Source organism: Streptomyces sp. NPDC051105 (assembly GCF_040682795.1).
In the GTDB taxonomy this organism is placed as follows: domain Bacteria; phylum Actinomycetota; class Actinomycetes; order Streptomycetales; family Streptomycetaceae; genus Streptomyces.
The window spans coordinates 339,231-395,795 of record NZ_JBFBBR010000001.1 but is presented as its reverse complement, the minus strand read 5'-3'; the positions used below and the strand labels follow the sequence as shown (position 1 = coordinate 395,795).

Annotated in this window: 52 protein-coding genes and 3 pseudogenes (2 of these 55 running past the window's edge); 26 read left to right on the top strand and 29 right to left on the bottom strand. The window is 71.3% G+C overall.

From position 1 onward, the window contains the following. From AB0N16_RS01865 to AB0N16_RS01815, 11 genes are all read right to left on the bottom strand, one after another. Positions 1-106: the 5' portion of a GTP-binding protein gene (locus AB0N16_RS01865; protein WP_365791986.1), read on the bottom strand. 1,232 nt of this gene lie to the left of the window's left edge; the window shows 106 of its 1,338 coding nt (coding positions 1-106); its start codon is at positions 104-106; its stop codon lies beyond the left edge, outside the window. 2 nt (positions 107-108) lie between these two features. After that, positions 109-1,047: a sulfate adenylyltransferase subunit CysD gene (cysD, locus tag AB0N16_RS01860; protein WP_365791984.1), complete on the bottom strand. Its 939-nt coding sequence runs from the start codon at positions 1,045-1,047 to the stop codon at positions 109-111. Next, positions 1,044-1,619 carry an adenylyl-sulfate kinase gene (gene cysC / locus AB0N16_RS01855; RefSeq protein WP_365791982.1) on the bottom strand — a complete coding sequence of 192 codons (576 nt, stop codon included), beginning with the start codon at positions 1,617-1,619 and terminating at the stop codon, positions 1,044-1,046. Before cysC ends, cysD begins: the two co-directional genes overlap by 4 nt. Next, a complete protein-coding gene (locus tag AB0N16_RS01850; protein ID WP_365791980.1) occupies positions 1,616-2,326 on the bottom strand; it encodes a phosphoadenylyl-sulfate reductase in 711 nt (236 codons plus the stop codon). Before AB0N16_RS01850 ends, cysC begins: the two co-directional genes overlap by 4 nt. Then, positions 2,323-2,502 (bottom strand): hypothetical protein, encoded by a 180-nt coding sequence (locus AB0N16_RS01845; protein ID WP_365791978.1) that lies wholly within the window; start codon positions 2,500-2,502, stop codon positions 2,323-2,325. Before AB0N16_RS01845 ends, AB0N16_RS01850 begins: the two co-directional genes overlap by 4 nt. Continuing rightward, on the bottom strand, positions 2,499-4,196 hold the full coding sequence (locus tag AB0N16_RS01840) for a nitrite/sulfite reductase (protein WP_365791976.1): 1,698 nt from the start codon (positions 4,194-4,196) through the stop codon (positions 2,499-2,501). Before AB0N16_RS01840 ends, AB0N16_RS01845 begins: the two co-directional genes overlap by 4 nt. Before the next feature lie 179 nt (positions 4,197-4,375). After that, a complete protein-coding gene (locus AB0N16_RS01835) occupies positions 4,376-4,459 on the bottom strand; it encodes a putative leader peptide (protein WP_309500612.1) in 84 nt (27 codons plus the stop codon). Positions 4,460-4,551: 92 nt separating this feature from the next. Further along, positions 4,552-5,130, bottom strand: coding sequence for a GNAT family N-acetyltransferase (locus AB0N16_RS01830; RefSeq protein ID WP_365791974.1), 579 nt, complete (start codon positions 5,128-5,130; stop codon positions 4,552-4,554). A gap of 42 nt (positions 5,131-5,172) precedes the next feature. After that, entirely contained in the window at positions 5,173-6,507 is a 1,335-nt protein-coding gene (locus tag AB0N16_RS01825; RefSeq protein ID WP_365791972.1) for a hypothetical protein, read from the bottom strand. Positions 6,508-6,816: 309 nt separating this feature from the next. Beyond that, on the bottom strand, positions 6,817-8,094 hold the full coding sequence (locus tag AB0N16_RS01820) for a GAF domain-containing protein (RefSeq protein WP_365791970.1): 1,278 nt from the start codon (positions 8,092-8,094) through the stop codon (positions 6,817-6,819). A gap of 454 nt (positions 8,095-8,548) precedes the next feature. Next, on the bottom strand, positions 8,549-10,186 hold the full coding sequence (locus AB0N16_RS01815) for an acyl-CoA dehydrogenase family protein (protein WP_365791968.1): 1,638 nt from the start codon (positions 10,184-10,186) through the stop codon (positions 8,549-8,551). A gap of 150 nt (positions 10,187-10,336) precedes the next feature. Between AB0N16_RS01815 and AB0N16_RS01810 the strand changes: the two genes are divergently transcribed. Together AB0N16_RS01810 and AB0N16_RS01805 are read left to right on the top strand one after the other, a co-directional pair. Beyond that, complete coding sequence (locus tag AB0N16_RS01810; protein ID WP_365791966.1) at positions 10,337-11,473, top strand: YihY/virulence factor BrkB family protein; 1,137 nt, start codon at positions 10,337-10,339, stop codon at positions 11,471-11,473. 184 nt (positions 11,474-11,657) lie between these two features. Next, positions 11,658-11,827: pseudogene (locus tag AB0N16_RS01805) on the top strand (AraC family transcriptional regulator); the annotation flags it as partial. Positions 11,828-11,837: 10 nt separating this feature from the next. Here the strand turns inward: AB0N16_RS01805 and AB0N16_RS01800 are convergent. Together AB0N16_RS01800 and AB0N16_RS01795 are read right to left on the bottom strand one after the other, a co-directional pair. After that, positions 11,838-12,233, bottom strand: a complete 396-nt coding sequence (locus AB0N16_RS01800) for a VOC family protein (RefSeq protein ID WP_362566137.1) — start codon at positions 12,231-12,233, stop codon at positions 11,838-11,840. Between the two features lie 81 nt (positions 12,234-12,314). Next, positions 12,315-12,472, bottom strand: a pseudogene (locus tag AB0N16_RS01795) (VOC family protein); the annotation flags it as partial. A 97-nt stretch (positions 12,473-12,569) separates the two neighbouring features. Between AB0N16_RS01795 and AB0N16_RS01790 the strand changes: the two are divergent. The 4 genes from AB0N16_RS01790 (at position 12,570) to AB0N16_RS01775 (ending at position 15,068) form a co-directional block, all read left to right on the top strand. Then, positions 12,570-13,112, top strand: a complete 543-nt coding sequence (locus AB0N16_RS01790) for a membrane lipoprotein (protein ID WP_365791964.1) — start codon at positions 12,570-12,572, stop codon at positions 13,110-13,112. 32 nt (positions 13,113-13,144) lie between these two features. Continuing rightward, positions 13,145-13,795, top strand: a complete 651-nt coding sequence (locus AB0N16_RS01785; protein WP_365791962.1) for a ThuA domain-containing protein — start codon at positions 13,145-13,147, stop codon at positions 13,793-13,795. 158 nt (positions 13,796-13,953) lie between these two features. Continuing rightward, the gene (locus AB0N16_RS01780; RefSeq protein ID WP_365791960.1) at positions 13,954-14,826 is read left to right on the top strand and encodes an isocitrate lyase/PEP mutase family protein; all 873 of its coding nucleotides are present in this window, start codon (positions 13,954-13,956) and stop codon (positions 14,824-14,826) included. Next, positions 14,823-15,068, top strand: coding sequence for a hypothetical protein (locus tag AB0N16_RS01775; protein WP_365791958.1), 246 nt, complete (start codon positions 14,823-14,825; stop codon positions 15,066-15,068). The genes AB0N16_RS01780 and AB0N16_RS01775 overlap by 4 nt, the downstream gene beginning before the upstream one ends. A gap of 58 nt (positions 15,069-15,126) precedes the next feature. Here AB0N16_RS01775 and AB0N16_RS01770 read toward each other — a convergent pair whose 3' ends face one another. After that, the gene (locus tag AB0N16_RS01770) at positions 15,127-16,191 is read right to left on the bottom strand and encodes a substrate-binding domain-containing protein (protein ID WP_365791956.1); all 1,065 of its coding nucleotides are present in this window, start codon (positions 16,189-16,191) and stop codon (positions 15,127-15,129) included. A gap of 237 nt (positions 16,192-16,428) precedes the next feature. Here AB0N16_RS01770 and AB0N16_RS01765 point away from each other — a divergent pair. Beyond that, positions 16,429-16,575: pseudogene (locus tag AB0N16_RS01765) on the top strand (cell wall anchor protein); the annotation flags it as partial. 173 nt (positions 16,576-16,748) lie between these two features. Beyond that, entirely contained in the window at positions 16,749-18,305 is a 1,557-nt protein-coding gene (locus tag AB0N16_RS01760) for a carboxylesterase family protein (protein WP_365791954.1), read from the top strand. 75 nt (positions 18,306-18,380) lie between these two features. Here AB0N16_RS01760 and mmuM read toward each other — a convergent pair whose 3' ends face one another. After that, positions 18,381-19,298 carry a homocysteine S-methyltransferase gene (mmuM, locus tag AB0N16_RS01755; protein ID WP_365791952.1) on the bottom strand — a complete coding sequence of 306 codons (918 nt, stop codon included), beginning with the start codon at positions 19,296-19,298 and terminating at the stop codon, positions 18,381-18,383. Here mmuM and AB0N16_RS01750 point away from each other — a divergent pair. Together AB0N16_RS01750 and AB0N16_RS01745 are read left to right on the top strand one after the other, a co-directional pair. Continuing rightward, positions 19,228-19,710, top strand: coding sequence for an LLM class flavin-dependent oxidoreductase (locus AB0N16_RS01750; protein ID WP_365791950.1), 483 nt, complete (start codon positions 19,228-19,230; stop codon positions 19,708-19,710). The two genes, mmuM and AB0N16_RS01750, sit on opposite strands and share 71 nt — an antisense overlap. A 69-nt stretch (positions 19,711-19,779) precedes the next feature. Beyond that, on the top strand, positions 19,780-20,625 hold the full coding sequence (locus tag AB0N16_RS01745; RefSeq protein WP_365791949.1) for a PhzF family phenazine biosynthesis isomerase: 846 nt from the start codon (positions 19,780-19,782) through the stop codon (positions 20,623-20,625). 332 nt (positions 20,626-20,957) lie between these two features. Here AB0N16_RS01745 and AB0N16_RS01740 read toward each other — a convergent pair whose 3' ends face one another. Beyond that, on the bottom strand, positions 20,958-23,057 hold the full coding sequence (locus tag AB0N16_RS01740; RefSeq protein WP_365791947.1) for an autotransporter: 2,100 nt from the start codon (positions 23,055-23,057) through the stop codon (positions 20,958-20,960). Positions 23,058-23,252: 195 nt separating this feature from the next. On the opposite strand from AB0N16_RS01740, the gene AB0N16_RS01735 reads away from it, so the two are divergent. Continuing rightward, a complete protein-coding gene (locus tag AB0N16_RS01735) occupies positions 23,253-24,662 on the top strand; it encodes an RICIN domain-containing protein (protein WP_365791945.1) in 1,410 nt (469 codons plus the stop codon). Between the two features lie 12 nt (positions 24,663-24,674). Here AB0N16_RS01735 and AB0N16_RS01730 read toward each other — a convergent pair whose 3' ends face one another. Beyond that, positions 24,675-26,354 carry a rhamnogalacturonan lyase B N-terminal domain-containing protein gene (locus tag AB0N16_RS01730; RefSeq protein WP_365791943.1) on the bottom strand — a complete coding sequence of 560 codons (1,680 nt, stop codon included), beginning with the start codon at positions 26,352-26,354 and terminating at the stop codon, positions 24,675-24,677. 189 nt (positions 26,355-26,543) lie between these two features. Here AB0N16_RS01730 and AB0N16_RS01725 point away from each other — a divergent pair, with 189 nt between their 5' ends. Then, entirely contained in the window at positions 26,544-27,602 is a 1,059-nt protein-coding gene (locus AB0N16_RS01725; RefSeq protein WP_365791941.1) for a rhamnogalacturonan acetylesterase, read from the top strand. A 153-nt stretch (positions 27,603-27,755) separates the two neighbouring features. After that, complete coding sequence (locus AB0N16_RS01720) at positions 27,756-29,453, top strand: DUF2264 domain-containing protein (protein WP_365791939.1); 1,698 nt, start codon at positions 27,756-27,758, stop codon at positions 29,451-29,453. On the opposite strand, the gene AB0N16_RS01715 is transcribed toward AB0N16_RS01720, so the two are convergent. The 7 genes from AB0N16_RS01715 to AB0N16_RS01685 all read right to left on the bottom strand — a co-directional run bounded on the left by AB0N16_RS01715 (position 29,450) and on the right by AB0N16_RS01685 (position 36,952). Then, positions 29,450-30,166 carry a hypothetical protein gene (locus AB0N16_RS01715; protein WP_365791937.1) on the bottom strand — a complete coding sequence of 239 codons (717 nt, stop codon included), beginning with the start codon at positions 30,164-30,166 and terminating at the stop codon, positions 29,450-29,452. The two genes, AB0N16_RS01720 and AB0N16_RS01715, sit on opposite strands and share 4 nt — an antisense overlap. Further along, a complete protein-coding gene (locus AB0N16_RS01710) occupies positions 30,163-31,476 on the bottom strand; it encodes an MFS transporter (RefSeq protein ID WP_365791935.1) in 1,314 nt (437 codons plus the stop codon). The genes AB0N16_RS01715 and AB0N16_RS01710 overlap by 4 nt, the downstream gene beginning before the upstream one ends. Before the next feature lie 103 nt (positions 31,477-31,579). Beyond that, the gene (locus tag AB0N16_RS01705; protein WP_365791933.1) at positions 31,580-32,380 is read right to left on the bottom strand and encodes an ABC-2 family transporter protein; all 801 of its coding nucleotides are present in this window, start codon (positions 32,378-32,380) and stop codon (positions 31,580-31,582) included. Between the two features lie 5 nt (positions 32,381-32,385). Next, positions 32,386-33,189 carry an ABC-2 family transporter protein gene (locus AB0N16_RS01700; protein WP_365791931.1) on the bottom strand — a complete coding sequence of 268 codons (804 nt, stop codon included), beginning with the start codon at positions 33,187-33,189 and terminating at the stop codon, positions 32,386-32,388. Between the two features lies 1 nt (position 33,190). Further along, positions 33,191-34,186 carry an ATP-binding cassette domain-containing protein gene (locus AB0N16_RS01695; protein ID WP_365791929.1) on the bottom strand — a complete coding sequence of 332 codons (996 nt, stop codon included), beginning with the start codon at positions 34,184-34,186 and terminating at the stop codon, positions 33,191-33,193. Positions 34,187-34,326: 140 nt separating this feature from the next. Further along, positions 34,327-35,571, bottom strand: a complete 1,245-nt coding sequence (locus AB0N16_RS01690) for an ROK family transcriptional regulator (RefSeq protein WP_365791927.1) — start codon at positions 35,569-35,571, stop codon at positions 34,327-34,329. 127 nt (positions 35,572-35,698) lie between these two features. Next, the gene (locus AB0N16_RS01685) at positions 35,699-36,952 is read right to left on the bottom strand and encodes an FAD-binding protein (protein WP_365791925.1); all 1,254 of its coding nucleotides are present in this window, start codon (positions 36,950-36,952) and stop codon (positions 35,699-35,701) included. A gap of 134 nt (positions 36,953-37,086) precedes the next feature. Between AB0N16_RS01685 and AB0N16_RS01680 the strand changes: the two genes are divergently transcribed. The 4 genes from AB0N16_RS01680 to AB0N16_RS01665 all read left to right on the top strand — a co-directional run bounded on the left by AB0N16_RS01680 (position 37,087) and on the right by AB0N16_RS01665 (position 42,753). Then, positions 37,087-38,094 (top strand): hydroxyacid dehydrogenase, encoded by a 1,008-nt coding sequence (locus AB0N16_RS01680; protein WP_365791923.1) that lies wholly within the window; start codon positions 37,087-37,089, stop codon positions 38,092-38,094. 49 nt (positions 38,095-38,143) lie between these two features. Continuing rightward, positions 38,144-39,211 carry a LacI family DNA-binding transcriptional regulator gene (locus tag AB0N16_RS01675; protein ID WP_365791921.1) on the top strand — a complete coding sequence of 356 codons (1,068 nt, stop codon included), beginning with the start codon at positions 38,144-38,146 and terminating at the stop codon, positions 39,209-39,211. Positions 39,212-39,334: 123 nt separating this feature from the next. Further along, entirely contained in the window at positions 39,335-40,654 is a 1,320-nt protein-coding gene (locus tag AB0N16_RS01670) for a radical SAM protein (RefSeq protein WP_365791919.1), read from the top strand. Positions 40,655-41,238: 584 nt separating this feature from the next. After that, complete coding sequence (locus AB0N16_RS01665) at positions 41,239-42,753, top strand: cellulose-binding domain-containing protein (protein WP_365791917.1); 1,515 nt, start codon at positions 41,239-41,241, stop codon at positions 42,751-42,753. Positions 42,754-42,908: 155 nt separating this feature from the next. On the opposite strand, the gene AB0N16_RS01660 is transcribed toward AB0N16_RS01665, so the two are convergent. The 3 genes from AB0N16_RS01660 to AB0N16_RS01650 form a co-directional block, all read right to left on the bottom strand. Beyond that, complete coding sequence (locus AB0N16_RS01660) at positions 42,909-43,910, bottom strand: ABC transporter substrate-binding protein (RefSeq protein WP_365791915.1); 1,002 nt, start codon at positions 43,908-43,910, stop codon at positions 42,909-42,911. A gap of 115 nt (positions 43,911-44,025) precedes the next feature. Next, the gene (locus AB0N16_RS01655) at positions 44,026-45,060 is read right to left on the bottom strand and encodes an ABC transporter permease (RefSeq protein WP_365791913.1); all 1,035 of its coding nucleotides are present in this window, start codon (positions 45,058-45,060) and stop codon (positions 44,026-44,028) included. Continuing rightward, positions 45,057-45,851, bottom strand: coding sequence for an ATP-binding cassette domain-containing protein (locus tag AB0N16_RS01650; RefSeq protein WP_365791911.1), 795 nt, complete (start codon positions 45,849-45,851; stop codon positions 45,057-45,059). The genes AB0N16_RS01655 and AB0N16_RS01650 overlap by 4 nt, the downstream gene beginning before the upstream one ends. A 201-nt stretch (positions 45,852-46,052) precedes the next feature. Between AB0N16_RS01650 and AB0N16_RS01645 the strand changes: the two genes are divergently transcribed. Further along, the gene (locus tag AB0N16_RS01645; RefSeq protein WP_365791909.1) at positions 46,053-47,063 is read left to right on the top strand and encodes a LacI family DNA-binding transcriptional regulator; all 1,011 of its coding nucleotides are present in this window, start codon (positions 46,053-46,055) and stop codon (positions 47,061-47,063) included. Between the two features lie 194 nt (positions 47,064-47,257). Here AB0N16_RS01645 and AB0N16_RS01640 read toward each other — a convergent pair whose 3' ends face one another. After that, positions 47,258-47,641: a hypothetical protein gene (locus AB0N16_RS01640; RefSeq protein ID WP_365792755.1), complete on the bottom strand. Its 384-nt coding sequence runs from the start codon at positions 47,639-47,641 to the stop codon at positions 47,258-47,260. Between the two features lie 274 nt (positions 47,642-47,915). Then, positions 47,916-49,079, bottom strand: a complete 1,164-nt coding sequence (locus tag AB0N16_RS01635) for an NAD-dependent formate dehydrogenase (protein WP_365791907.1) — start codon at positions 49,077-49,079, stop codon at positions 47,916-47,918. An 81-nt stretch (positions 49,080-49,160) separates the two neighbouring features. On the opposite strand from AB0N16_RS01635, the gene AB0N16_RS01630 reads away from it, so the two are divergent. The 8 genes from AB0N16_RS01630 to AB0N16_RS01595 all read left to right on the top strand — a co-directional run. Further along, on the top strand, positions 49,161-49,490 hold the full coding sequence (locus AB0N16_RS01630; protein ID WP_365792753.1) for a CrcB family protein: 330 nt from the start codon (positions 49,161-49,163) through the stop codon (positions 49,488-49,490). A gap of 72 nt (positions 49,491-49,562) precedes the next feature. After that, positions 49,563-49,916 carry an FmdB family zinc ribbon protein gene (locus AB0N16_RS01625; protein WP_365791905.1) on the top strand — a complete coding sequence of 118 codons (354 nt, stop codon included), beginning with the start codon at positions 49,563-49,565 and terminating at the stop codon, positions 49,914-49,916. 190 nt (positions 49,917-50,106) lie between these two features. Then, positions 50,107-50,745 (top strand): AmiS/UreI family transporter, encoded by a 639-nt coding sequence (locus tag AB0N16_RS01620; RefSeq protein WP_365791903.1) that lies wholly within the window; start codon positions 50,107-50,109, stop codon positions 50,743-50,745. A gap of 24 nt (positions 50,746-50,769) precedes the next feature. Next, on the top strand, positions 50,770-52,020 hold the full coding sequence (gene fmdA, locus AB0N16_RS01615) for a formamidase (RefSeq protein WP_365791901.1): 1,251 nt from the start codon (positions 50,770-50,772) through the stop codon (positions 52,018-52,020). Positions 52,021-52,481: 461 nt separating this feature from the next. After that, complete coding sequence (rsgA, locus tag AB0N16_RS01610) at positions 52,482-53,591, top strand: ribosome small subunit-dependent GTPase A (RefSeq protein ID WP_365791899.1); 1,110 nt, start codon at positions 52,482-52,484, stop codon at positions 53,589-53,591. Positions 53,592-53,796: 205 nt separating this feature from the next. Beyond that, the gene (locus tag AB0N16_RS01605; RefSeq protein WP_365792751.1) at positions 53,797-55,194 is read left to right on the top strand and encodes an AlkA N-terminal domain-containing protein; all 1,398 of its coding nucleotides are present in this window, start codon (positions 53,797-53,799) and stop codon (positions 55,192-55,194) included. Continuing rightward, positions 55,194-55,688 (top strand): methylated-DNA--[protein]-cysteine S-methyltransferase, encoded by a 495-nt coding sequence (locus AB0N16_RS01600; RefSeq protein ID WP_365791897.1) that lies wholly within the window; start codon positions 55,194-55,196, stop codon positions 55,686-55,688. The genes AB0N16_RS01605 and AB0N16_RS01600 overlap by 1 nt, the downstream gene beginning before the upstream one ends. A gap of 345 nt (positions 55,689-56,033) precedes the next feature. Then, positions 56,034-56,565, top strand: partial view of an SGNH/GDSL hydrolase family protein gene (locus AB0N16_RS01595; protein ID WP_365791895.1) — the 5' portion only. It continues 650 nt past the right edge of the window; 532 of the gene's 1,182 nt are visible here — the first part of the coding sequence; it begins with the start codon at positions 56,034-56,036; its stop codon lies beyond the right edge, outside the window.

Genomic DNA, 56,565 nt, shown 5'->3' with positions numbered 1-56,565 from the left:
GCAGCCGTCCGACGAGGGTGGACTTGCCGTCGTCGACCGAGCCGGCGGTCGCGAAACGCAGCAGGGTGGTCTCGGTCAGGCCGAGGTCCGTGGTGGTCGTGCTCATCTCTAGAAGTACCCCTCGCGCTTGCGGTCTTCCATCGCGGCCTCGGAGAGCTTGTCGTCGGCGCGGGTGGCGCCGCGCTCGGTGAGCCGGGAGGCGGCGATTTCGGCGATCACGGCGTCCAGCGTGCCGGCGTCGGAGTCGACGGCGCCCGTGCAGGACATGTCACCGACGGTCCGGTAGCGCACCTGCCGCTTCTCGACGGTCTCGTTCTCCCGCGGGCCGCCCCACTCACCCGCCGTCAGCCACATCCCGCCCCGCTGGAAGACCTCGCGCTCGTGGGCGAAGTAGATCTGCGGCAGCTCGATGCCCTCGCGGGCGATGTACTGCCAGACGTCCAGTTCGGTCCAGTTGGAGAGCGGGAAGACCCGGACGTGCTCGCCGGGGGCGTGCCGTCCGTTGTAGAGGTTCCACAGCTCGGGGCGCTGGCGGCGGGGGTCCCACTGGGAGAACTCGTCCCGCAGTGAGAACACCCGCTCCTTGGCGCGGGCCTTCTCCTCGTCCCGGCGGCCGCCGCCGAAGACCGCGTCGAACTTCTCGCTCTGGATCTTCTCCGTCAGCGGCAGTGTCTGCAGCGGGTTACGGGTCCCGTCGGGCCGCTCGCGCAGCACACCCCGGTCGATGTAGTCCTGCACGGAGGCCACGTGCAGCCGCAGTCCGTGCCGCTCGACCGTACGGTCCCGGTACTCGAGGACCTCGGGGAAGTTGTGCCCGGTGTCCACGTGCAGCAGGGAGAACGGGACCGCCGCCGGGGCGAACGCCTTCAGGGCCAGATGCAGCATGACGATGGAGTCCTTGCCGCCGGAGAACAGGATCACCGGCCGCTCGAACTCGCCCGCCACCTCGCGGAAGATGTGGACCGCCTCGGACTCCAGCGCGTCCAGGTGGGACAGGGCGTACGGGGTGCCCGTGCCCTCCCCGTGAGCCGCCACGGTCGTCGTCATGCCAGTCCCTTCCCGCTCAGCAGGGCGTGCACGGACGCCGCGGACTCCTGCACGGTCTGGTGCTGCGACTCGATTCGCAGGTCGGGCGTCTCGGGTTCCTCGTAGGGGTCGTCCACGCCGGTCAGCCCGGTCAGCTCACCGGCCGCCTGCTTGGCGTACAGACCCTTCACATCGCGGACGGAGCACACCTCGACCGGGGTCGCCACGTGCACCTCGACGTACGCGGTGCCGTTCTCCTCGTGGCGCTTGCGCACCGCGTCCCGGCTGTCGGCGTAGGGGGCGATCACCGGGACAAGGGCTTTGACGCCGTTACGTGCCAGGAGTTCGGCGACGAAGCCGATGCGCTGCACATTGGTGTGCCGGTCCTCGCGGCTGAAGCCGAGGCCCGCCGAGATGAACTCGCGGATCTCGTCGCCGTCGAGCACCTCCACGAGGTGGCCGTCGGCCCGCAGCCGGCCGGCCAGCTCGTACGCGATGGTGGTCTTGCCGGCACTCGGCAGACCCGTGAGCCAGACGGTGGCTCCGGTCGTCACGTTGTTCTCCTGGTTCGTCGAAGGACCGATGGTCGTCATCCGTGCAGTCCGCACTCGGTCTTGGCGCGCCCCGCCCAGCGGCCGGCGCGCGCGTCCTCGCCCTCCAGTACCCGGCGGGTGCAGGGGGCGCAGCCGACGGAGGCGTAGCCGTCCATCAGCAGCGGGTTGGTCAGCACGCCGTGTTCGGCGACGTAGTCGTCCACGTCGTCCTGGGTCCAGCGGGCGATCGGGGAGATCTTGACCTTCTGACGCTTCTCGTCCCAGCCGACGACCGGGGTGTTCGCCCGGGTCGGGGACTCGTCACGGCGCAGCCCGGTCGCCCAGGCGGTGTACTTCGTCAGGCCCTGCTCCAGCGGCTGCACCTTGCGGAGCTTGCAGCACAGGTCGGGGTCGCGGTCGTGCAGCCTGGGCCCGTACTCGGCGTCCTGCTCGGCGACCGTCTGGCGCGGGGTGAGGGTGATGACGTTGACGTCCATCACGGCCTCGACGGCGTCCCGGGTGCCGATGGTCTCCGGGAAGTGGTAGCCGGTGTCGAGGAAGACGACGTCGACGCCCTTCTGGACGCGGGACGCCAGGTGGGCCACGACCGCGTCCTCCATGGAGGAGGTCACGCAGAAGCCCTTGCCGAAGGTGTCCACCGCCCACTGGAGGATCTCCAGGGCGGTGGCGTCTTCGAGGTCGCGGCCGGCCTGCTCGGCCAGCGCCTTCAAATCGTCGGTGGTGCGGTCTTCCTGAGCTGTGGTCATATCTGTTCCCCTCCGGCTTCGGAGTGCTTCAGCCCCCGGGCGAGCAGCCCGAGGAACTTCAGCTGGAATGCGCGGTTGCAGGCCCCGCATTCCCAGGCGCCGTGGCCCTGCTCGTTCGGACGCAGATCCTCGTCGCCGCAATAGGGGCAGTAGAAGGGGGCGGCCCGCTCGCTCATGAGAGGGCCTCCTCACTGGCGCGGGCCGCCCAGGTGGCGAACCGCTCGCCGTCCTCGCGCTCCGCCTGGAAACGCTTGAGCACCCGCTCGACGTAGTCCGGCAACTCCTCCGAGGTCACCTTGAGACCGCGGACCTTGCGGCCGAAACCGGCCTCCAGACCCAGCGCGCCGCCCAGGTGCACCTGGAAGCCCTCGACCTGCTCGCCCTGGTCGTCGAGGACCAGCTGGCCCTTGAGACCGATGTCCGCGACCTGGATACGGGCGCAGGCGTTCGGGCAGCCGTTGAGGTTGATGGTCAGCGGCTCGTCGAAGTCGGGCAGCCGGCGCTCCAGCTCGTCGATGAGCGCGGCGCCCCGCGCCTTCGTCTCGACGATGGCGAGCTTGCAGTACTCGATGCCGGTGCAGGCCATGGTGCCGCGCCGGAACGGCGACGGCTTGGCGGTCAGGTCCAGCGCCTCCAGCGCCTCGACCAGCGAGTCGACCTGGTCCTCGGTGACATCGAGGACGATCATCTTCTGCTCGACGGTGGTGCGCACCCGGCCCGAGCCGTGCGCCTCGGCGAGGTCGGCGATCTTCGCCAGGGTGGTGCCGTCCACGCGGCCGACGCGCGGGGCGAACCCGACGTAGAAGTTGCCGTCCTGCTGCCGGTGCACCCCGACGTGGTCACGCCAGCGCTGCAGGGGCTCGGCCGGCGCGGGGCCGTCGACGAGCTTCCGCTTGAGGTACTCGTCCTCCAGGATCTGGCGGAACTTCTCCGCGCCCCAGTCGGCGACCAGGAACTTCAGCCGGGCGCGGGTGCGCAGCCGCCGGTAGCCGTAGTCCCGGAAGATGCCGATGACACCGGCCCAGACGTCCGGGACCTCGGCCAGCGGCACCCAGGCGCCGAGCCGGACGCCGATCTTCGGGTTGGTGGACAGACCGCCGCCGACCCACAGGTCGAAGCCGGGGCCGTGCTCGGGGTGCTCGACACCGACGAACGCCACGTCGTTGATCTCGTGGACGACGTCGAGGAGCGGGGAGCCGGAGATCGCCGTCTTGAACTTGCGCGGCAGGTTGGAGAATTCCTTGCTGCCGATGTACCGCTCGTGGATCTCGTCGATCGCCCAGGTACCGTCGATGATCTCGTCCTCGGCGATGCCCGCGACCGGCGAGCCGATGACCACACGCGGGGTGTCGCCGCACGCCTCGGTGGTGGACAGGCCGACGGCCTCGAGACGGTTCCAGATCTCCGGGACGTCCTCGATGCGGATCCAGTGCAGCTGGATGTTCTGCCGGTCGGTGACGTCCGCGCTGCCCCGGGCGAACTCCTGCGAGATCTCGCCGATCACCCGCAGCTGCTGGGTGGTGAGGCGGCCGCCGTCGATCCGCACCCGCAGCATGAAGTACTTGTCGTCCAGCTCCTCCGGCTCCAGGATGGCGGTCTTGCCGCCGTCGATGCCGGGCTTGCGCTGCGTGTACAGACCCCACCAACGCATACGTCCGCGCAGGTCGTTGGGGTCGATCGAGTCGAAGCCGCGCTTGGAGTAGATCGTCTCAATGCGTGTCCGCACATTGAGACCGTCGTCGTCCTTCTTGAACTGTTCGTTGCCGTTGAGCGGGGTGAAGTGACCCATGGCCCACTGACCCTCACCACGGTGACGACTCACCTTGCGGCGGGGCGCGGAGGCGGCAGGGTTCTGTGGGGTGGCGGCCATGGTGAATACGTCCTTCGGGACAGCGACGGAAGGGGCCGGCGCGGAGCGCCGTCGTTGAGGGGCGGAGGTCGGGCGGCGGGAGGGAGGCTCTTACCTGCGCGTACGGGCGCACGTGGGCATATCTGCGCGACACTGCGCAAGGGAAGGTCTGGACAGGAGAGGGCGGCGGTGCTGTGCTCTCAGCCCGCCGGACAGATGGCGCTGGACATGCGGCCGAGGTCGACGTGCCGCCGACTCACCAAGGCGATTCCAGTTCCAGACATGACGGAAGCGTGTCACGCGGATCTCGGGGCAGTCCACCATCGTCCGCGATTCGGACGGATCTATTCTGAATACTGAGACAGGGTGGTGTGCGTCACGCCTCGGTGTGCGCTCCCGGCCAGGGTCCCGGCGCCGGGACGGCCGGTTCCTCCTCGGCCTTCGTGTCGTAGAGCTGGAACCCCCGCCGCTGATAGTTCGCCATCGCGTGCTCGCCGTCCAGACTGCACGTGTGCACCCACACCCGCTTCGTCGGCGGCCGCCCGTCCCACCGCTCCGCGAGGTCCCAGGCGCGCGCGGCGCCGTACGAGAGCAGGTGACCGCCGATGCGGCGGCCCCGGAACGCCGGGATCAGGCCGAAGTAGGCGATCTCCACCACCCCGTCGTCCTGCGGATCGAGTTCGATGTAGCCCGCTGGGGTGCCCCGGTCGTAGGCCACCCAGTTCTCCACGCCGGGCCGCCCCAGATGCTCCTGCCACCGGGCGTAGCTCCAGCTCAGCCGGTCGGTCCAGGTGATGTCGCCGCCGACCGAGGCGTACAGGAAGCGGCTGAACTCGGGGGAGGGGACCTCGGCGCGGACGATCCTGACCGCGTCACCGGCAGGGGCGGCGGCGGGGAGTAGGTCGGCAGGGGACGTCTGTTCCAGGTACCAGGTGGTCACGGCGATGCTGCTCATGGGGCCAGGCAATCATCCCGGTCCCGGACGTGTCGACAGCCGTTATCCGAGTGACGCGTCGATCGCGCGCAGCGGCACCGAGAACAGCATGCGATCCGTGACCGACCACACCTCGCCCGTGTCGGGGGCGTAGGAGAGCGAGCCGGTGCTCTCGCCCCAGCAGCGGTGCGAGGCGTCCGAGCCGCAGCGGGCCGCCTGTGCGCCCTCGGTGTCCTGCCGCCACAGGCTGCCGTGCCCGTCCATGGCGCCGGGAAGGTGGCCGATGTACCACTCGGAGGCGGTCGCGCCCGGCGGGCGGTACGACAGGACGCCCCGGATCTCGGAGGCCCCGGTCCGGTACGCCTCGACCGCGTCCGCCCGGCCGGCGGCGTCGGTGGCGAGCGATCCCTCGTGCTTCGGGTCCTCGTCGAACGCGTACCGCCACAGCCGGGCCCGCTGATCGCTGTCGGCGGATGTCCACTCGCCGAGGACCAGGCTGTCCGGGGCCGTCCCGCGGTCCACGGAGAGCGCGCTCGGACAGGGCGCGCCGGCCTCGGAGCAGGCTCCCGCGGTGAACCGGTACGAGCCCACGGCGGGCATCACGTACCGGAAGCCGTCGGCCGACCAGCCGCCGGGCACCCGGCCGACCGCGTCGGTCCGTACCGAGGTGCGCTGGATGCGGTTGAGGTCGTAGACGTAGAGGGCTTCGGCGCTGCCCGGAGCGGTGGTGACCAGCAGCTTGTCCTCGTACCAGACCATGCCGGCGATCTCCGAGGTCAGACCCCGGTAGGTACGGCCGTCGGCACTGGGCACGGTCAGCAGGATCCAGGAGTAGGACGGGTGCGCCGGGTCGTTCTCGTTCACGACCGCGACCCGGGCCAGGCCCCGGGAGGCGGCGGGACCGCTGGAGGTGCTGTGCGTCCAGCCGGCCAGGACGACCCGGTTGGCGCCCCACAGGCCGTCGTCGTCCGCGTCGGAGGAGGTGGTCACCGAGGCCGGCCGCCAGTCGTCGGTGAGGGTGTCGGTGGGGTCCCAGCAGTACGCCTCGTCGGCCGCCGGGGTGGCCGGCAGCGAGTCCCGGTCGTCGGAGTCGCAGTCGGCCGCCTCGCGCAGGCTGTGGTCGGCGTCCGCCAGGACGTCGGCGACCCCGACGGTCCCGCCCATCGCCGAGGCGAGCCGGTCCAGCGAGCGGCGCGGCACGAGGTGTTCCTGAAGTTGGAGCGGCGCGGTGTCGGCGGCGGAGGTCAGCGGCTTCAGCGCGCCCGGGTTGTCGGCGACCGTGGCCTGCGAGGCGCTGACGATCGTGGCCGTCGCGGTGAGCGCCAGCGCGGTCCCGGCCAGGGCGGCGCGCAGTGCCGCGCCCCGCCTGCGCCGCCGGTGTCTGCCGCGATGCTTCATGTGTCCTCCCGAGGCGAGCCAACTGCGCCCCATGGTCCGTACGTTGACCGAGGAGCAGGTGGGGATGCCCGCACCGGGATGCTACGGCAGTCGGGGCGGCCGTACCGCGAAGACCGCGCAAATATGCCGAAGATACGTCACCTTATGCCCCTGATGCGTTAAATGAGCCTCGGAGTACGGGCCTTCACCCGGACCCTGCGGACTCTCACCCGGGCCCTGCGGACTCTCACCCGGGCCCTGCGGACTCTCACCCGGGCCCTGCGGACTTTCACCCGGGCCCTGCGGACTTTCACCCGGGCCTGCGGACTTTCACCCGGACCGGGGTTCACGCCCTCTGCCCGCCGCCACCGCCGGGGCGGTCGAACTGGGCAGCAGGTCGTGCGGGTCGGCGGGGAGCAGCACCTCGATCTCCGCGTCCTCCCTGAAGCGATAGGGCCGGTGTTCGAGCAGCGCCCCCAGATAGCGCCGGATCCTGGACATCTCGGCGCGCACGGTGACCGTCCGTGAGGCGTCCCCGAAGACGTCCTCGGCCAGCCCGGCCGCGCTCCGCCCGGCACGTCGTACCGCCAGCAGATACAGCAACTCGGCGTGCCGGGGGCTCAGTTCCCGGGACCAGGAGCAGGCGCCGCCGCCCACCGTCACCGAGGGCCGGCGCGGCTGGGCCAGGTCGAGCACCAGCCGCCCGCCGTCCGCCGGTGGCGGATCGTCCACCGCCCGCAGCAGCCAGCCCCCGGCCAGCGGCTCCACCGAGCACAGCCCGAGCGCCGGCAGCCAGCGGCGGCCCGGCGAAAGGGGCTTGGGCAGCGCGAGCCGCTGTGGATACGGCATGCCGGTGACCGCCGCCGTCCAGCCGTCGGCGTCCACCACCAGCGCCCGGCCGCCCAGCCGGGCCAGTACCGGCGCCGCGACCGCGCGCAGCCGCTCCAGCGCGTCCAGATGCAGCTCCCGCAGCCGGGCCTCGGCGAGCTTCGCCACCGAGTTCACCCAGGCCAGGGTGGCCGGGTGCATGGTCTCCAGTGGACCGCTGACATCCACCACACCGAGCAGCCTGCCGTCCCGGGGGTCGGTGATGGGGGCGCCGGAACACGTCCAGGAGCTGAGCGAGCGGACGAAGTGCTCGGCGGCGAAGACCTGGACGGGGCGCCGCACCACTGCCGGGGTGCCGACGCCGTTGGTGCCGACGACGTCTTCCCGCCAGTCGGCGCCGGGTGCGAAGCCGAGGCCGTCCGCCTTGCGCAGCACCGGCGAGGAACCCTCGCGCCACAGCACCCGGCCGTCGGCGTCGGCCACCACCATGATGTGCCGGGCGACGTCCGCGACCGAAAGCAACCCCTCCCGCAGCACCGGCAGTACGTCTCTGAGCGGTGACTCCTCACGTCTGCGCCGGACTTCGTCGGCGGACAGCGGCGCCGAACGGAGGTCGTCGTCGGGGTCGACGCCGCTGCGCAGCGTCCGCCCCCAGGACTGCTCGATCACTGGCCGGGGCGCGATCCGCCCACGCTGTCCGGCGAGTCTGGCCTCGCGCAGCTCGCTCAGTAACCGCGCCGCCTGCGCCGCGTCCACCGCGGCGAGTCGCGCCACGTCCATCGGCGGGTTCCCCACTGAGGTCCTCCCGGACAGTCCTCGCAAAAAGGCATGGAAGAGTGTTGTCAAGCCGTCCGGGCGGCGGTTTCCGGACCGGCTGCGCCTCTCATACTGCCGTTTTCCAGTGCCCGAGGCACACAGTCCGCTCACAGACACCGCTATGTTGCAACCCCTTGCAACCCTGGTGAATGGACCGGGGGTGGCCGAAAATTGAGCCGACGCTCCGGCGTCGTGGCCTGACATGGGCCGAAGCGGGGGTGGTGCCGTGTCGGCGCAGCACCACCCCCGCGCACCGGCGGAGAGCCGATCGCGGCGGGGGTGCGGCTTGCGGCGCGTAGGCGGCTGAAGGTGGTCGGTGGCTGACGGCGGTCGGTGGCTGACGGCGGCCGGTGGCTGACGGCGGCCGGTGGCTGAGCGCCCGGTTCCCCGCGCCCCTGGGCAGGGCGGGGCAGCCGCCTCAAGAAGCTGCCCTGGCCCGGTCTACCAGTGCCGCCAGGTCCAGGCCCTTCGGCAGGGTGCCGAAGGATGAACCCCAGTCGTTGCCCAGCCTTGACGCGCAGAAGGCGTCGGCCACCTCCGGGGGCGCGAAGCGGACCAGCAGGGAGCCCTGGAGGACCGTCGCCAGGCGTTCCACGAGGCGTCGGGCCCTGGCCTCCATGCCCTCCAGGTCGGCCAGTTCGGAGAAGAGGTCCTTGACGGCGCGATCCAGGCGGTGGTCGGCGCCGTGGGCGCGGCCGATCTCCTGGAGGTAGGCGTCCAGCGCGGCCGGCTCGCGTTGCAACGCCCGCAGGACGTCCAGCGCCTGGATGTTCCCCGCGCCCTCCCAGACCGAGTTCAGCGGTGACTCGCGTACCAGCCGGGGCAGCCCCGACTCCTCCACGTAGCCGTTGCCGCCCAGGCACTCGGCGGCCTCCACGGTGACCGGCGCGCAGCGCTTGGTCACCCAGTACTTGGCGGCCGGCAACGCCAGCCGCAGCAGGGCCCGTTCGGACTCGCTCCCGTCGTCGTAGGCGGCGGCCAGCCGGAGGGCGAGCGTCGTCGCGGCCTCCGACTCGATCGCGAGGTCGGCCAGGACGTTGCGCATCAGCGGCTTGTCGGACAGCTTTCCGCCGAACGCCTCGCGGTGCGTGCAGTGGTGCACGGCCTGTGCCACCGCCTGCCGCATCAGCCCCGCCGAGCCCAGCACGCAGTCGAGCCGGGTCGCGGCGACCATCTCGATGATGGTCCGTACCCCGCGCCCCTCCTCGCCCACGCGCCGCGCCCAGGTGCCGTCGAACTCGACCTCACCCGACGCGTTCGACCGGTTGCCGAGCTTGTCCTTGAGACGCTGGAGGAGGAAGACGTTGCGGGTGCCGTCCGCCAGGACCCGCGGTACGAGGAAGCAGGTCAGGCCGTCCGGTGCCTGGCCCAGCACCAGGAAGCCGTCCGACATCGGAGCCGAGCAGAACCACTTGTGTCCGGTGAGCGCGTACGTCCCGGACTCGGCGAGCGGGACGGCACTGGTCGTATTCGCGCGTACGTCGCTGCCGCCCTGCTTTTCCGTCATGCCCATGCCGAAGAGGGCACCGGCCTTCCGGTCGGCGGGCCGCAGCTCACGCTCGTAGATCACGGACGTCAGCAGCGGCTCCCAGACGGCGGCCAGCTCCGGATCGGCGCGCAGTGCGGGCACCGCCGCGTTGGTCATCGACAGCGGGCAGCAGTTGCCGGCCTCGACCTGGGTCCAGACCAGGAACGCGGCCGCCCGCCGGACGTGCCCGCACGGCCGTACCCAGCCGGTGGTCAGGCCCGCGCCCACGCCCTTGCCGAGCAGCCGGTGCCAGGCGGGATGGAACTCGACCTCGTCGACACGATGGCCGTAGCGGTCGTGGGTGCGCAGCCGCGGCGGGTGCTCGTTGGCCTGCACCCCCCACTCCTGGACCTGCGCCGAACCGGCCGAGACGCCGATCGACGACAGCTCGGCACGGACCTCGTCCAGCAGCTCCGGGCCGGTGTGCCTGGCCACGGCCTCGACGAGGGCGCGGTCGGCGGCGAAGAGGTCGTATCCGGCCAGCGGGGGCGGCTGGTTGGTCACGGTATGGGTGGTGGTACCTGCCATGTCTGTGAACCTACCCGGGACGACGGCGGTGGTCTCCAGCGTGACATGGCGGCGCCCCCGGTCGCGCCGCGAGGTCCCGCCGGGTTCCGGAAGGTCGCTTCGGGCCCCCGGAAGATGAGTACCGCCCGGGACGGCGGATACCGTTAGGGCGTGCAGCCAGCAAGCGATACCCCCGAGCGGCCCTCCGGCCGGCTCCACCGGGCCAGGGCCCTCTACCGGAACGTCTCCAAGCGCAGGACGGCCTGGCTGCTGATCAAGGACACCGTCAATTCCTGCATGGAGTACCGCATCCTCGGCCTCGCCGCCGAGGCCGCCTTCTTCACCCTGCTGTCCGTGCCGCCGCTGCTCCTCAGCCTCATCGGACTGCTCGGCTACGTCGACGACTGGACCGGTGCCCACACCATCGCCAGCCTGGAGACCAACCTCCTGGACGCCTCCCGTACGGTCCTGTCCGACAAGGGCGTGAAGGAGATCGCGGAGCCGATCCTGCACGACGTGGTGCGGGGCGGCCGCCCCGACGTGATCTCCATCGGCTTCCTGTTCGCCCTGTGGTCGGGTTCCCGCGCGGTGAACGTCTTCATCGACACGATCACCGTGATGTACGGCCTGGACGGCGTCCGGGGCATCGTGAAGACCCGGGTGGTGTCCTTTCTGCTCTTCATCGCGGCTCTGCTGATCGGCTCGGTGGCGCTGCCCCTGATGGTGGCCGGGCCGGACGCGGTGGTCCGGATCGTGCCGTGGTCGGAGACGGTCGTACAGGTCCTGTACTGGCCGGTCGTGATCGTTCTGTCCATCGTCTTCCTGACCACGCTGTACCACGTCTCCGTGCCGGTGCGCTCGCCGTGGATCGAGGACGTGCCGGGCGCCCTGGTGGCCCTGGCCATGTGGGTCCTCGGCAGCTTCCTGCTGCGCATCTACCTGACCAACACCATCGAGGGCGCGACGATCTACGGCTCCCTCGCCGCGTCCGTCGCCGTGCTCCTGTGGATCGGTGTGTCCGCCTTCGCCGTGCTGGTCGGCGCCGCCATGAACGCCGCCATCGACCGGGTCTGGCCGGCCGCCGCCACGGCCGCGGCGCGCGCCGCCAACGAACGGCTGCGGGAGGCCCAGGTCGCCGAGTACGTCGCCCGCGCGGCCGCGGCGCGGGAGGTCGACCCCGACGATCCGGACATGCCGTCCGAGTTCCCGGAGCGCTGGTCCCGCTTCCTGCCGCCGGAGGACGTCACGGCCCGGCTGCGCACCCATGTGAAGAGCAGCCATCCGCCGCCGCGCAAGCCGGAGGCTTGAGGGCCGGGGCGGATTCGCCGTGGGGGTGCGGTGTCCGGCGGGGTGCGGGTTCGCCGTGGCCGGTCGCGCCCACGCGGCGGCAGCCGCACGCCGAACACGGCCCCGCGCCCCTGAGGGGCGCTGTGAGGCCGGCGTGTCGCACACGGCCCCGCGCCACCGAGGCGGCGCGTCTACGCTGGCGTACGTGTACCAGGAACGGGCGTCTCGGATCTCCGGCGCGGTGGTCTGGGTGAACCGGCCGGACGGCGGCGGCGCGGGCGCGTGTTGCCCGACGGATGTATGGATCTGCTCTGGCACGAGGGGCGGCTGCTGGTCGCCGGGCCCGATACCCGCGCGTACGCCACCGAAGGTGCCCAAGACCGACCTACTCGGGTAGCGGGGCGAACAGGTCGACGCCGTTGCCGTCGGGGTCGTGCACGGTGGCGTACCGCTGGCCCCAGAAGGCGTCCCACGGCTTGAGCTCGCCGTGGTACCCGGCGCCGACCAGGTCCTCGTAGACCGCGTCCACCTCGGCGGGCGACCCGCAGCGGAAGGCGAGCCCCACGCGGCCACCGCCGGCCGGCGGGCGCCAGGCCGGGTGGAAGGAGCGGACCGTTTCCTCCGTGTCCAGGGCGAGGGTGAGCCCGCCGGGCAACTCGGCCTCGACATGGGGCTGTTCTTCGGCGCCGGGCGGGAAGTCCAGGCCCAGGCGGCGGTAGAAGGCGAGGGACGCGGTCAGGTCGGAGGCGACCAGACCGATCACGGCGAATCGTGGAGTCATGGCGTCACCGTAGGGGGAGGGCCGAGGGCCGGTCTTGAAGGAATCGGACACTCAGGAGAAGGCCATGGCTCCCCGCGGCATGCCGCCCGGGGTCACCGGACGGTCGCGGGTGCCGAGGTCCGGGTGGGCACCTCCGGCGGCGGGGGTCACACCGGTCCGCCGGGCGAAGCCGGCGACCGTCGCGGCGAGGTCGGGGGGCGCCGCACCAGGTGGTCGAGGAGGGGCGCGGTGGCGTTCATCGAGGCCGGGGCCAGGCGCCGTCGGCACGGACGGACGAGCGGTGGGGCGACCGGAAAACCCGATGCCTGTGGAGCGCCTGTGCGGCACGATGGGCGCATGATCCGTGCCGTGCGCGTCCTGCCGCCCCTGCTCCTCGCCGCCGCCCTGCTCACCGGATGCGGTACCGAGAAGGCGGACTCGGGAGACTCCGGTTCGCCCGCCGACCCGGCCGAACTCGCCGCGAAGGCGAAGGCGTTGGGCATGGACCCGGAGCTGGTCTATGTCACCGGGGCGCCGGGGTTCACCCTCGCTCAGCAGTCCGTCGGCGTGCAGGGCGACGACGGCTTCTCCGCCGCGTACGCGGACAAGACCGGCGCCGTCATCCACCTCTACACCGACCATCCGGGCCACTCCGGGCAGCACAAGTACGAGGTGACGAAGAAGGACTGCGTGGTGTGGCTCGAAGGTGAGGGCGGGGTCTCCGACGCGGTGCTGGGCAAGGCGGTGCGCGCGATCCACCGCCCCTCCGCCGGCGAACTCGACGCCCTGCTGCCCACGCCCGACCCGGCCTTCACCGACGACCAGCCGGTACAGCGCGGCGACCTGCCGTCCAACGGCGACGGCGCCCCCGACAACAGCGTGCCGACGCCCGGCCTTTGAACCGTCGGCGGGCCATGGGCGACCATGCCGCCATGGCCCCTCGACTGCTCCTCCACACCCGCACCACCGGCTACCGCCACGACTCGATCCCCGACGCCGTCGCCGCCGTACGGGAGTTCACCGATTTCGACGTCGACGCCACCGAGGACCCGGCCGCCCTCGAAGAGCCGCTGGACGGGTACGCGGCCGTCGTCTTCCTCTCCACCAGCGGCGAGATCCTGACCCCGGCGGGCCGCGCCCGGCTGGCCGCCCACGTCGAGGCGGGCGGCGGTTTCGCCGGCGTGCACGCGGCGGCCTGCACCGAGTACGACTGGCCGTACTACGGCGAACTCCTCGGCGCCCGCTTCGACCGCCACCCGGAGTACCAGCCCGGCCGGGCGCTCGTCGAGGACCACGACCATCCGGCGACCCGGCCGCTGCCCGCCGCCTGGGACTTCGCCGACGAGTGGTACGACTTCCGGGACAACCCGCGCGGCCGGGTGCGGGTGCTGCTGCGCGCCGACGAGTCGTCGTACGACGGCGGCGCGATGGGGGACGACCATCCGCTGGCCTGGTGCCGTCGGCAGGGGGCCGGACGGGTGTTCTACACGGCACTGGGGCACGCCCGGGAGGCGTACCGGGATCCGGCCTTCCTGGCCCATCTCCATGGGGGTCTCGCCTGGGCCGCCCGGCTCGGCCAGTGACGTTTCTCCGGTGAACCCGATCCCCCATTGGGGTGAGTAAAGCTCGCGCACGGAGATAGTCACGTGTGTATCTAGACATGCTCTTGTCTTGGCAAAGGGCGTCGAGACGCGGAGGCCGCCGAGCCGCCGCGCCACCCACCCACAGGAGGAGCCGGACCTTGACTTACGGGAAGAAGCTGCGGGAGCGGATCGCCGGGCCGGGGACCACCCCGTTGATCGGCGTGTATGACATGTACTCGGCATCGATCGCGGCCAAGCACTACGACGGGATGTTCGTCTCCGGCTTCGGCTTCGCCGCGTCGTACTACGGGCTGCCGGACATCGGATTCATCGCCTGGCCCGACATGGTGGCCTTCGTCCAGCGGCTGCGGGGCGCGTTCCCGCACCACCATCTCCTCGTCGACATCGACGACGGCTACGTCGACCCCGAGGTCGCCTGCCACGTCGTGGAGGGGCTGGAGCGCATCGGCGCCTCCGGGGTGATCCTGGAGGACCAGAAGCGGCCCCGCCGCTGCGGGCACGCCGACGGCAAGCAGGTACTGCCCCTGGAGGAGTACCTGGACAAGCTGGAGAAGGTGCTGGCGACCCGCCAGGACCTGGTCGTGGTGGCCCGTACGGACGCCACCGACGAGCACGACATCCTGCACCGCGCGGAGCGGCTGGCCGCCACCGACGCCGACGTGATCCTCGTCGACGGGGTCCGCAGCGAGGACTGGATCCGCCGCATCCGCAAGGTCGTCGGCGACAAACCGCTGCTCTTCAACCAGATCGGCGGCGGCAAGTCGCCCCGCCTCTCGCTCACCGAACTGGACGAACTCGGTGTCGACGTCGCCATCTACTCCACTCCCTGTCTGTTCGCCGCGCACGAGGCCATGGAGAGCGCGCTCGGCGAGCTCAAGGCGGCGGACGGCCGGCTTCCCGAGGTGGACGCGGTCGGTGGCGTCGGGGTCAAGGCGTCCACCACCCTGCTGGAACGCAACATCGCCCGGGAACGGCTCGACGAGCCCGAGCCCGAGGGGGTGGGCGTGTGACGCGGTTGCCGACGGCTGTGGCGGTCGCGGCGGTGCTTCTCGGCGCGGCCGCGGTCCCCGCGTACCCGGCGGGGAGCCTGATCACCGTGATCGACAACTCCAACGCGGACTCCATCCTGGAGGTGGACCGCACGGCGAACGTCCAGGCCGGTAGGGGTACGGCCGGCAGCGACCACGACGGCAGCGCCGTGGACGCGATCCAGGCGCTGTTCGGTGAGCCGCGTCAGGACGAGGAGGACTGAAAGCCCGGCCAAGTGGGGAACTGCGGGTCCGTGGTGGCTGGTCGCGCAGTTCCTCCGGTCACCCACGTGCGGCCGAACGGGCCGGTGGGGCGGCCGTACTCGCCCGCTCCACCAGCCGTGTCGACAGCTCGGTCCGGGTGCCCTCCGGACGGTCCCCGTGCATCAGCCGCACCAGCAGCCGCAGCGCGGTCGCCGCCATCTCCGCGAGCGGCTGGCGGACCGTGGTCAGCGCCGGGGTGCCCCAGCGGGCCTCGGGCAGATCGTCGAAGCCGACCACGCTGATGTCGTCCGGCACCCGCAGCCCGCGCTCGGCCAGCGCCGTGTACACCCCGAGCGCCATCCGGTCCGAGCAGACGAACACGGCGGTCGGCGGCTCCGGCAGGTCGAGCAGCTCGTGCATACGATGCCGGGCCGTGCCCTCGTCGAAGCTCGCGTGCCGGACGTACTCCCCGCGATGGCGCAGCCCGGCCGAGGCGAGCGCCGAACGGTAGCCGGCCACCCGGGCGCCGCTGCACATCCTGCGCCGGTTGCCGGCGATCACCGCGATCCGCTCATGGCCGAGCGAGAGCAGATGCTCGGTCGCGGACACCCCGCCCTGCCAGTTCGCCGCCCCGACCGACACGACCCCCGCCGGGGGTTCATGGACGGGGTCGAGCAGCACGTACGGGATGCGGTGGTGGTCCAGCCAGGCGTACTGCGACTGTGTCAGCTCGGCCAGGTCGAACAGCACTCCGGAGGAGCCGCGCGCGGTGAGCTTGTCCAGCCAGCCGCGTTCCGGACGGCCGGCCCGCGTCCGGGTCGGCCCCGCCGACACCACCACCTCAAGACCGGCCTCGTACGCCGCCTCCTCCACCCCGTGCAGCACCGCGCCCGACCACGAGCTGTCCAGCGCGTGCACGACCAGGTCGATCAGGGCGGGGGCCTTCGCGGCGTCGAACCGCGGTCTGCGGACGTAGCCGAGCCGTTCGAGGGCCTCGGTGACCCGGCGGCGGGTCTCGGGGGCCACGTCGTCACGACCGTTGACCACCTTCGACGCGGTCGGTACGGAGACGCCGGCTTCGCGGGCCACCACCGCCAGCGTCGGACCGGCCGCCGCCACGCTCGTACCCCCGGCACGAACCATGGGGAACCGCCTCTCCGGCCCACCCTTGGGCCAACGAAGGTGACGAAAGTTGCGACCGACGTCGCGTCCGCGGTCTGTGTGCGAGCCGTGCAGTAAGCGCTTCCTACGATAGGTGCGCGTCAACTCGGCGTGAAGACCTGGGAATTCGCGGGATCATCCGCAGCGGGACTTTCGAAACTTCGAACAGGGTGGTCGGATCAGACGGACCTCGCCGCGGCCCAGGCGATGCCCGCAGGCGTCTTCTCCCCGCTCAACAACAGCTTCCTGACCCACCACCACGACGCCTGCATCACCAACTACTGGGCCAGCTGGGATCTCTGCAACCTGGCCTCGATCCTGGCCATCGGCATCCTCGACGAGGACAAGGCCAGGTACGACCAGGCCGACCACGGCTCCGGCAGCGGCGGGTACGACCAGCTCGGCTTCGGCGCCCTGATGTACGCCAAGTAGCCGCGCGTAGCCAGCCGAACGCCGTGGGTGCCGGAATACCGGCGGCGGATGTGGTGCTCTTCTCGTACCGGCGTTGAGGCACGCGCGGCGGGAGGAGCTGGTGGCGGATGACGGCAGACCGGACGGACGTCGAGGACCCCGTGGTCGGCACCCCGGTCGGGGCGGTGCGCGGTAGGTGGGAGAAGTCGGTCGCGGTGTTCCGTGGCATCCCCTACGCCGCCCCGCCCTTCGGGGTACACCGGTTCCGTCCGCCCGTGCCGCCCGAACCCTGGGACGGCGTCCGGGACGCGGGCGCCTTCGGGCCGACGGCGCCCAAACCGCCGTATTCGGAGGCGTTCGCGGAGTACCTGTCCGACCTCGTGATCCCCGGCGACGACTGCCTCAACCTCAACGTGTGGACCCCGGAGCCGGGGCCCGGCGCCCGGCTCCCGGTCCTGGTCTGGCTGCACGGCGGCGCCCTGACCAGAGGTTCGTCCGCCGTACCCGTGTACGACGGTCATGCGTTCGCCCGTGACGGGGTGGTCTTCGTCTCGGTCAACTACCGGCTGGGCATCGAGGGCTACGGCCTGTTTCCCGACACCCCGCACAACCCCGGCCTGCGCGACCAACTCGCCGCCCTGCGGTGGGTCCACGACACCGTCGCCGGATTCGGCGGCGACCCGGACCGCGTCACCCTCTGCGGCCAGTCCGCCGGCGCCATCAGCGTCGGCGCCCTGCTCGCCGCACCCCAGGCCCAGGGCCTGATCCGCCGGGCCGTGCTGCAGAGCGGCCCGCCCGAGGCCGCCGAGCGCGACAAGGTCCGGCGCATGGTCCGCCGGATGGCCAGCCGCCTGCGGATCCCCGCCACCGCCCAGGCCTTCGCCGAGGTCGACCGCGAACTGCTGCTGCGCACCCAGGCCGAGGTCGGCCGGCTGAGCAGCCCGGTCCTGGGCGGCCCCGCCTTCGGCATCGTCGTCGACGGCGACCTTGTCCCGCGCGACCCCCTGCAGGCCCTCCTCGACGGCGATGCCGCCAGGGGCGTCGATCTCCTCATGGGCTGGACCCGTGACGAGTACCGGCTCTGGCTGGTCCCCGGCGGCCTGCTCGACCACGTCGACCGGCTCGGCCCGGTCGCCTTCGCCGGTGCCATGGCCCGCTGCCACGTCGGCCACGAGGTGCCGCGCGGCTACCGCGCCCTGCACCCCGAGGCCGGCCCCGCCGAGACCGTCGGCCAGATGGTCACCGACCACCTGCTGCGCCGCCCGTTGCACCGGCTGGCCGAGGCCCGCCCGGGCTCGTCGTACCTGTACGAGTTCGCCTGGCCCTCCAACCGCCCCCGGCTCGGCGCCTGCCACGCCCTGGAGCTGGGCTTCGTCTTCGACACCGGGGACGGGCCCGACGCCGCCCGGCTGGCCGGCGAGGGCGCCCCGCAGCGCCTGGCCGAAGAGATGCACGGCGCCTGGGTCCGCTTCGCCGCCACCGGCGATCCCGGCTGGCAGTCCTGGGACGACACCCACCCGGTCCGCGTCCTCGGCGACGGCGCACCCCGTACGGTGTCCGGCCCCCGGGACCGCGAGTTCGCCCTCTGGACACCCACCGCCGTACCGCACCCCGAACGGACCGCCGAACTGGCCCTGGCCGTACGCCGGCTGCGCCGCTCAGTGGCCGCTGTACGCCGCCACTGAGTCCCGTACGACCACATGCGTGCCGAGGAGCAGATGCTCGTCGGCCGACTCCCCTCTGCGGCGAACCGGCGCCCCTCAAACCACCCGGGCAATCCCACCGATCGCCTCCGGCCCCACCCGGCAGCACCCCCCGATCAACCGGGCCCCCGCGTCCCGCCACCCCTCCACCTGCCCGGCGGCGAACGTCGACTCTCCGGTCCACGCCCGAGCCTCCGCATCCCACACCTCCCCGCTGTTGGGATAGACGACCACCGGCTTCCCCGTGACCCGCGCCGCCACCTCCACCGCGTACTCCACGTCCTCGGGCGCACAGCAGTTCACCCCCACGGCGATCACCTCGTCCACATCCGCGGCCAGGGCGAACGCCTCCTCCAACGGCTGTCCGGCCCGGGTCAGCCCGCCCGCCACGCTGTACGACAGCCAGGCCGGCACCCCCAGCCCCCGCACCGCCCGCAGCAGCGCCGCCGCCTCGTCCGCGTCCGGCACGGTCTCGAGCGCGAGCGCGTCCGGCCCCGCCCCGGCCAGCACCTCGAGGCGCGGCCGATGGAACCGCTCCAGCTCGTCGACGCGCAGCCCGTACCGCCCCCGGTACTCGGAGCCGTCCGCGAGCATCGCCCCGTACGGCCCGACCGAGGCGGCCACCCACAGCGGCCGTACGATCCCTTCCTCCCTCGCCCGCCGTACCGCGTCGCGCCCCAGCTCCACGCTCAGCGCGAGCAGCCGCGTGGCCTCCTCGCGTGCGATCCCGCGCTTCGCGAAGCCCTCGAACGTGGCCTGGTAGCTGGCCGTGATCGCGACGTCCGCGCCCGCCCTGAAGTACGCGAGGTGCGCGTCGGCGACCGCGCCGGGCCGGTCGGCCAGCAGCCGCGCCGACCACAGCTCGTCGCTCAGATCGTGTCCGGCGGATGCCAGCTGGTTCGACATGCCACCGTCGAGCACGACCGTCCCGGCGGCGAGGGCGTCGGCGAGGCTGGGGGAGTTGTCGCTGGTCATGTCTCCGACGCTAGTCGACCAGGCAGCGAAACGACCGACCGCGTCCACTGGGCGGGCAGTCCCTACGGGCCGGCCGCCGTGCAGAGGCAACAGGCGTCGACACGGCTACCTCGTACCGGAGATGACCGCTGTCGGAGTGCCATACACGCAGCGTGGCCGGCGCACCGGCGAGTACCTGGACGCGATGAGGGCGCTGTGGACCCAGCAGGCACCGTCCTATCAGGGCCGATACGTGGCCTGCGACGGCATCGACGCACTTCCTCGGCCCGGCGGGGAACACGGACCGCGGATCGTGATCGGCGGCCACAGCCCGGCCGCATTCCGGCGGACGTCGCCGCGTTCCTCGAACGTCACGCCGGCCGGCTGCGCTGACGTCGCCCCGTACTCATGCGGAGCAGAACGCGAGCTCTGATCCACGTGCCGGACCGGCTGACCACCGTCCGACGGCGTCTCGGCGCCGCTCTGCTCTACGCTCGCCGCCGTGAACGTCACCATCGTCCGTGCCTGCCTGCGCGACGGCCGCGGGGGCAGCCCCACCGCGGTCCTTGACGACACCTCGCTCACCGACGACGAGCGGCGTGAGGTGCCCGTCCGGGCCGGTACGTCCCATGCCGTGTTCCTCTCGGCCGACCGGGACGGCGGCGGGGCGACGCTGCGCTTCTTCACCGCCGAGGGCGAACTGCCCGGCTGCGGCCACGGCACGGTCGCGGCGCTGGCCGTCCTGGCCGCGCGCGCCGGCACCCGCGAGGTCACCGTGCGGACGCGCGGTGGCACCCTCGCGGGCCGGGCGGTCCGGCACGAGGGGAACGGCGGCCTGGAGGCCTGGTTCACGCCGGGCCCGGTCGGCCTGCGCGCGCCCGAGGCCGGCGAACACGAGGACGTCCTCACCGCCCTGGGCGTCGCCGGGGACACGCCCGGCTGTGTCGTTGCCACCCTGGGGCGGCCGCGTCTCCTCGTCCCGCTGCCCACCCGGTCTGCCGTCCTTGCGCTGACCCCGGACCTCGACCGCCTCCGCACCGCCTGTGACCGGCCGGCCCTGCTGGGCTGCTACCTCTACTCGGCCCCGGCGCCGGACGGCCGGGTCGCGGCCCGTATGTTCGCCCCGTCGATCGGCGTCCCCGAGGACATCGCCAATGCCAACAGCACGGCCTGCCTGGCCGCCCACCTGGCCCGTGACGGACTGCGGGGTGTCACCGCCGACATGGGCGACTCGCTCGGCAACCCGGCGACGATCAGGGCCGTCGTGCGCCACGAGACGGACGGTCCCAGGATCCAGGTGGGCGGCATGGCGGAGATCGCCTGCGAGCCCGCTTTGGGCCATGCCTGAAACGACACCGGTCAGGAACTTCTGGACGACGACGAGGCCTGGCGGAAGCCCTTGGTCCGCGACCACTTCCCGACCGGGCCGCGCAGGGAGGCGGTCCGGCTGCACCACGACCGCGAGTGGTTCCTCCAGGTGCTGCAGGCCCTGCCGCGAGCCTTCTCCCACCTCGACATGTGGCCCGCGAACCTCCGCACCGAAGGCCCCGCCGCCGTCGCCCTCGACTGGGAGCGGCACCGGCGCCGGACCAGCCGCGGGACAACGTGCCCGACCTGTTCGATCCCGCCGGCCACCCCTCCTGCCTGTGCCGTGACGACGGGTAGCACGTGGGCCGGCCGTCACCCCGCGTGCCGCCCGCCCCGTCGCCGCCCCTTCTTCCGGGTGCGCATGCCGGCCGGGACCATCAGGCCGCCGAGGAGGCCGAGGGCCAGGGCGTACGGCCACCAGCCGAAGGCCTGCGACGAGTCGGCGGCGGTGCGGGTGGTCACCGTCGGGGGAGCGGTGGATGTGGAGTCGGCGGCGTCGGCCTTCGGGGTGGTCTTCGTCGACTGCCTCGGGTCCAGGACCACGTCGTTGCCGTCGCCGCCTCGGTAGGTGAGCCGGTAGACCGTGTGGGCCAGCTTGACCTCGGCGCCCTCGCGCAGACCGTCGAAGGAGCCGGTGGTACGGGCGGTACCGGTGTGGTCGATCACCGTGATGCGGCCGGCCGGAGACGTGCCCGCTGCGGACATGTCGAGGGCGCCGGCCAGGGTGAGGCGGCCCGTCACCATCAACGGCCTGTCCCGCAGGACCAGCTCGCCCTGCTGGTGCTGGGTGTAGTCGCCTCGCACCGTCAACCCGCCAGCCACCAGGCTGTCGTTGGTCACCGAGCCCCGCACCGTGCCCTTTCCGGACAGGGCGGTGGCGACCCGCAGGCCGGCCCGGCCCACGTCCAGCCGCGCGGACGCCGACGTGAGCCGGATCGCCCTGCTGTGCACGAGAGTCGCGCCGGAGCGCACTGCCAGGGTCCCCTTGCGGACGGTCGTCGTTCCCGTGTAGGTCACCGCGCTCCCGCTCAGCGTGGTCGTCGCCGTACCCGACTGGACCAGCGAGCCGGAGCCGCCTATATACGTCAGTTTCAGGGGAGTTGACGTGTTGCGGACGTACAGCGTGCCGTCGTTCACGATCCGGCGCTGCTCGGTGCCGGTCAGCAGGGAGCCGTCGCCGCCCTTCGCGCCCGAACCCAGGCGCAGCACCGCGCCCTTCTCGACCGTCGTCGAGCCGTCGTAGTCCTGGGCGGCGGCGAAGGTCACGTCGTTGCCGCGCGTCCCCGCGATCACGATGTCCCCGGCGCCGGGCGCGGCCAGCGTGTCGTGGTAGCGGCCGCCGCCGATCGGGGCGCCCAGCGTCACCGGGCCGTCGTAGTCGAAGGTGAGCCGCGACCGACGCCCACTGGCCGCATGCAGATTGATGTATACGGTGTCCTTCGTTCCCGGCATGAAGATGCGATGGGTGGTGCCGTCGCCCCAGTGCACGTCGGCACCCTCGATGTTGGTGCCGCGTTTGTTCAACTGGTGGGGAATCGGTTTCCAGTTGAGGGCCGGGTCGCTCAGCGACGGGTTGGTGTCGCCGCCCCGGTCGCTGTAGCCGTACTGGCCGGTGAGGACCACCTTGCTGCCCGGCCGGGAGTGGACGTTGACGTCACTGCCGTACTCCCGCTGGTAGAAGTCCTGCCGCAGGGTGATGGTCTGGTTCAGCGGGGTGTCGATGATCCACGAGCCCTGGTTCAGGATCGCGCGGGTGTCGGGCAGCGCCACCGGGTACTCGGGGCGGCCCACCGCCATGCCGGTGCCGTTGTCGATGACCCCGGAGAAGGGGTGGGTGCCCGCCAGGTCCAGCGTGCCCCACATGGTGCGGGGCTGGGTCACCAGGCCGGAGCCGCTGATGGTGCCGATGTTGAACGTGCGGGTGAGGGACAGGCGCAGGGTGCCGTCGACCCGGATGTTCAGCTGGTTGAGCTGGTAGCCGGGCGTGTTGTAAGGGAAGTGGCCGACCAGGCCGGTGCCGCCGCCCGTGCCGTACTGGAGGGTCGTGCCGCGCTCGACCGTGATCGCGGGCGGGTCGGGGTTGGTGACCGTCGTGTACGGGTGGTTGCCGCCCTGGGTGCGGACGACCTGCCGTTGCCGGGACTTCGGCAGGGTGAAGTCGCTGTCCTTGGTGAGGACCAGCGTGCCGCCGCCGCGCACGGTGAGCGTGCCCTCGCCGTGCAGGACGCCGTCGTACGTCGTCGTCCCGGCGGGCACGGTGACGACGGTGTCGCCGGCGAGCGTCACGTCCCGGTCGGCGAGGACGTCGGCGGTGACGTCCCGGGCGCCGGCGGCGAAGGCCGGGGGAGCGGAGGCCAGGAGGGCGGCGAGGGCGCCGACGGCCGCTGCGGTGGTGTGGAGGTGGCTGCGCACGTCATCGGAGACGCGGTGGAAGGCGCCGGATAACAGAAAAACGCGGGCGGGCCGCGATCAGTTGGAAATCGCTTTCCCCCTTGTCTCGTCAGACCCGTTGACCTGCCCGTAACACACCCTTACCTTTTCGGCGATCACAACGTTCGTGATGGCAACCGCCGTTCGTGATCTCGAACCTGAAGGAGCGTGTGTGAGATGAGACGTGCGTACGCGATCCTGCTGTCCCTCTGTCTGGCGGTGATCGGCGCCCTGGCCACCGCGGGCCCGGCCGCGGCCGCCGCCCAGACCGTCACCAACGGCACCCGGTTCACCGACACCTCGGGGAACATCGTCCACGCCCACGGCGGCGGGGTCATCAAGGTCGGCTCGTACTACTACTGGTTCGGCGAGGACCGCAACTCCGACAACACCTTCAAGTACGTGGACGCCTACCGCTCCACCGACCTGAAGACCTGGGAGTTCCGCAACCACGTCCTCACCCAGTCCTCCGCCTCCGAACTCGGCACCGCCTACATCGAGCGCCCGAAGGTCGTCTACAACGCCGCCACCGGCAAGTTCGTGATGTGGATGCACAAGGAGAACGGCGTCGACTACAGCGAGGCCCGCGCCGCCGTCGCCGTCTCCGGCACCGTCGACGGGTCCTACACCTACCAGGGCAGCTTCCAGCCGCTCGGCCAGTACATGTCCCGGGACCTCACCACCTTCGTGGACACCGACGGCACCGCCTACATGGTCTCCGCGGCCAACGAGAACTACGACCTGCACATCTACAAGCTCACCGCCGACTACACCGCCATCGCCGGTCTGGTCGCCAACCCCTGGGCCGGCGGCCACCGTGAGGCCCCGGCCCTCTTCAAGCGCAACGGCGTCTATTTCATGCTGACGTCGGGTGCGACCGGCTGGAGCGCCAACCAGCAGCAGTACGCCACCGCCACCAGCCTCTCCGGCCCCTGGACCTCCTGGACCAACGTTGGCGACTCCACGGCATACAACTCCCAGACCGCGTACGTCCTCACGGTCACCGGCACGTCGGGCACCTCGTACCTCTACATGGGCGACCGCTGGGGCAACTCCTTCGGCGGCACCGTCAACGACTCCCGCTACGTCTGGCTGCCGCTGACCTTCCCGACCTCCACCTCGATGTCGATGTCCTGGTACCCGGAAGTGTCGGTCGACACGACCGCCGGGACGGTCTCCGGCACCGGCGCCACCTACAACACGCTCGTCGCCCGGCACAGCGGCAAGTGCGCCGACGTCCCGAGCCAGTCCCTCTGGGAGGGGATCGCGATCAGCCAGTACACCTGCAACAGCGGTACCAACCAGAAGTGGTGGTTCAAGGACCTGGGCACCGGCTACTACGAGCTGATGGGCCGGGGCAGTTCGCTCTGCCTCCAGGAGAACGCCATTAACGTCACCCAGGAGGACTGCACCGGCGCTACCGCCCAGCAGTGGTCGGTCGTCACCTCCGGCTCCTACGACACCATCAAGGCCCGGACCAGCGGTGAGTGCCTGGACGTGAACGGCGCGTCCACCGCCAACTCGGCCGCCGTCATCACGTACGCGTGCAACGGAGGCACGAACCAGCAGTGGACACGCGGTACCTGATGTCAGATCAGGTCAGGCCAGCAGGTCGATCGCGTCGATCGAGGTGCCGGCGCTGAGGAAGGACGTCGTTCCCGAGCCGCTCGCCACGTAGATCTTCAGCGTGTTGTAAGCGCTGGTGTCCGTCAGCCAGGCGGACGCCGGGACGCTGTAGGTGAACGTGTAGTTGTTGCCCCGGTACGAGCCCACGGTCAGCGACCGGGTGCTCGGCTGGGTGGGCGGCGAGGGGACGGCGGAGGTCCAGGTGTCGTTGACGACGACCTGCGGCCGGCCGTTCGCGTAGGCCGTCGTCACGCCGATCCTCAGAGTGTGCGCGGCGGCGGCCTGGGCGGCCGTCAGCTTGAAGTACACGATGATCCCGCTGTTGACGTCCTTCCACAGATAGCAGGGGAAGGCCGAGGTCTCCGTGCCGCTGCCGATGACCACGTTTCCGGTCCAGGACGCGGCCCGCACGTCCGACGGATGGGCGTACGTCATCAGGTCGGCGTTCTTGAACCCGCCGGGCGTGCCGTCCCAGTTGTTGATCCGCCAGATCGCGGAGGCGTTGCCGGGGTCGTTGGAGGACGGGATCGCGATGGTGTTGAGGGTGGTCGTGCCCCCCGCGGTCACCGTCACCGACGTGGCGAACACGGCCAGTTCGCCCTTGAACACGGTCAGCGTGTACGTCCCCGGCAGCACGCTCCCGATGGTGAAGTAGCCGTCCGACGCACGTGCCGAACCCCAGTACTGGGCAGTGGAGTTGGCGAGTCCGACGGTATAGGCGTACGCCGTGTTCCGGCCGCTGATCCCGACGCCCGCGACCTTGCCCCGGCCACTCGCCGCGACGTATCCCGAGATGCCGAGCGAGTCCGCCCACGACGTGGTGAGGGTGCCCGGGTAGAGGGCGGAGGAGGGCGCGCCGCCGTCCGTGAGGGCGATGACGTACGGACCCTGGAGGCCGTACCGCTCCGACTCGGTCTGGTTCTCGCCGTAGTACAGGATCTCGTACAGCCCGCCGCCGTCCGCGCTCTGGTGGCGCAGCAGCGAGCGGTAGAACGGGCCGCCGGAGGCCTTCTCGTGGTTGCTGCGCACGATCCACAGGCCGACGCTGCCGGTGGTCCAGCCGATGTAGTCGTAGTCCATCACCCGCAGCTTCGAGTAGTGCTTCGCGCGGGTCTGGCCGTCGGACTTCTCGAAGACGTCCGCGGACTCGATGACGGTGGGCGCGTAGGTGTAGGAGTCCGGCTCGTCGTTGAGGAACAGGCCGGCCTTGACGCGCACGATGTAACGGGTGGCGCTGACCGACGAGTCGGCCTTGTTGGTCCACAGGTAGACGTTGTTCTCGCCGCTGCGGGCCGCGTAGTAGTGCTTCAGCGTGCCGTACGCGACCGAGATCAGGATCGTGGAGCCGGACTGGGCGATGGTCACCGTGGAGGTGCCGAGGCCCGACTCGACATGCGAGTTCTTGCCGCCGTAGCCCTGGTACTCGGTGCCCTTGTAGACCAGCGAGGTCAGGTCGCCGTTGGTCTTGCTGACCTTGAAGACCAGGCTGGCGCCGGTGTCGACGACGTAGTTGGAACCGTCGTCGGACCAGCCGAAACTCGCGGCCGAGGCGGTGGTGGCGAGCGGGCCGGTGAGGGCGGCGGTGCCGGCGGCGGCCGCGCTGCCGAGGACGAAGGTACGGCGTCCGAGGGGTCTCCCGTTGACTCCGGACATGGGGGTGCCTCCTTCGGGGGGGCGGGGTTGCGGGTGACTGTGAGCGTGGCAGTTGAATCGATTTCGCGAAAGGGCTTTCGTTCTCTTGGAGTTGACAGTCTTGCGAAATCGGTTCAAGGGCTAGAAAGCGCTTGCGGGTGGCGGTACGGTCCCCGCCAGACCTTGTCGCCGTGACGGAGGAGTCCCCGAGTGAGACGTTTCAACGGTGTGCGAGCCGCCGTGGCCGCGGCGGTCGTCCTCGGCGCAGCCACCGGCCTGGCGGGCTCCCCCGCCCAGGCCCATGAACGGCGGCCGCCGTTCTCCCTCGCGGACTGCGCCGCCGGCACCTGTCACTTCGACGTCCCGCCGGGCGACTACGACGTGACGGTCCGGCTCGGCGGCGCGGCCGCCTCCAGCACGAGCATCAGCGGGGAGACCCGGCGCTCACTGCTCCCCGAGACGACCGCCGCGGCGGGGCGCCACGTCACCCGCAGCTTCACCGTGAACGTCCGGACACCGGAGAGCGAGCCGACCGGACCCGACGGAACGCCCGGCCTCGACCTGGAGATCGGCGGCTCGGCCCCCGCACTCGCCGGCATCCGGGTGACCGCCGCCCGGCACACCCGGAAGCTCTTCCTGGTCGGCGACTCCACCGTCTGCGACCAGCCCGCCGACCCGTACTCCGGCTGGGGCCAGCAGCTCCCGCGGTACCTGCGCCGGGGCGTCTCGGTCGCCAACTACGCGGACTCCGGGGAGAGTACGGTGACCTATCTGCAGAACCCTCAGCTCTGGGGTACCGTCCAGCCGTTGATCGGCCGGGGCGACCTGGTCCTGATCCAGCTGGCGCACAACGACAAGACGACCGACGAGGCGACCTACCGCGCCAATCTGGAGACGCTGGTGGCGGGCGTACGGGAGAAGGGCGGGCGGCCGGTGCTGGTGACGCCGATCGTGCGCCGCTGGTTCAATTCCGACGGCACGCTCAACAACGACATCGCGCTTCTGGTCAACGGGCTCGGCGTCAATCATCCTGAGGTGATCCGCTCGGTCGCCGCCGCCGAGGACGTTCCGCTGATCGACCTCACGGCGAAGACCAAGGCGCTCGTGGAGTCCCTCGGCGTGGAGGGCTCCAAAGCGCTGTACCTGTACAACGAGAAGAGGGACAACACGCACACCTCCGCGTACGGAGCCACCGTCTACGCGGGCCTGGTGCGTGACGAACTGCTCGCCCGGCATCTGGTGCCCCGGGGCACCGTGCGGGTGGAATGAGCCCCTGGGGCGTCCCGACCGGAACCGGGGCGCCCCAGGTCCTGACGGCACGAAGTCCGGCACGCGGTCGGGCATGAGGTCCGGCACGCGGTCCGGCACGCGGTCGGGCATGAGGTCCGGCACGCGGTCCGGCACGAGCGAGAAAGAGCACCGATGCAGCTGCCTCCCGAGGACCGCGGCCCCAGCCCGCGCACCGGCTACACCCGCGCCCACTGGGAGGCCGCGGCCGACGCCCTGCTCGCCGCCGTGGAGCCGTACGCCACCCCGGACCGTGCCCTCTACCATCTCCCCGGCGACCACCAGAGCTGGTCGGGGCGCCTCTCCGACGGCCTGGAGGGCTACGCCCGCACCCTGCTCCTCGCGGCCTTCCGCCGGGACGAGACCGCGCTCCAGCGGTACGCCGACGGGCTCGCGGCCGGTGTGTCGGGCGTCTGGCCGCGCATCGAGGACCGCGGCCAGCCACTGGTGGAGGCCGCGTCCGTCGCCCTTGCCCTGCGCCTGACCCGCCCCCTGCTGTGGGACCGCCTCGACGACGGGGTGCGACAGCGTGCCGCGGCCTGGCTCGCCGACGCGCTGACCGCCGAACCCTGGCCCTGCAACTGGGAGTTGTTCCCGGTGACGGTCGGCGGCTTCCTCGCCGAGGTCGGCCATGAGCCGGCGGCCGCGCACAAGGCGGTCGACCACGGCCTGGCCCGCATCGAGGAGTGGTACCTCGGCGACGGCTGGTACACCGACGGCGACGGCCGCAAGTTCGACTACTACAACGGCTGGGCGATGCACCTCTACCCGGTGCTGCACGCCTGGCTGGCCGGCGACGAGCAGCTGCTCGACCTGTACGGCGGCCGCCTGGAACGCCATCTCGCGGACTACGCCAGGCTGTTCGGCGGTGACGGCGCCCCGATGCACCAGGGCCGCTCGCTGACCTACCGCTTCGCGACCACGGCCCCGCTCTGGCTGGGCGCCCTCACCGGCCGTACGCCCCTGTCCCCCGGGGAGACCCGGCGGCTGGCCTCCGGAGCGCTGAAGTACTTCCTGGACCGGGACGCGGTGGACGCCCATGGACTCCTGACCCTCGGCTGGCACGGCCCCGACTCCGCCGTCCTGCAGGGCTATTCGGGCCCCGCCTCCCCGTACTGGGCGAGCAAGGGCTTCCTCGGCCTGCTGCTGCCGCCGGACCACGAGGTGTGGACGGCGCCGGAGGAACCGGGCCCGGCCGAGCGCGCCGACGCGGTCACGCCGATCGACCCGCCCAACTGGCTTCTCCAATCCACGTGTTCGGACGGCGTGGTCCGCCTCCACAACCACGGCAGCGAGGACGTCCGCTATGACCCGTACTACACCCGGCTCGGCTACTCGACCGTGACGCGGCCCTCGGCGTCGTACGACAACAGTCTCGTCGTCGACGGCGATCCGAGCCGTACGGACATCGTGCCCCTGGGCGTCGGGCAGGGCTGGGTGGCCTCCCGGCACACGGCCGCGTCGGGCGCTCGCGTGACGAGCGTCGTGCTGGTGCGCGGGGCCGTGGAGGTGCGGGCCTTCCTGGTGGCGGGGACGGCGTCCGGGACACCGGTACGGGTGACCGGGTGGGCCGCACCGGAGGGGCTCCGGGCCGAACTGCTGCCGGCCGTGGGCCTCGACGACACGCTGACCGGTGACACGGGGGAGGGCCCGACCCTGTTCGTCGCGCTGAGCCGGCTCACCGGAGCGGCGGAGGCGGTGCCGTTGAGGGAGACGGTGGCCGTACGCGCCGAGGGGACCCGGGAGCTGACGGTCCTGTGGAGCGACGGTCCCGGACTGCGGGTCCGGTGGCAGGACTCCGGAGTGGACGTGGAGCCCACCGCGCGGGGCTAAGCCGCGTCGGGCAGTATGTGGATCACGGGGTGGAGAGAGGAACTGACCGAACTGCTGGGGCGGGCCGGGCCGGAGCTCGCGGGGGGGGGCCCGCGTGTCGAGGACGTGGTGCCGCCGCCAATGGCATGGCGCCATGTGATCGCCGGGGAGGCGCGGCCGAGCGTGGAGGCCGCGCTGGACCGTCCCGACCCGGTCGCCGAACTCAACGCGCAGGGGCATCGGTTGGCCTCCGAAGCGGGCCTGTTCGACGGGGACGGGGTGTTCCTCGTCGACTTCCAGGGCAACCCGAAGGCGCCGGAGGTCTCGGCGTGCAGGGCTATGCCCTCGTTGTGGCTGCACCCCCAGCTCCAGTCACCGCTGAGCTTGGCGCCCTTGACGACCGTGTCGGCCCCGGGCCGCTTGCCGGCCGCCGTGAGCTGGGTGACATGGACGCCGTCGGCGGCCGGCCAGGCGACCCGGAGCGTGCCGTCGGGGGCGACCGCGGTGGCGGTCCGGTTCCACTCCCGGCTGTTGTTGTAACCGGCCGACAAATAGGGGTACTTGGCGCTGAGGGTCACCGCCGTGGACGTGACCTCGAGGTCGGCGGTGGTCGCCGCGCCGGCGGTGGCGTACCAGGCGTCGGCCAGCAGACCGGCGTCCGCGAGGGCCGCGATCGCGGGCTTGCGGAAGGCGTGGACGCGGCGGTGACGTGTGGTGCGTGGTGCGGAAGTCATGCCTCCTGGTCGTCGCCGACGCGGGGAAGGCTGCCGTGTTCGGGGGTGGCTGCCGCGGGCAGTGGTGCCACCCGTCTGATCGGCGTGCCGAAGGCGGCGAGGCCGGTCAGTGTGCAGCAGACACCGGCGACGGCGGCCACCACGGCGGTGCCGTACCGCTCGGCCGCCCAGGTGAGGACGGCGGCGCCGGCCGGAGCCAGCGCGTACTGGAGGGTCCAGTGGGCGGAGGTGACCCGGCCCAGCAGGGGTTCCGGGGTGATCTCCTGGCGCAGGGACATGGAACAGGTGCCCGCCACCCCCACGCAGGCCAGGTAGACCGCGCACAGGACGGCCACCACGGGCACCGAGCGCACCCGGCCGAGCCCGGCGAAGGCCAGTCCGCACACCGTCATCGAGGCGATCCAGGTCGGCCCGAAGCCCAGCCGCCGCCGGAGCCGGGCGACCAGCAGCGCCCCGGTGATCGTGCCGACCGCGCCGATCGCCAGCACCGTGCCCACCGTGCCGTCGTCGTGGCCGAGGTCGTGCTTGAGGTGGTAGATGACCAGGTCGTTGATGCCGAGGCTGAGGAAGCTGAAGACGGCGAGCAGCCCGGTGACCGACCGCAGGACGGGGTGCCGGACCAGGTACCCGATCCCGGTGCGCAAATCGCGCCACACGCCCCGCTTCCCGGCCTGCTGCTCGTCCCCGGCGCGTTCCCGGACCCGGACCAGGAACAGGAGGGCCGCCGAGACGGCGTAGCTCGCCGCGTCCACGGCCACCGCGTCGGCCGGCCCGGTCCAGGCGGCCAACAGACCCGCGCCCAGGGGTCCGAGGACACCGGCCGCCGCCGCGGTGGCGTTGACCCTCCCGTTGGCCTCGGTGAGCCGGGTGACGTCGACGAGCCCGCGTACGACGGTGACGTATCCGACGGCGAACAGCATGCCGACGGCCTCGCACAGTGGCAGGACCACGTACAGCAGCCAGAGGTGCGGCCCGGCGAGCCAGACCACCGGGACCAGACCGTAGAGGACCATGCGGACCAGGTCGCAGGCGATGAGCAGCTTCCGCCGGTCGACCCGGTCCACGACCACCCCGGCGAAGACCGCCGCCAGCACCATCGCGACCCCGCCGACGGCGGTGAGCAGGCCCATCCGGGCCACCGAGCCGGTCGCCTGGAGGACCAGCAGGGGCAGCGCGACGAGACTGAAGGAGTCACCGAGCACGGACAGCGTCTGGGCGAGCCAGAAGAAGCCGAAGTCCCGTTGCCTCCACAGTGGTTGCCCTACTGCTGTCTCCTTCGTGCGCTCCGCCCGCCGCGCCTCGTGCGTCACGGCTCCCCCTTCCGTGTCCCGGCAACCCTACGCCGACCGCCTCCGGCCGCCTTCGCGGAGCGGGTCGGGGAGGTGCTGCTCGGCTGACGGCCCCGCCGGCCGGTCAGCCGTTCACCCCCGTGTAGTGGCCCAGCGCCCACCGCCACAGCCATCGTGACGCCAGGTAGGCGAGCAGGCCGAGGAGCGGGGACCCGGCCGCCAGCCAGTAGGGGGCGCCGGTGGAGTGGCCGTGGCCGGTGAGGACCGCCGCCGGGAAGTAGGCGACGAAGGCGAGCGGGAGGCCGTAGGTGAGGAGGCCGCCGACCGCGCGGGGCAGGACGTTCAGCGGGTAGCTGCCGAAGGTGCCGAGGAGGTCCTCCAGCCAGCGGCCCCAGTAGTCGGCGGCCGGATAGCGCAGCGAGGCGCAGGCCACCACCGTGAAGAGGGCCGCCTCCAGGAGCATCCCGCCCAGGACCGCCGCGACCAGATAGCCGATGCGGCCCGCCGTCCAGTCCAGGTCGCTGCGGCCGAGCGCGCCCACCATCAGGCCGGCCGCCACCGTCAGGTCGCCGATCGCGTTGGTGGGGAAGAACTCCAGCTGGACCTGGCGGTAGACGGGCAGCGGGCGCAGGAGATAGGCGTCGATCCTGCCCTCCTGGATGCTCCGGCCCAGGCCGTGCACCCGGCCCAGGAGGAGCACGAACAGGCCGTGCGACAGCATGCGGGTCGCCGGGATCAGCAGGACGTCGCTGCTGTCCCAGCCGCCCATCCCGGCGAACCGGGTGAGCAGCACCGTCGCGAACACGATCACCGACACCTGCCAGACCGCGCCGATCGCGATCATCATCAGGAACTCGGTGCGGTATTCCAGCTGGGCGCGGAAGTTGAGGCGCGTGATGCGCCACATGATCCGTACGGCGTTCATCGGCCTCAGCCTCCTTGCGAGATCACACGGCGGGCGGCCCGCCGCCACACGAACCGGGTGAACAGGTAGAGGGCCACGACCCACGCGGCCTGGACGCCCAGCTGGAAGGGGGCGTCCGACAGCGGGATACGGCCCACGTACAGCGACAGCGGCACGCTCAGCGTCGCCTGGAAGGGCAGGAAGGAGCTCAGCGTGATGAACCAGTGCGGGAAGTACCAGAGCGGCGCGTACACCCCGGACAGCAGGTTCTGCGCGAAGATCAGGATCAGCATCGCGGCCGTGTTCCGCAGCGTCCAGAAGCACAGCTGGTCGATGAGGAGCATGACGAAGTAGAGGACCAACTGGCCGAGGGCGAGGCTGAGGACGAACACGCCCGCCCCCGCCGCCGAACCCGGCGGCTGCACGACCCCGACCGCCAGACAGACCGCGTACCCGGTCAACGCCCAGGTCAGGCCGTACAGTTGCTCGCCGATCGCGCGCAGGGCGTGGTAGCGCCGGGGTGGCATCGGGCGCAGATACCAGTAGACGATCGTGCCGAAGTGCACATGCTGCATGACCGTGTCCCGGCCCGCGTACTGGTCCAGCTCCCGCAGCCGGGAGGCCAGTACGGCCATCACGGCGTACGTCACCGCCTGGCCGCGGTCGAGACCCGCGGTCGTACCGGACTGGGCGTACAGGCCGCGCCACAGCGAGGCCACCAGCACCACCTGCACGATCAGCCGCAGCAGGACCCCGGTGATCCGGGGCGGGGTGTACAGCTCGCCGAGCGGGGTGACCCGGGCGGTCCGCCAGCCGTAGGACAGGGCCATCTCAGACCGCCTCGGCCTGCACGTAGGCCGCCCGCATGACGTCCTCCAGGTCGGCCTCGTCCACCGCCACACCCGTCACCTCGTACCGCTCGATGACCAGCTTCAGCGCCTGGTGGACCGTGGGCGCGGCCGGCCCGTCCGGGCCGAACACCACCTGGGGGCCGTCCCGGCTGACCAGGGTGATGCCGGGCAGCGGGCCGACCGGGGTGTGCGGGTCGGCGAGGGTGGCCCGCACCTGCCAGGTCGAGCCGAAGGTGCGGCGGATCTCGTCCAGGGTGCCGTCGAGCACCAGCCGCCCGTGGTTGACCAGCACCACCCGCTCGGCGAGCCGCTCGACCTCGGTCATGTCGTGCGTGGTCAGCAGCACGGTACGGCCGCGCTCGGCCACCTGGTACCGCAGGAACTCGCGGACCTGCTCCTTCACCACCACGTCCATGCCGATGGTCGGCTCGTCCAGGAACACGACCGGCGGGTCGTGCAGCAGGGCCGCCGCCAGGTCGCAGCGCACCCGCTGGCCGAGCGAGAGGTGCCGGACCCGGGTGTCCCAGAACGCGGACAGGTCGAGGAGCTGGTCGAACTCCCGCAGCCGCGCCGCGTGTTCGGACTTGGGCACCTCGTAGATGTCCCGCAGGATCGCGAACGACTCCCGCACCGGCAGGTCCCACCACAGCTGGGTGCGCTGCCCGAACACCGCCCCGATGTTGCGGGCGTTGCGCTCCCGCTCCTGGTACGGGACCACGCCGGCGACCCGGGCGTGGCCGGAGCTCGGGGTGAGGATGCCGGTGAGCATCTTGATGGTGGTCGACTTGCCCGCGCCGTTCGGGCCGAGCAGGGCGAGGAGTTCGCCGGGGGCGACGTCGAAGGTGATGTCGGAGACCGCGTGCTTCTCGACGCGTTCGGGGTTGACCAGGGATCGCAGGGCGCCGGAGAAGCCCGGGCGCCGGACGGTGGTGTGGAAGGTGCGGGACAGGCCGCGGACCTCGATGCTTCCGGCCACGCTGGGGGACTCCCTCGTTCCGTACACGACGTACGGCCGGCCGGTTTGGGAGGCCGACCGGCCGCGGATACGCAACGACGGTCGCAGAGCGCCGAGGAGCCCGGCAATGGATTAAAGGACCCGCGAGTTGGACTAATCGATCACCGGGAGGCGGACGCGGTACGGGCCGGGCGTACCCCGTTGCGCTGCCCCACGGACCGCAGCGCGCCTTCCAGCGCGAACGTGGCCGCGCCGAGGCACACCGGGTCGGTGGGGATGGGGGAGAGGACGATCTCGGTGGCGGCGAACGGCCGCCCGAGCGCATGGCGCCGGACGGCCTCGCGGACCTCGTCGAGCAGCGGTTCCCCGAACCTGCGGGCCACCCAGCTGCTGAGCACCACCAGTTCGGGGTTGAGCAGGTTGACCAGATTGGCCACACCGGCGCCGATGTACCGGGCCGTGTCGCGTACCACCTGGACCGCGACCGGGTCGCCGTCCGCCACACCCCGCGCCAGCGCCTCGATCGTGGCCGTCTGGTCATCGGGGTGCAGCAGCGGGCTGTCCGGGCTCGACTCGCGCAGGTTCAGCATGATTCCGGGCGCGCCGACATAGGTCTCCACACAGCCGTGGTTGCCGCAGTGGCACGGGCGCCCGTCCAGGACGAGCGTGGTGTGCCCCCATTCCCCGGCGCTGTTGCTGACGCCCCGGTGCAGTCCGCCGCCGAGGGCGAGCCCGGCGCCGACCCCGGTGCCGAGGTTCACCACCACCGTGTCCCCGCGCCCGCGCGCCGCCCCGAACCACTGCTCGGCCACCGCGCAGGCACGCAACGGATTGTCCAGGTGGAGCGGGTAGGCGATGTGTTCGGACAGCAGGTCGAGCAACGGCACGTCGTGCCAGTCCCAGTTGGGCGCGTACTCGGCGATGCCCGTGTCCCGCTCCACCTGCCCGGGCGCGCTCACCCCGACGCCCAGCACCCGCGCACCCTCCACCCCGGCCTGCGCCACCACCGAGCCGACGGTGGCGGCGACATGGCTCACCACCTGCTCGGGCCGGTGCTCGCCGGGGCGCATGTCCTCCTCGGCGCGGGCCAGTACGTTCAGCGCGAGGTCGAACAGCTCCACATGGACGTACGTCTCCGCGATGTCCACGCCGATCAGCGCGCCCCCCGAGGCGTTGACCGCCACGAGTCCCCGGGGCCGGCCGCCCGCCGAGTCCTCGAAGCCGACCTCAGTGATCATCCGCAGGTCGAGCAGCTCGCCGACGAGCGTGGCGACCGTGGCCAGACTCAGCCCGGTGACGGACGCCAGCTCCTGCCGGGAGGTGGGAGACTCGGCGATGATGTGCCGCAGCACCTCGTAGCGGTTCGCGGTGCGGATGTCACGTGATGTGTGCTTCACACGGCGCAAGGCTATGGGCTGCGGCAGGCTTTCTACAAGGTATTAGGAAAAGGGCTTTATTAAGTCTGCCATCGGCGAAACCCGCGCCAATGGCCAAGTCCGTCATTGCCTAAGTCCGCGCCATCGGCCAAGTCCGTCATCGGCCCAGCGCATCGTGTACGAAGGGATTGGCGAACTTCCCCTCGGGGTCCAGGGTCCGGGCCAGTGCGCGGAAGTCCTCGAGGTGCGGGTAGCGGCCGCGGAGCACCTCGCCGGGGACGGTGTGCACCTTGCCCCAGTGCGGACGCGGCTCGAAGGGCGCCAGCGCCTCTTCCAGCCGGTGCACGGCGGGCAGTACGGCCGCCAGGTCGTCGACCCAGGTGAAGTGCAGGGCGACGGAGTCCCGGCCGTGGGCGGGGCTGAGCCACTGCGGATCGGCGGCGATCGTCCGCACCTCGCAGGTCAGCAGAACGGGGGAGACCGCCTGCCGGACGGCGTCGACCGCGTGCAGTGCCTCGAGGGCCGTCGACCTCGGCAACAGGTACTCCGACTGGAGTTCGTCCCCGCTGCTCGGCGTGAACTCCGCCCGGAAGTGCGGCAGCCGCTCGTGCCAGGGCCCCGGCACCCCGAACTGCTCGGTGCAGTTGCCCGCCGGCATGCCCGGCACCGGGTGCATCGCCTCCGTCGCGGGCGCGGCCCAGCCGAAGTCCACGGCGGCCTGGTCGGTGCGCCGCTTCACCCACACCTGACGGAAGCCCGGCTCGCGCCAGTCCGTGAACAGGCTCACGCTGTACCCGGCCGCGGACACGGCCGCGAAGTCCAGCCCCGCCAGCGGCAGTTCGACGTACACCGTCTGCTCGACCTCGTAGGCCGGTTCCAGGTCGAGGGTGAGGGCGGTGACGACCCCGAGCGCGCCGAGTGAGGTCACGGCGCCCTCGAAGCGGGCGTCACCGCGTGCGATCGTCTCCGTCGAACCGTCGGCGAGGACCAGCTCCACCTCCCGCACGGGCGCCGCGAGCGACCCGTTGGCCACCCCCGAGCCGTGGGTGCCGGTGGCCACCGAACCGGCCACCGAGATGTGCGGCAGCGAGGCCATGTTGGGCAGCGCCAGGCCGTACGCGTCCACCGCGCGGGCCAGCTCGGCGTACCGCACCCCGCCCGCGACCCGGACCGTACGGGCCGCCGTGTCCACCTCGAACACCGGCGGCAGTCCGGCGATCGAGACCAGCAGGCCCTGCGGACCCGGGTCGGCGATGCGGTTGAAGGAATGCCCGCTGCCCAGCACCCGTACCCGCGTACCGCTCGCCACCAGTGACCGGAGCGCGTCGAGCGAGTCCGGGCGGTGGAACTCCTTGGCCGTGTACGTGATGTTGCGCGCCCAGTTGGTGACCGTCTGCGCCGGATCCGTCATCGCTGTCTTCCCATCCCTGTGATCCCCGCCGCTCGTCCGCCGGAGGGTGCGTGTGCATTGACCCTCTCATTCGCCGAGACCTACCGTAGAGACCGGTTGCTATCCGCGCGTCACCGAGCCGGAAGGTCACTTCCTTGCCCGAGCGTCCCCAGGCAGTGTTCGCCATGACAGCCGAGAACGTGCCGCACATCTTTCCGCCGGAGGTGCTCGCACGACTGCGCGCGTGCGTAGAAATCGATCCCACTCTGGTGGTGGACGACTTCACCGATCCCCGGGCCCGGGAGACGCTCGCCCGCACCGAGGTCCTCGTCACCGGCTGGGGCTGCCCGGCCCTGGACGCGGCGGCCCTGGACGCGGTGCCCGCACTGCGCGCGGTGCTGCACGCGGCCGGCTCGGTCAAGGGCTTCACCACGCCCGAGGTGTGGCAGCGCGGCATCCTCGTCTCCTCGGCGGCCGCCGCCAACGCGCTACCCGTCGCCGAGTACACCCTCGCGATGATCCTCCTCGCCGGAAAGGACGTCTTCGCCTTCCGCGACCTGCTGCGCACCCGGCGCACCTACCCCTACGGCGGCATTGTGCCCGGCATCGGCAACTTCCACCGCCGCGTGGGCGTCGTCGGCGCCTCCCGCATCGGCCGCCGCCTCATCGAACTCCTGCGCCCCCACGACCTGGTGGTGAGCCTCGCCGACCCGTACGTGGACGAGGCGGAGGCCGGCCGGCTCGGTGTGCCCCTGCTGCCCCTTGACGAGCTGCTGCGCACCTCGGACATCGTCACCGTGCACGCCCCGCAGACTCCCGAGACCCGCCGTCTCGTCGGCGCCCGCGAGCTCGCCCTGATGCCGGACGGAGCGGTCCTGATCAACACCGCGCGCGGCTCGCTCGTCGACCACGACGCCCTGGTCGAGGAGCTGCGCACCGGCCGCCTGACCGCGATCCTCGACGTCACCGACCCCGAGCCGCTGCCCGCGGACTCACCGCTCTTCGACCTCCCCAACGCATTCCTCACCCCGCACCTCGCCGGCTCGCAGGGCAACGAGCTGGCCAGGCTCGGGCTCACCGTCGTGACGGAGGCCGAACGGCTGCTGGCCGGCGACGGCCTGCGGTACGCGGTCGACCACTCGGTCCTCGAACGGGCCGCGTGACGGCCGTCTCGTAGGGTGACCCGAACACATGACGAAGGGGAGCCGAGCGGTGGCGAAGCGGACACAGCCGGCGCCGAACGGGGACGCCTCGACCGTACGGGACGTGGCCGCACGGGCCGGGGTCTCCGCGTCGACGGTCTCCCGGGTGCTGGGCGGCACCTACCCGGTGGCCGCCACGACCCGCGCCAAGGTCCTGAAGGCGATGCGTGAACTGGACTACGTGGTCAACGCGCACGCCCGGGCGCTCGGCGGCGCCACCAACAAGACGGTCGCCTTCGTCGTCGACGACGTCACCGGCCCCTTCTACGCGCACATCGCCCGCGGGGTCGAGGAGCAGGCCTCGGCGGAGGGCCGGCTCTGCATGCTCTGCACCACGCACGGCGACCCGCGGCGCATCCTCGCCGTCGTCGAGACCATGCGGGAGCAGCGGGCGGACGCGGTGATCGTGGTGGGCGGCGCCCTGGAGGACAAGGCGTACCACGATCGTATGACCCACTTCGCGCACGCCCTGGACCGGGCGGGCTCCCGGCTCGTCCTGGTCGGCCGGCCGCCGCTCGGCCCCGGCGTCCCGGCCACGGTCGTGGACTACGACAACGAGGGCGGCGCCTTCGCCCTCACCAGCCACCTCCTCTCCGGCGGCCACCGGCGCATCGCCTACCTCGGCCGCGTCCCAGGCCTCTCCACCAGCGCCCAGCGCATCGCCGGCTTCACCCGCGCCCATGAACTCCTCGGCCTCACCCCCGACCCGGACCTGATCACCGACGGCGTCTTCTCCCGCTCCTACGGCTACCAGGCGACCCGTGAACTCCTCACCGCCGGACGGGAGTTCACGGCGATCTTCGCCGCCACCGACATGATCGCCGCGGGCGTGATCCAGGCCCTGCGCGAGTCCGGCCGCCGGATCCCCGACGACGTCGCGGTCGCCGGGTACGACGACATCCCGGTGGCCCGGGACGTCTACCCGACGCTCACCACGGTCCACGTGCCCCAGGAGGAGCTGGGCCGCGCGGCCGTCCGTCTCGCCCTGCACCGCGACGACCTGCCGGACGGGCAGCACCTGGTGCTGGGCACGCATGTGGTGCTCCGCGAGTCGACCCGACGGGTCGGCGGCAGCTGAACAGAGGGGTGAAACCTCCCGAAGGGGGACGAATCGCACGGCGTGAGGGGACCCGGCACGGCCGGCGAACGAGCGGGGGCATACCGTGAGGAGTCGAACGCCTGAGTCGGAAGGAGACACGGGATGGGCAGCCGTACCGCGCTGGTCGAGGATCTGATGGAGAGGTTCCCGCACGTACCGAGGGAAGCCGTCTTCAAGGAGGACCTGCTCCGGGGCGGTGTCGCCTTCGATCCCTCCGCCCTGAGCGACAACGAGAGCGGCGAGGTCAAGCCGAAGTCGTACTTCATCTTCTCCTTCGACCACGGCACGCTGCCCGAGCTGGGCGAGGCCGCGCTGCGCCGGCCGCCGGAGGAGATCATCCTCACGGGCGGCCCGTACGACCTGCGCCGGACCGTCGTGTCCGTCCGCGTGAACCCCACCTCGCCGTACCGGGTGGCCGCCGACGAGGAGGGACTGCTCGGGCTCTACCTCGACGGCAAGCGGATCGCCGACGTCGGGGTGCCGCCGATGCCGGAGTACTACCGGCACAAGCTCGCCAACGGGAAGTCCGTGATGGAGGTCGCCCCGACCATCCAGTGGGGCTACCTGATCTACCTCACGGTCTTCCGGGTCTGCCAGTACTTCGGCGCCAAGGAGGAGTGCCAGTACTGCGACATCAACCACAACTGGCGCCAGCACAAGGCCGCCGGCCGGCCGTACACGGGAGTCAAGGACGTCGACGAGGTCCTGGAGGCCCTGGAGATCATCGACCGGTACGACACGGCGAAGACCTCCACCGCCTACACTCTCACCGGCGGCGCCATCACGTCCAAGCTCCAGGGCCGTGACGAGGCCGACTTCTACGGCATGTACGCCAAGGCCATCGAGGAGCACTTCCCGAACCGCTGGATCGGGAAGGTCGTCGCCCAGGCGCTGCCCAAGGACGACGTCCAGCGCTTCAAGGACTACGGCGTGCAGATCTACCACCCCAACTACGAGGTGTGGGACGAGTACCTGTTCAAGATGTACTGCCCGGGCAAGGAGCGGTACGTCGGCCGCGACGAGTGGCACAAGCGGATCCTCGACTCCGCCGACGTCTTCGGCGCGCGCAACGTGATCCCCAACTTCGTGGCCGGTGTGGAGATGGCCGAGCCGTTCGGGTTCAAGACGGTCGACGAGGCGATCGAGTCCACCACCGAGGGCCTGCGCTTCTTCATGTCGCACGGCATCACGCCCCGCTTCACCACCTGGTGCCCCGAGCCGACGACCCCGCTCGGCAAGGCCAACCCGCAGGGCGCCCCGCTGGAGTACCACATCCGCCTGCTCCAGGCCTACCGGCAGACGATGGAGGACTTCGGCCTGTCCTCGCCCCCCGGCTACGGCCCGCCTGGCCCCGGCAACGCCGTGTTCTCCGTCAGCTCCTTCATGGACAGCCTTCCGGCGGAGGAACCGACGAAGGTGTAACTCCCCCGGGCCACACCGGACACAGGAGGGCGTCAGGCAGACCGCCGACGCCCTCCTGGGCGTTCCGGAGGGCGCCGGCCGGGCTCACCGCTGCTCCTCCTGAGGCGACCGCGCTTACCGCCCGGGCCTTGATGTGCGAGAGACCGAGGAGGACGGTGAGTCGGAACGCGGTTGCGGTGCGTATAGGAGGTCGGAGTTGTGGGTCAGGGCGGACACGAACGCGTTCTCCGGCCGGACCGCGATCCACGGCCATGCACCCGCATCGGCCGTCAGCGCTCCTTTCGCCCGGTACGGTGACCGCGAGGATCCCGCGTGGTCGGCCTGCCCGGGGCGGGCGCTCGACGGGCGGGCGCGGGTGGTGGCCGAGGCGTGGTCGGGCAGCTGAGCAGGGCGGTTGACGTGACGCCGGGGGCCGGTGGTACGGGTGACGGTGAGGATCCGTGGCACGACCACCGGTAACCGGTTTTGAATAGGCCGCTTGTCAGTTGTGCAGGAGACGTGAAAAGCTCGGGTCCTGCCGCGAGGTTCCCCCCAACTCCATTGCCGATGTGGTGAGTTGACCTCGCTTTCGATGCAGGAGACCCATGCCCGACCTGCCGATCCCCCAGGACGCCGCCGAGGCAGCGCTGTTCTCCGAATGCTGGGACGCAGTGCTCTCCTACGCCGACCTGTGCACGTCCGGATCTCTGACGGCCAATCAACTGGCCACCGAGGCCTTCGCCCTCGGTATGCGCGAGGCCCGTGACACGGACTTCACCCCCGTCCGCAGCGTCGGACGGCGCGCCGCCCGGCTGCCGATGATCCCGCTGTTGCTCACCGCCGTCCGCAACACGGCGGCCGGTTGGGAGGCCCAAGGACTGGGCCACAAGCTCGACCCGGACCTCAGGCTGTGGCTCAACTCCGAGAAGGCCGCCCGGTATACGGGTCCGCCGTTGCAGCGGCCCGTCGCCCTGCGCGGCCTGCGCGACATGCAGGAGGCGGACGCCTCACTGCTGTGGCTGGCCGAGGTGGAGGCGCTGCCGCTGTCCGCGGTGGGCCGCCGGCTCGGCCTCGACCCGGCCCTCGCCGCCCAGGAACTGGAGCAGGTGCGCGGTCTGTTCCGGGACCGCTGCCATCGCGCGCACCTCGACACGCCGATGGCCGCCGAGTGCCGCAGCTACGCCCGCCTCCTGGACGCGGTCACCCGGTCCACCGGGGCCGACACGCCCGACGACCTCTCCCGGCACCTCGCCACCTGTGTGCAGTGCGCCGAGGCCGCCGCCTGTCTGCGGCTGCACGGCGGCGGACTGCCCGCGGCGCTCGCCGGCGGGGTCATCGGCTGGGGCGGCCTCGCCTACCTGGAGCGCCGCCGCCGCGCGGCCGAGGTACGGCTCGGCGCGGGCCGCCCGGGCACCGGCGACCACGACGGCGGCGAACCCAAGGAGGGCACCGGCCGGGGCCGGGTGCTGCGCCACGGCCTGCTCGGCGCGGCGGTCATGATCTCGCTGGTGGCGCTCGGCGTGTCGATGATGCCGATGGGCAGCGGTTCCGGCGACGACACGGCCACCGCCTCCCACGACGACCGTCAGCCGGTCGCCGACCGCACCTCCGTGCCGCCCCCGTCCGCCGACCCGCCCGCGACCCGTACGGCCTCCGCCGCACCGTCCTCCTCGGCCACCGCGCGCAAGCCGGTCGACAAGAACCCCGACCCGGAGCCCCAGGGCACCTCCACCACCACGGCCGGCACCGGCGGCAAGGCCACCGCCTCCGCCGCTCCCGCTCCCTCGCCCACGGAATCCGCGGCGGCCACCTGCCAGGTCTCCTACGACCTGGTCAACCAGTGGACCGACGGCTTCCAGGCCACCGTCACCGTCACCACCAGCCGGGCCCTGTCCGGCTGGCGGGTCCAGTGGTCCTTCGGGGACGGCCAGCGGGTCACCCAGATGTGGGACGCGAGCGTCAGCCAGAGCGGCGGCCGGGTCACCGCCGACGCCGCCGACTACAACCAGTCGGTCTCCGCGAACGGCACCCTGTCCTTCGGCTTCCTCGGCACCTGGAGCGGCAGGAACTCCTCGCCGTTCGCCTTCACGCTGAACGGCGGCTCCTGCTCGTCGAGTTGAGTCGACCGGCGGTACGACCGGCGGCCGCGTGGACCCAGGAGGGCGGGTCCACCCGGCCGCTGACCGCCTGTCAGGAGACCGTGTCGGACACGCGTGTCAGTCGTGCATGTCACACACACGTGTCCGACCGCCCTGTCAGCACTGCGACTCGCCTGTCAGCACTGTGACTTGTAGAAGTACTTGCTGACCGACGGGTCGTTCATGTTGTCCTTCGTGATCGCCACCATGTTGGTGCCGATCGTCTTGCTCACCGACTTGCCCTCGAAGGCGTCGGCGAGCTGGTCCACCGCCTGCCGGCCGATCGCCGCCGGGTCCTGGGCGACCAGCACCTGGAGGGTGCCGGCCTTCAGCGCGGCGACCTCGTCGGGCTCGGCGTCGAACGCGGCCACCTTCACCGTGCCCTGCTTGCCGGCCTGCTTCAACCCGGTGGCGATGCCCGTACCGGTGTTGGTGTTGCCCGCGAACGCCCCGCCCAGGTCCGGGTGGGCGGCGAGCGTCGACTGGATCTGGGAGGCCGCGGTGGCCGGCAGGTCGTTGTCGTAGAGCGTCGGCAGCACCTTGATGTTCGGGTACTTGCCCATCTCCTCGGTGAATCCCTTGATCCGGGCGTCCGTGGTCGACACACCGGGCTTGACGCTGATGACGATGACCGAACCCTTCTCGTTCATCAGCTTGGCCAGCGCGTCGGCGGCCACCCGCCCGCCCTTCTCGTTGTCCGACGAGATCCGGGTGATCCCGACGGAGTCGTCGCTCACCGTGGTGTCCACCAGCGCCACCTTGGTGCCCGCCGACTGGATCTGCTTGAGCGACGGAGTCAGCGCGCTGGTGTCCACCGGCGAGATCAGCAGCCCGTCGGGCCGGGCCGCCGCCACCGAGTCGAGGAGCGGGCGCTGCACCGACACGTCCCACTGCGCGGAACCGTCGGCCGTGAAGTCCATCCCCTTGGCCTTGGCCTCCTGCTGCGCGGCACAGGTCATGGTGATGTAGAAGGGGTCGCTCTTCACCCCCGTGATCAGCCGGACCTTCTTGCCCTTGGCGCCGCCCGAACTCCCCGAGCCACCACCGTCGTCCGACGAACCGCATGCCGAGGCCGCGCCGAGGGCCAGCACCGTGCCCACCGCGACCAGCAACCCGCGCCTGCTGCGAATGCTCCCCATCACAGAGTTCTCCTTGTCCTGCGCGAACGAGTTGTCCTACGCGATCGAGTTGTCCTGCGCGATCGAGTTGTCCTGTGCGATTCCGTGCCGCGCGACGCGGTCATGCGCGACGGCGTCATGCGCGTTCCCGGGTCTTCCTGCGCATCTGGTCGATGTAGACGGCCACGACCAGCACCACGCCCACCGCCACGTCCTGCCAGTACTGCTGGACGCCGATCACGATCAGCCCGGTGGTCAGCACCGCCGGAATGAACACACCGATCACCGTGCCCAGCACCGAACCGCGCCCGCCGAACAGGCTGGTACCGCCCAGGACCACCGCGGTGATCACCTTGAGGTTGTCGGTGGAGTGCCCGGCGATCGACGTCGTGCCGTACGAGGCCAGCCACATCACCGCGCCCAGCCCGGCCAGCAGCCCCATCAGGCCGTACACCTTCACCAGATGCCGGCCCACCGGAATGCCCGCCCGCCGTACGGCGGTCGGATTCGACCCGATGGCGAGGGTGTGCTCGCCGAACCGGGTGGCGGCCAGCACCGCGCCGAAGATCGCGGTCACCACAGCGGCCAGGATCACCATCCAGGGGATCCCGAGCAGCTTGCCGAAACCGAGGCTGTTCTGCAGATGTGTGGAGGCCGCGCCGGCCGGGTCCTGGCCACCGGTGGCGAGTTCGGCGATCCCCAGCGCCGCGCCGAGCCCGCCGAGCGTCACGATCAGCGGCGGCACCTTGCCGCTGGCCACCACCACGCCCTGCAACGCGCCCCACGCCGTGCCCACGGCCAGCGCGATCACGACGCAGAGCGCGACCGTGCCCCACCCCGACGCCGGCCCGCCGTGATGGATGTTGTACTCGCCCGCCGCCACCGCGGCCAGCACCAGCACCGACCCGATCGACAGGTCGATACCCGCCGTGATGATCACGAACGTCATGCCGACGCCGAGCACCAGGTAGATGGCCGCGTTCACGGCGATCTGGGTGATGTCGTACGTGGTGAAGAACTTGCCCGGCGCCGCGATGGTGAAGAACACCACCAGCGCCAGGAGGATCACGAAGGTCCACAGTTCGTTGAGCGTTGCCGCGCGCCGGAGCCAGTCCGGCACCCCGGCACGGCTCCCGACGGCCACAGGGGCCTTCTCGCTCTCGGCCGTCATCGTGCGCCCTCCGCTTCCTTGCCCCCGCCCGGCCCGTCCAGGGACCCGGTCATCGCCCCGACGAGCTCCTCGATCGTGGTCTCCGCCGCGGTGTACGACGCGACGCGCCGGCCCAGCCGCAGCACCTCCACCCGGTCCGCGACCGACAGCACCTCGGGCATGTTGTGACTGATCAGCACCACACAGATGCCCCGGTCGGCGACCCTGCGGACGGTCTCCAGGACCCGGGCGCGCTGGACCACCCCCAGGGCGGCGGTCGGCTCGTCCATGAAGATGACCTTGTTGGCGAAGGCGACCGCCCGGGCCACCGCGACGGACTGCCGCTGGCCGCCAGACAACGTTGTCACAGGGGCGGTCACATCCTTCAGTTCCACGCCGAGTTCGGCGAAGGCCTTGACCGCCTCCCGGCGCATCGCGGGCCGGTCGAGGACGCCGACCCGGCCGAGCAGGCCGCCGCGCACGATCTCCCGGCCGAGATAGAGGTTGGCCGCCGCGTCGAGATCCGGCGCGAGCGAGAGATCCTGGTACACCGTCTCCACGCCCTGCCGCTGTGCGTCCATCGGTCCGGAGAACCGCACCGGCGCTCCATCCAGGCGGACTTCGCCCGCGTCGGGGGCGAGGACGCCCGACAGGACGTTCACCAGAGTGGACTTGCCGGCGCCGTTGTCGCCGATGAGGGCGACGACCTCGCCGGGGTATGCCGTGAAATCGGCGCCCTGGAGCGCCTGGACGTGGCCGAAACGCTTGACCACACCATGTGCCGTGAGCAGTGGTTCCCTTGCAGAGGCCATGTTGTGCCTTCTGGTTGGTATCGTTAACAGCTTGGCTGATTCTTGGGGCGCTCGCAGCGGGGTGTCAAGGGTGGTGCAGCCGATCCGGGAGCGGCTCCCCGGGCTTCTCAACTCCTCCTATTTGCACGTCTGTTGATATGCCGTCGAGTTGGTAACGTTAACGAGTCGACGCTCAAACGTGACGCAGGTGGAGGACGTGGCGTGGCAGCCACCCGGCCGACCATGAAGGACGTTGCCGCGGAAGCGGGCGTCAGCGCGATGACGGTGTCCCGGGTCGTCAACGGCGATGCGGCCGTCGCCCCGCGGACCGCGGCGCGGGTGGAGGCAGCGGTCCGCAAACTGGGCTACCAACGCGACGACGTGGCACGCCAGTTGCGCCGCACCCACGAACTGAGCCAGACCATAGGGTTACTGGTCGACGATGTCGCCGACCCCTTCATGGCCGCTGTCGCCTCCGCGGCCGAGGACGTCGCCCGGCAGCGCGGCAGCGTCATGCTCATCGGCTCCAGCCGCGCCGACCTGCGCCGGGAACGCGAGGTGATCGCCGCGTTCACCGCTCGCCGGGTCGACGGCCTGATCCTCACCCCGGCCGCCGGCAGCCACCGCTTCCTGCGCCCGGCCCAGGCGCAGGGCACGAAGATCGTCTGCGTGGACCGGGCGGCACCCGGGCTGAAGGTGGACGCCGTGGTGGTCGACAACTTCGGCGCGGTGCGCGAGGCGGTCGGCCGGCTGGTGGCACACGGCCACCGCAGGATCGGGTACATCGGCGACACACCGCGGATCTGGACGTTCGGCGAACGCCGGCGGGGCTACCTGGCCGCGCTCGCGGCGGCCGGTATCGCCGCCGACCCGGCGCTGGTCGGGGACGGGCTGCGGCCGGGCCCGGAGGCGGCCAGGGCCGTCACCGGGATGCTGGCACTGCCCGACCCGCCGACCGCCCTGCTGGCCGGCAACGAGATCCTCGCCTTCAGCGCCCTCACCGTCCTCCCGGCCGGCCTCGCGTTCATCGCCTTCGACGACTTCGCACTCGCCGACCGGCTGACCCCGCCGGTCACCGTGATCGCCCAGGACCCGGTGGCGCTCGCGACCAGCGCGGCACACCTGCTGTTCGCCCGGATCCACGGCGACGTCTCCCCACCGCGCACGGTGGTCATGCCGACCCGGCTGATCCAGCGGGGGTCGGGGGAGCTGCCGGGACCGTTCGCCGTATAGGGGGGCCGTGCGGCGGCCGGGCACGTTCGGTGGGGGACGCCGGGCACGTTCGGTGGCGGGGCGGGGACGTTCGGTGGGGGACGCCGGGCACTTTCGGTGGCGGCGGCCGGCAACCTACCGGCAGTGGGGTGCCAAGGCCGTATGTGATCGGATGGCGGTTCGGTGCGGCTCGGCCGCGGGAGCCCAGGAGCTCGTCAGAGCTTCCCGCCGATCTCGCAGGCCTGGCACGGCGGCCGGCCGCAGGTGCACTGCATGATGGCCTCGAGGACCTGACGGTCGTGGTAGAGGCACTCGTCCTTGCAGGTGTGGCGAGGGATGAATCCCGCCGGGATCTCGCCCGGCCACGGCTCGTGGCCTTCCCGGCAGCGGATGAACCGCTCGGGGTCGGCGGAGTGCAGTTCGTGCATGCTCGACCGCGCCTCGTCCTCCAGCTCGCGCACCCGCTCCACCAGAGCCCTGAGCTCGGCGGCGATACCGGAGTACCGGTCGGCACCGGTCCTTACGTGCGCGGCCCGCAGCGCCATCGCTGCGTTGCCCAGAAACCTGCCGGCATCCTGAAGGTCGGTCACGTGGTGCATCTGAATTCCGGTCACGCCCCGGACCCACACTGCATCCGTGCTCACTGATCCACCTTCCCGGCGTTCGCCTGGTTTTCTTACGAGAGATTACCCGCGACACCGGTATCTCCGCATAATGAAAAACAATCTATTTATGGACGCTAAAGGGTTGGCCCGGGCCCGTCCAGCACATCGTGGGTGAAGCGGCTCACAGCCGGGTTGGTGGATCTTCTATTGAATCTGCAGTTGATTTCTCGTCCGTCGGACGTCACCCCGCCCGTGTCGGTCATCTCGGTCATCCGGCGACCGTGTAGGAACTCGCTCCCGTTCCGGCGAGCCCACCGCCTTCGACGATCAGGTAATCCGCGCGGATGGGGCGAGAGTCGAGCCAGCACTCCAGGATCTCCCGTGCGCCGGCCGCGTAGCGTGCCTGCGCCGACAGGGTCGACCCGGACACGTGCGGCGTCATCGCCTCGTAGGGCATGGTGCGCCAGGGGTGGTCGGGCGGTGGCGGCTGCGGGTACCAGACGTCACCGGCGTACCCGGCCAGTTGTCCGGTGTTGAGGGCCCGCACCACGGCGTCCCGGTCGACGATGAGCGCCCGTGCGGTGTTGACGATGTACGAACCGCGCTTCATGGTCCCGATCAGCTCGTCGTCGAAGAGGTTCTGTGTCTGTGGATGCAGCGGAGTGTGGATCGAGAGCACATCGACGGCGGAGGCCAGCGAACGGGCGTCGGGATGCCAGGTCAGCTCCAGCTCCTCCTCGACCTCCTTGTCCAGCCGGTGCACGTCGCAGTAGTGCAGCGTGACGTCGAACGGCTTGAGGCGGCGCAGTACCGCCTGGCCGATCCGGCCGGAGCCGAGGACGCCGACGGCCATGCCTTCGAGGTCGTAGGCGCGCGAGACGCTGTCGGCGATGTTCCAGCCCTTCTTGGTGGTCACCCACTCGTGCGCCGGCATGTAGTTGTGCACCAGGGTGAGAATCTGCATCACGGCGTGCTCCGACACACTGATGCTGTTGCTGAAGGTCACCTCGGCCACGGTCATGCCGTGGGCGATGGCGCTCGGCAGGTCGACGTGGTCCGACCCGATCCCCGCGGTGATCGCGAGTCTGAGCCGGGGCGCCGCGGCGATGCGTTCGGGGGTCAGGTAGGCGGGCCAGAACGGCTGCGAGACGACCACGTCGGTGTCGGGAAGCTCGCGGTCCAGGGTGGAGTCCGCCCCTTCCTTGTCGCTCGTGACGACGAGGGTGTGACCCCGGTCCTCCAGGAACCGGCGCAGCCCCAGTTCTCCTGAGACGCAACCGAGGAGGTGCCCCGGGGTGAAATCGATGGCCTGGGGGGTCGGCGCGGTCTGACCGCCCGGATAGCCGCTGATGGTGGGAATCTCGTCGCGGGCGTAGTCGGGAGGATATCCGCCCACGGGATCCGGATAGAGCACCGCAAGAATTTTTGCCATGGCCGTCCTCCATCGGTGGGGCCACTGCTCCTGTGAACAGGTAGGGCGCCGGCCAAGCCGGTCGAACACCGATGATCTTGAATTTTAGTCGCGTGCGGGTCGCCACTGCAATCCCCTGGGACAACGGGGAGGTGTTCAGGTGGACAGGGATGCGGCAAAGACATTTTCCCGCACGGCACCTGGCTGATCAACGTGACCGGCTCGTTCGCGCTGGGACCGCCGGTGGGTCCCGGTGTGCGGCACGCACTGCCGGAACAGGCCGCGGTCATGGCCCGTGTCGGTTTCCGCGGCGCCCGGTACGACGTCTCCACATTCAGTCACGACCTGGTTCACCTGTGTGAGAAAGGGCAGGTCTGCATATCGCTGCTGTACGGCGCTTCGACTATCGCGGTGGGACTCGCGGCGGCCTGAGGATCCGGTGGCGCGCGCCGGGGTCCGGTACTTGACACCGGGATTTACCAGACGTCTCCTTGAAGGTAGGAAATGTCCTGTGGCGTGCGCCAGTCGGGTGCGCACAGCACGCACTCGGGTCTGGCAGCGTCCACCGGGATCCGGAGGCTGCTGATGGCAACCTATGAGTATCTGTGCGGCCGATGCGGGCCTTTCGACGTGAAGTTGGCGATCGGCACGGCGCCCCAGGCATATGGCTGCCCCGTCTGCGCACGCGCTGCGAGACGTGTGTACTCCTCGCCCGGCCTTACGCTGACCTCGCAACCGGTCGCCGCCCTCCATGTCCTGGAGGAGCAGGCGCGTGAGGCTCCGGCCGTGGTCTCTGCATTGCCGCCACGCAAAAGGGTGCGCCCGCACCCCGCGCTCTCGCGGCTGCCGCGTCCTTGAAGGCGGTGGTTGGCAAGGCAGAACGTCTCATTGCGGGTTTCGGCATCGATCACGAAGTCGTCCCCGCAGCGGTGTGCGGAATGCGGAATCGCGCAACGCGGGCCGGGAGCCGAGCCGTACCATCGGCGGCCCGTCGGCCTCTGGCGCCACGTGATTCCACTCCCCACGCGGACTTAGGAGGTGCGTCCCCGTGGGAAACGTGGGACTGCTCTTCGTCGGTGCGGTGCTCTTCATGAACGGATTGCTGCTGCTCGGGAAGGTCGATGCCCGAGCGGGAGCGGTGTTCAACCTTTTCGTGGGCGCACTGCAGGTACTGACGCCGACTTACCTCATCTTCACCGCCAACAACGACCCCATGAAGATCCTGGCGGCATCCGGCATCTATCTCTTCGGCTTCACCTACCTCTATGTGGGTATCGGCCTGCTCGTCGGTCTCGACAGCACCGGCGTCGGCTACTACTCGCTGTTCGTGGCAGTTGTCGCCCTGGGATACTCGTACGCCAATTTCCGGCTGCTCAAGGACTACCCCTTCGGGGTCATCTGGCTCTACTGGGCCTACCTGTGGTTCCTGTTCTTCTTGCTGCTCGGGCTCAAGAGGGACGACCTCACGATCTATACCGGTTGGGTCACGGCGATCGAGGGCTGGGTCACCGGCGTGATTCCCGCCGGGCTGCTGCTCTCCGGCTACTGGAAGCACCCCACCGAGATCGCCATCGCACTGGCGGCCTTCGGCGTCGTGGCATTCGCGGGGCTGTGGCCACGCACCCACAGAAGGCCCCGGCCGACCTCAGCTGCCCCGCGGGCCGGAGGCGTGGGCGCACCAACGTGACCGGATCACTAACGAGGAGTTCTCATGCCTGAGATTGTCTTCAGCGTGGACCACAGCAAGTCGATGCGTGACCAGGCCGTGCCCGGCCACAACAGGTGGCACCCGGACGTCCCCACCGTCGCCATGGTGAAGCCGGGAGCGGAGTTCCGCATGGAATGCCGCGACTGGACCGACTGCCAGGTCGGCAACAACGACACCGCCAACGACGTACGCGACATCGACCTGACCATCCCTCACATGCTCAGCGGCCCGATAGGCGTGGAGGGCGCCGAACCCGGTGACCTGCTCGTCGTCGACATCCTCGATCTCGGCCCCGTGCCGCAGCAGACCGGGGACGCGGCAGGACAGGGCTGGGGCTACACCGGCATCTTCGCCAAGGCCAACGGCGGAGGCTTCCTGACCGACTACTTCCCGGACGCCTACAAAGCGGTATGGGACTTCCACGGACAGCAGGCCGTCTCCCGCCACCTTCCCGGGATCCGCTTCACCGGAATCACCCACCCCGGGCTCTTCGGAACCGCCCCGTCCACCGAGATGCTCGCCCGCTGGAACGCCCGCGAGCAGGCGCTGATCGACACGGACCCCAACCGGGTCCCGCCCCTCGCCGTACCGCCGGACAGCACCAACGCACTCGCGGGCACGGCCACCGGAGACCTCGCCAAGCGCATCGCCGCGGAAGGCGCCCGCACGGTGCCGGCCCGCGAGAACGGAGGCAACCACGACATCAAGAACTTCACCCGGGGATCGCGAGTCTTCTACCCCGTACACGTCAAGGACGCGAAGCTGTCCGGAGGAGACCTGCACTTCAGCCAGGGCGACGGAGAGATCACCTTCTGCGGCGCCATCGAGATGGGCGGGTTCATCGACTTCCACGTCGACCTGATCAAGGGCGGCATGGAGACGTATGGCATCTCCACCAACCCCGTCTTCATTCCGGGCAACGTCGAGCCGCGGTACACGGAGTTCCTCACCTTCATCGGGATCTCCGTCGACCACGACACCGACACGAACTACTACCTCGACGCGACGCTGGCCTACCGCCGGGCCTGCCTCAACGCCGTCGAGTACTTCAAGAGGTTCGGCTACAGCGGAGAGCAGGCCTACCTGCTGCTCGGCTCCTCTCCCATAGAGGGACGTATCAGCGGCATCGTCGACATCCCCAACGCCTGCTGCTCGTTGTACGTACCCACCGCCATGTTCGACTTCGAGGTCCGTCCGAGCGCCGCCGGACCGATGAAGGCCGACCGAGGCCAGTGCGCGGTGGCCACCGTGTGACGGTCCCCCGGCCGCGGCCCCGCGGCCCCGCGGTCCCGGCTGCGACTCGGCCCTGCATGTCAGCGCCGTGTGCCGGATCCGCGTCGGCGGGGCCGCGGCCGACCCTTTGCCCGCGCGGCGTCGGAGGCCGCCGGGCACCGCGGCGACGGTGTCGCGGCCGTCGCGGCGAGTGTTTCCCGGCTCGTTCCGGCACGGCCGCCGGGCGATGCTGACCAGGTGGGCGCCGCAGGAAAAAGGGTTGGCACGGCGGCGCCCCTGTCCCGTAGGCTCCGCGCAGGCCGTTGAGTGAGCGTGAGCTCTTTCCAGAACAGGAGGTGAGGACCATGACGACTGTCGCTGCGCTGGGCGCTGCCCAGATCCAGAAGTTCATGCATCCCACCCCTGTGGTCTCCGGCTGACCTTCCTGCATCGTCCGCGCCTGTGAGCGCGTGCGGCCGGGGCCGCCCTGTGAAGGGTTCCCCTTGAATCTCTCTTCTCTTTCGGCTTCTTCCGTTTCGTCGCATCCCCTGGTCCCCTACGGCTGGGACGAAGGATGGGAAGCGGAGTTCGCTTCGTACGCCGAGCAGGGTCTCCTGCCCGGCCGTGTCGTACGTGTCGATCGCGGCCAGTGCGACGTCGTCACCCCTGTCGGCACCGTCCGTGCCGACACCGAGTTCGTCGTTCCCCGTGACCCGATGAAGGTGGTGTGCACGGGGGACTGGGTCGCGGTCGACCCCGAAGGCAGCGACCCGCTGTACGTACGGACACTGCTGCCGCGCCGTACCGCCTTCGTGCGCTCCACCTCCTCCAAGCGGTCCGAGGGGCAGATCCTCGCGGCCAACGTCGACCACGCCGTCGTCGCGGTGTCCCTCGCCGTCGAGCTCGACCTCGGCCGCATCGAACGGTTCCTGGCGCTGGCCTGGGAGTCCGGGGCGCAGCCGGTCGTGGTGCTCACCAAGGCCGACCTGGTCCCGGACCCGGTGACGCTCGCGCATCTCGTCCAGGACGTCGAGACGAGCGCGCCCGGCGTGCCTGTCCTCACCGTCAGCGCGGCGGCGGGGGACGGCCTGGACGTCCTCGTCGCCCTCGTCTGCTCCGGTACGTCCGTACTGCTCGGCCAGTCCGGCGCGGGCAAGTCCACCCTCGCCAACGCGCTGGTCGGCGAGGACGTGATGGACGTCCGGGCCGCCCGGGACGTCGACGGCAAGGGGCGGCACACCACGACCACCCGCAACCTGCTGGCGCTGCCGGGAGGGGGTGTGCTGATCGACACGCCCGGGCTGCGCGGTGTGGGCCTGTTCGACGCCGGGACCGGGGTCGGGCAGGTGTTCTCCGAGATCGAGGAACTGGCGGAGGAGTGCCGGTTCTCCGACTGCGAGCACGAGAGCGAACCGGGCTGTGCGGTGCGCTTGGCGGTGGAGACCGGGGAGCTGCCCGTGCGCCGCTTGGAGAGCTACCGCAAGCTGATGCGCGAGAACCAGTGGATCGTCGCGAAGACGGACGCACGACTCCGGTCCGAGATCAAGAAGGACTGGAAGAAGAGGGGGGCGGAGGGGAAAGCGGCGATGGAGGCCAAGCGGGGGCGGTGGTGACGGTGGCGGTGGCGGTTGTCGGGTGCGTGCGGGTGCGTGCGGGCCGTCCCGCCCACACGGCGGAGCCGCGTATCGGTTCGCCCCGCGCCTCCCACGGGGCGCTGTAGCCGGCCGGCGCCGGTCAGCGCCCCCGCCGCCGGCCGGCCAGCACCACGTCCGATTCCCGCCAGCCCCACCCTCGCTCATCGCCCACACTTGACGGGTGATGGACGAAGAGACCAGGTACGAGGCGGTGCGCAGCAGGGACGGGCGGTTCGACGGTGCGTTCTTCTTCGCCGTACGGACCACCGGCATCTACTGCCGTCCCAGCTGCCCCGCCGTCACCCCGAAGCGGCACAACGTCCGCTTCTTCCGCACCGCCGCCGCCGCGCAGGGCTCCGGCTTCCGGGCCTGCCGCCGGTGCCGCCCGGACGCCGTGCCCGGGTCCGCCGAATGGAACGCCCGCGCCGACGTCGTCGGCCGGGCCATGCGGCTGATCGGCGACGGCATCGTGGACCGGGAAGGCGTCGGCGGCCTCGCCGACCGGCTCGGCTACAGCGCCCGCCAGGTGCAGCGGCAGCTCACCGCCGAACTCGGCGCCGGCCCGGTCGCCCTCGCCCGGGCCCAGCGCGCCCACACCGCACGCGTGCTGCTCCAGACCACCGAGCTGCCGATCACGGAGATCGCGTTCGCGAGCGGATTCGCCAGCGTGCGGCAGTTCAACGACACCGTCCGCACCGTGTACGCCACGACCCCGAGCGCACTGCGCGAGGCGGCGCCCGGAGGCCGGGGTGCGCGGCGCGGCTCGCCGGCCGCCGGGATCCCGCTGCGGCTCGCCCACCGCGGCCCGTACCAGGCCGGCCCCGTCTTCGACCTGCTGGAACGCGAGGCCGTACCCGGCGTGGAGGAGGTCACCGGCGCCCCCGGCGCCCGCACCTACCGCCGCACCCTGCGACTGCCGTACGGCCATGCCGTCGTCGCCGTCGAGGAGCGGACCGGCGCCACGGCCGGCGCGGGCGGCGGTGCCCACCCCGGCGGCTGGCTCGACGCCAGGCTGCGTCTCACCGACCCCCGTGACCTGACCACCGCCGTACAGCGGCTGCGCCGGCTGTTCGACCTCGACGCCGACCCGTACGCCGTCGACGAACGGCTCGCCGAGGACCCACGGCTCGCCCCGCTGGTCGCCGCGCGGCCGGGGCTACGCTCACCCGGTGCCGCGGATCCGGCCGAGGCCGCCGTACGGGCCCTGGTCGGCACCGCCGGCGCCGAGCGGCTGGTCCAGCGGTACGGCAAGGCGCTGGACGCGGCCTCCGGCAGCCTCACCCACCTCTTCCCGGAGGTCGCCGTGCTTGCCGAGGCCGAGCCGGACGGCAGCCTCGGCGTGCTCGCCGCCGCGCTCGCGGACGGCACCGTACGGCTGGACCCGGGCGCCGACCGGGACGACGCGGAGGCGGCCCTGCGGGCCCTGCCCGGGGTGGGGCCGGCGGTCGTCGCCGCGATCCGGGTCCGAGCGCTCGGCGACCCCGACGTGGCCGCGCCCGGCCTGGACATACCGGACGAGTGGCGGCCCTGGCGGTCGTACGCCGTCCGGCACCTGCTGGTGGAAGGAGAGCTGAGGAACTGATGGATGTCACGTACTGGACGCGGATCGCCTCGCCGGTCGGGGAGTTGCTCCTGACGGCCGATACGGACGGGGCGTTGACGTCCCTGTCCGTCCCCGGGCAGAAGGGCGGTCGGAGCGTGGAGGCGGGGTGGCTCGCGGACGCGGGGCCCTTCCGGGCGGCCGAGGAGCAGCTCGCCGCCTACTTCGCCGGTGAACTGAAGGAATTCCAGCTGGAGTTGCGCGCGCAGGGGACCGAGTTCCGGAAGCGGGTGTGGGGTGCGCTGGACGGCGTCCCCTACGGGGGGACGACGACGTACGGGGAGATCGCCGCGCGGATCGGCGCGTCCAGGATGGCGGTGCGGGCGGTCGGCGGGGCGATCGGGGCCAACCCCTTGCTGATCGTGCGGCCTTGTCACCGGGTGATCGGGGCGGACAGGTCGATGACCGGGTATGCGGGGGGACTTGACCGAAAGGTGCGGCTGCTGACGCTGGAGGGAGCGGTGGCGCTGGGCTAGGGCGGGGGCGGGGGTGTCGCTTACCGGCGCTGGCAGGGTGCCTCCCCCAGAGGGGGCACCCCCAGCGCCCACCGTCCCCCACTCTCGGCTTCGCTCGAGCGGGGCGACCGCCGTCGCCCCAGCGGCACGACTGCCCGCGGCCAGGGAGAGACGGTGGGCGAAGCGCCCCTTCAGGGGTGCGGGGAACCGCGCGACCAGCCCCCACTCACCCGCAGCCGAACCACTACCCCCCCGGCCGCCCCCGCGCACTGCGCCACCCGGGTGGTCTCCCGGTCAAGTTGCTGCCCCGATCGGCGTCCGTATGTCACCTTCCCCTCCAGTGGGCCATCGGAAGGGCGGGTGTGGATGGGCAAGGTCGGGCGGGTTCTCGGCGCGGCGCTGCTGATCGCGATGGGCACGACGGGGCGGGCCGGTGCCGAGTCCGGCCCCTCGCTCTGGGCGGGGAGCTGGGAGACCGCGCCGTCCGGTACCGCTCCCGCCGTGCCCGGCGCCGCCTACCGCAACGTCGTTCACCTGAGCGTCGGAGGCAGTGCCGTACGGGTCCGGATCAGCAACCGGCTCGGCAGCGCACCGCTCCGCCTCGGCGCGGTCACCGTCGCGCTGCGCCGGGGCACCGGCCCGGACGCCGTACCCGGGTCCATGCGCGGCGCCACCTTCGACGGCGCCGGCACCGCGGTCGTACCGGTCGGACAGGACCTGGTCAGTGATCCGGTGCCGCTCGCCGTCCCGGCCGCCGCCGACCTGCTGATCACCGTCGAGACGCCGGGCGACCCCGGTCCCGCCACCTATCACCGCGTCGCGCTCCAGACCAGCTACCTCGCCAGGCACGGCGCCGGCCGGGCCGCCGACGAGGACGGGACCGCGTACACCAAGACCA

Excerpts from the sequence above, each read along its gene's own strand:
- fmdA (WP_365791901.1), top strand. The coding sequence starts at position 50,770 with ATGCCTGAGATTGTCTTCAGCGTGGACCACAGCAAGTCGATGCGTGAC.
- AB0N16_RS01770 (WP_365791956.1), bottom strand. The coding sequence starts at position 16,191 with ATGGTTCGTGCCGGGGGTACGAGCGTGGCGGCGGCCGGTCCGACGCTG.
- AB0N16_RS01840 (WP_365791976.1), bottom strand. The coding sequence starts at position 4,196 with ATGGCCGCCACCCCACAGAACCCTGCCGCCTCCGCGCCCCGCCGCAAG.
- AB0N16_RS01605 (WP_365792751.1), top strand. The coding sequence starts at position 53,797 with ATGGACGAAGAGACCAGGTACGAGGCGGTGCGCAGCAGGGACGGGCGG.
- AB0N16_RS01600 (WP_365791897.1), top strand. The coding sequence starts at position 55,194 with ATGGATGTCACGTACTGGACGCGGATCGCCTCGCCGGTCGGGGAGTTG.
- AB0N16_RS01830 (WP_365791974.1), bottom strand. The coding sequence starts at position 5,130 with ATGAGCAGCATCGCCGTGACCACCTGGTACCTGGAACAGACGTCCCCT.
- AB0N16_RS01685 (WP_365791925.1), bottom strand. The coding sequence starts at position 36,952 with ATGACGGATCCGGCGCAGACGGTCACCAACTGGGCGCGCAACATCACG.
- mmuM (WP_365791952.1), bottom strand. The coding sequence starts at position 19,298 with ATGACCAGCGACAACTCCCCCAGCCTCGCCGACGCCCTCGCCGCCGGG.
- AB0N16_RS01635 (WP_365791907.1), bottom strand. The coding sequence starts at position 49,079 with ATGGCAAAAATTCTTGCGGTGCTCTATCCGGATCCCGTGGGCGGATAT.
- AB0N16_RS01665 (WP_365791917.1), top strand. The coding sequence starts at position 41,239 with ATGCCCGACCTGCCGATCCCCCAGGACGCCGCCGAGGCAGCGCTGTTC.
- AB0N16_RS01705 (WP_365791933.1), bottom strand. The coding sequence starts at position 32,380 with ATGAACGCCGTACGGATCATGTGGCGCATCACGCGCCTCAACTTCCGC.
- AB0N16_RS01640 (WP_365792755.1), bottom strand. The coding sequence starts at position 47,641 with ATGCACCACGTGACCGACCTTCAGGATGCCGGCAGGTTTCTGGGCAAC.
- AB0N16_RS01825 (WP_365791972.1), bottom strand. The coding sequence starts at position 6,507 with ATGAAGCATCGCGGCAGACACCGGCGGCGCAGGCGGGGCGCGGCACTG.
- AB0N16_RS01800 (WP_362566137.1), bottom strand. The coding sequence starts at position 12,233 with ATGACTCCACGATTCGCCGTGATCGGTCTGGTCGCCTCCGACCTGACC.
- AB0N16_RS01790 (WP_365791964.1), top strand. The coding sequence starts at position 12,570 with ATGATCCGTGCCGTGCGCGTCCTGCCGCCCCTGCTCCTCGCCGCCGCC.
- AB0N16_RS01660 (WP_365791915.1), bottom strand. The coding sequence starts at position 43,910 with ATGGGGAGCATTCGCAGCAGGCGCGGGTTGCTGGTCGCGGTGGGCACG.
- AB0N16_RS01650 (WP_365791911.1), bottom strand. The coding sequence starts at position 45,851 with ATGGCCTCTGCAAGGGAACCACTGCTCACGGCACATGGTGTGGTCAAG.
- AB0N16_RS01835 (WP_309500612.1), bottom strand. The coding sequence starts at position 4,459 with ATGTCTGGAACTGGAATCGCCTTGGTGAGTCGGCGGCACGTCGACCTC.
- AB0N16_RS01655 (WP_365791913.1), bottom strand. The coding sequence starts at position 45,060 with ATGACGGCCGAGAGCGAGAAGGCCCCTGTGGCCGTCGGGAGCCGTGCC.
- AB0N16_RS01815 (WP_365791968.1), bottom strand. The coding sequence starts at position 10,186 with ATGGCAGGTACCACCACCCATACCGTGACCAACCAGCCGCCCCCGCTG.
- AB0N16_RS01735 (WP_365791945.1), top strand. The coding sequence starts at position 23,253 with ATGAGACGTGCGTACGCGATCCTGCTGTCCCTCTGTCTGGCGGTGATC.
- AB0N16_RS01820 (WP_365791970.1), bottom strand. The coding sequence starts at position 8,094 with ATGGACGTGGCGCGACTCGCCGCGGTGGACGCGGCGCAGGCGGCGCGG.
- AB0N16_RS01720 (WP_365791939.1), top strand. The coding sequence starts at position 27,756 with ATGCAGCTGCCTCCCGAGGACCGCGGCCCCAGCCCGCGCACCGGCTAC.
- AB0N16_RS01760 (WP_365791954.1), top strand. The coding sequence starts at position 16,749 with ATGACGGCAGACCGGACGGACGTCGAGGACCCCGTGGTCGGCACCCCG.
- AB0N16_RS01750 (WP_365791950.1), top strand. The coding sequence starts at position 19,228 with ATGCCACCGTCGAGCACGACCGTCCCGGCGGCGAGGGCGTCGGCGAGG.
- cysC (WP_365791982.1), bottom strand. The coding sequence starts at position 1,619 with ATGACGACCATCGGTCCTTCGACGAACCAGGAGAACAACGTGACGACC.
- AB0N16_RS01625 (WP_365791905.1), top strand. The coding sequence starts at position 49,563 with ATGTCCTGTGGCGTGCGCCAGTCGGGTGCGCACAGCACGCACTCGGGT.
- AB0N16_RS01850 (WP_365791980.1), bottom strand. The coding sequence starts at position 2,326 with ATGACCACAGCTCAGGAAGACCGCACCACCGACGATTTGAAGGCGCTG.
- AB0N16_RS01670 (WP_365791919.1), top strand. The coding sequence starts at position 39,335 with ATGGGCAGCCGTACCGCGCTGGTCGAGGATCTGATGGAGAGGTTCCCG.
- AB0N16_RS01730 (WP_365791943.1), bottom strand. The coding sequence starts at position 26,354 with ATGTCCGGAGTCAACGGGAGACCCCTCGGACGCCGTACCTTCGTCCTC.
- cysD (WP_365791984.1), bottom strand. The coding sequence starts at position 1,047 with ATGACGACGACCGTGGCGGCTCACGGGGAGGGCACGGGCACCCCGTAC.
- AB0N16_RS01845 (WP_365791978.1), bottom strand. The coding sequence starts at position 2,502 with ATGAGCGAGCGGGCCGCCCCCTTCTACTGCCCCTATTGCGGCGACGAG.
- AB0N16_RS01715 (WP_365791937.1), bottom strand. The coding sequence starts at position 30,166 with ATGACTTCCGCACCACGCACCACACGTCACCGCCGCGTCCACGCCTTC.
- AB0N16_RS01700 (WP_365791931.1), bottom strand. The coding sequence starts at position 33,189 with ATGGCCCTGTCCTACGGCTGGCGGACCGCCCGGGTCACCCCGCTCGGC.
- AB0N16_RS01785 (WP_365791962.1), top strand. The coding sequence starts at position 13,145 with ATGGCCCCTCGACTGCTCCTCCACACCCGCACCACCGGCTACCGCCAC.